Here is a 56946-nt window from a genome sequence, read left to right as displayed (position 1 = left end):
AGATGCTGTCGTACACCACCGGTCCGCTGCTCGGTCAGGTCCGGTCCGGGGCGATGGCCCGGACCGGTCTGGGCGTGGCCGGCTCGATCTGGGTGGGTGGGGTGCTCTGCATCGTGGGTACGGCCGTCCTGGCCGCCCTGTTGCCCAAGTTCGTCCGGTACGACGGCAAGGACGGCATCGCGCGCAAGAAGGCGGAGGACGAGGCATGGCTGGCACGGTCCACGACGACACCCGGGTGAGGGCCGCGACGCGGGCCGTCTACGTCGCGTTCATCGGCTCGGGCTGGGCCATGTCCAGCTGGGCCACCCGGATCCCGCAGGTCCGCGACGGCCTCGACCTCACACCGAGCCGGCTGGGCCTGGTGCTGCTGGCCATCGCGTGCGGCTCGATCGTCGCGCTGCCGCTGGCCGGCACGATCGTCACCCGGTTCGGCTCGCGGCTCACGATCACCGCGATGGCCGTCGTCCTCTGCGTCTCGATGACCGGCATCGCGCTGGGCTACCACCTCGGCGTCGTACCCGTGGTCATCTCGCTCTTCGGGTTCGGCTTCGCCCAGGGCGCCTGGGACGTGGCGATGAACGTCCAGGGCGCGGTGGTCGAGCAGAAGCTCCGCCGGTCGATCATGTCCCGGTTCCACGCGGGCTTCAGCGTGGGTACGGTGGCCGGCGCCCTGACCGGCACCGCCACGCTCGCCCTGGACATCTCGGTCACGGCCCACCTGATCTTCTTCGGCCTGGTCATCGCCGCCTGTGTGATCGCGGCCGTCCGCGGCTTCGTGCCCGACACCGATCCCGTCTCCGCCGCCGACCCGGCCGCCGGCCCGAAGCCGTCCGTCCTGGCCGCCTGGATCGAGCCCCGCACCCTGCTGGTCGGCCTGTTCGTGCTGGCCTTCGCCTTCGCCGAGGGCACCGGCGTGGACTGGATCGCGGTGGCCGTCATCGACGACTACGGCGGGGCCGTCACCAGCGGCACCCTGACCTACGCCATCTTCCTGGCCGCGATGACGGTGGGCCGCTGGTTCGGCCCCGGCCTGCTCGACCGCTACGGCCGGGTCCCGGTGGTCCGCGTCCTGGCCCTGATCGCCCTGGCCGGCCTGGCCCTGTTCGTCTTCGGCACCGCCCTGCCGATCGCCGTCGCCGGCGCCCTGCTCTGGGGCCTGGGCACCTCCCTGGGCTTCCCGGTCGGCATGAGCGCCGCCGCCGACGATCCGGCCCGAGCCGCGGCCCGGGTGAGCGTGGTCGCCTCGGTCGGCTACTGCGCCTTCCTGGGCGGCCCCCCACTGATCGGCTTCCTGGGCGACCACATCACCGTCCAGAAAGGCCTGATCGCCGTGGCCGCCCTGCTGGCCGTCTCGCTGATGGTCGCCTCGGTGATCCGCCCCCTCGACCCCACCCGCAAGAACTGACGGCGTCACCGACCGATGCCCGGATGCCCGGGCGTCGCAACCCGGGCATCCGTGTTCGCGTCAGTCGTTCCACTCCTCGATCGCTCGGCGTAGCGCCCGGGCGACCTGGTTGAACACCTGGGCGTTGGTGCTCGCGAAGAGGATCACGCCGTCGCCGCGGTAGGTCGCGTGCAGTTCCCAGAGGCGCGGACGACAACGCCACCAGGCGTGGACGGCGATGCCCGGGATGCTGATGGCCAGCAGGCCCAGCGCGATCATCGCGGGGGTCTCGACCACGGGCCAGATGGCCACGGCGAGGGCCACCGAACCGGTGGCGGTCTGGACGGTGGGCGGCCGGCTGCGGTCGACGGCGGTGTTCGTGATGCCGACGTCGTGCAGCTCGCGGATCGCGAAAATCTTCCCCGGCATGGTGCGCCAGACGAAGAAATCGCTGGTCACCACGACATCAGGCCCACGGTAGTAGGTGCGCATGGCGAACTCCTTCCCCGGACTCCTTGCGAGGAGAGGGAACAGCGAGCCACCATTGGCGCAGAGAGAATTCCCCGCCTCGCTCGTTGCAACTGCCGCACGGAGCTCAGAGGCGACAAAGGCACCCGGTTGCCGCCGGGTGCCTTTGCTGTCTTCCCTTCGAGTTCCGCCCTGTTGCCTGCCTGTAGTACAGCACGGCTACCCGGCTGTCCGCTACACATCAACCTGCCACCTTGCAGATTGCGTACAGGCCAAGTCGGCGTACTCTCCAAAGAGACCCAGAGTGAGCTGGGCAAACGTGATCGGGTGAATTCTCTGGGCCGGTGGCGGTCGCGGGGGAGAATGACAGCGTGAGTCACCTGACGTCGGGTTTCACCAGAGATGGGCACGGGTACGGCCACTGACGACCTTGGATCGCGAACAGCTGGGGAGGCTGGTCAACCCATGGAAAGTCGACTCCGGATCGCCGGCGAGGCTATCCACCCGGTCCTGATCATGTTCCCGTTGGGACTGTTCACGATGGCCGTCCTCTTCGACCTGGCCAACAACCTGGGCGCCCCCGCCATCATCGGGCAGCTCGCCTACTGGAACATCCTGGCCGGCCTGATCGGCGGCATCCTGGTCGTGCTGGCCGCCGCGATCGACGTGGTGTTCGTCCGCAACGGGCGGGCCAAGCGGGCGGGTGTCCTGCGCAACCTGATGCACATGGGTGTGCTGATCGTCTTCACGGTCGTCCTGATGCTGCGCATGCAGTCCCCCGACCGGGTCGCCGGCTGGGGCATTCTCGCGGTCGAGGTTCTCGCGCTGACCGGCTCGTTCTACGCCGCGTGGTTCGCCGGCGAGCTGGCCAACCGCCGCTCGGTTCCCGCGCTCGCTCCCCGCCGCAGCTGAGCTCCCGGATCCATACCGGATCTGGTTTGCCACCTTTCCTCCCGGGCACGCAAGGAAGGTAGGACAAGCGCAATCGAGGAGGAGAGATGACCGCTTCGATCAAGGGCAAGCGGGTGGCGTTCCTGGCGACCGACGGCGTCGAGGAGGTCGAGTACACCGAGCCGCGGAAGGCGGTCGAATCCGCGGGCGGCTCGGCCGAACTGCTGTCGATCAAGTCGGGCGAGATCCAGGCCGTCAATCACATGGACAAGGCCGGCACCTACCCGGTCGACAAAGAGGTCAAGAACGCCAGCCCCGATGAGTACGACGCGCTGGTGCTGCCCGGCGGTGTGGCGAACCCGGACTTCCTGCGCGCCGACGCCGACGCGGTCCGGTTCGTCCGCGAGTTCGTGACCTCGGGCAAGCCGGTGGCGGCGATCTGCCACGGCCCCTGGACGCTGGTCGAGGCCGGCGTGGTCGACGGCCGGACGCTGACCAGCTGGCCGAGCCTGCGCACCGATCTGACCAATGCCGGCGCGACCTGGGTCGACGAGCAGGTCCACGTCGACGACACCCTGGTCACCAGCCGCAAACCGGACGATCTGCCCGCGTTCTGCGACGCGATGCTCGATCAGATCAGCCAGCCCGCGCACGCGTGATGCGGCCCGTGGGGCCGGTCTCCCGGCCCCACATCCATCGGTCCTAGACTCTTCAGGGTGATCGCTGAGCCGGACTTCGACGTGGCCGTCGTCGGGGCCGGCCCGGCCGGGCTGGCGGCGGCGCGGGCCGCCGCCGCGGCCGGTGCCCGCACCATCCTCATCGACCGGGCCGAACACCCTCGTTACAAGACCTGTGGTGGCGGCCTGATCGGCGCGTCGCTCGCGTTGGCCGCGCCCCGCATCCAGGTGCCCAGCCGCGACTCGATCTCGTCGATCACCTTCACCGACGACGGTCATCGGGCCTTCACCCGGCAGTCGGCCAGGCCGCTGCTGACCATGGTCCGGCGCGACGAGTTCGACCACGCGTTGCTCGAGGCCGCCGCGTCGGCCGGCGCCAAGGTGCTGCAGAACGCCCAGGTGCGCGCGCTCGACCAGGACGCCGAGTCGGCCACCGTGACGTTCGGCGACGGCGTCTCGCTGACGGCACGGGTGGTCATCGGGGCCGACGGTTCGGCCGGTGTCACCTCCCGCTACGTCGGCGTCGCCTTCGAACAGCAAGACCTCGGCCTCGAGGTGGAACTGGCGGCGACCCGGGAAGACCGGGAGGCGTGGCGCGGCCGGGTCCAGCTCGACTGGGGCGCCGAGCCCGGCTCGTACGGCTGGGTCTTCCCCAAGGACGACGAGCTCACCGTCGGCGTGATCATGGTCAAGGGCAAGGGCGCCGAGACCAAGGACTACCTGACCAAGTTCCTGTCCACGCTGGGCCTGAACGGTCGCGACGTGCGCCGTGACTCGGGCCACCTGACCCGCTGCCGTACGCCGGACGCCCCGCTGACCCGCGGCCGCGTGCTGGTCGCCGGCGACGCCGCGGGCCTGCTCGAGCCGTGGACCCGCGAGGGCATCAGTTACGCCCTGCGTTCCGGCGCCTGGGCCGGCGAAGTGGCCGCCCGGGCCGCCGAGCAGGGCGTCGGGGCGCTGGACGGCTATCCCGCCCTGGTCCGCAAGCACCTGGTCCCCGAGATGACGGCCGGCCACCGCCTGCTCGGCGTCTTCTCGCGGCACCGTCATCTGGTGCACGCCGCGATGGCCACGCCGATGGGCTGGCGGGCCTTCGAGAGCTTCTGCCAGGGCGACCTGTCGATGGCCGCCGTCCTTCAGCGCTCCCCCATCCGGGTCGCGGTCGGCCTGCTCGGCGGCGACGGCGATCAGGTAGCGGCGAAGCCCGCCCGATAGAGGTCGCGGAGCAGGCCGATCTCGCCGCCGTGGTGGAACGTCTCGCGGTTCAGGTGGAGCGCCAGTTGGGCCATGCTCTGCTCGGCGAAGAACGCGGCCCGGGGGCCCAGCGGCGCCTCGAACGCCGCCGCGTCCATGGACAGCAGGCCGTCACGCCACCATTCGTACGACCGCTGCAGGAACTCGATCGCGCCGACCGCCGTGGCCGGCAGCGACACCGGCCGGTGGCGCGGGTCGAACATGTCGGCGTCGGCGGGCACGCTGCCGTCACCGAAGAACGTGCTGGCCCGGGTGTGGAAGCAGCCCACCGCGATGTGATTGATCCGCCAGGCCAGCGTGGTCACCGGGGGCGGGTCGGGTTCCTGGCCAGGTTGCGCCCCGTCGGCGACCTGGTTGCCCGCCGCGTCGGGACGCACCGACCAGGCGCCGGGCGCCGGCTCCCACAGGTATTCCTCGTCGCTCAGGCCCCGCAACCGTGGCATGAGCGTGTAGTCCCAGTAGAAACCGAGTTGGTCGACCGCGATGGCGCGTACCCAATCCATGGGGTCCGGTCTATCACCAGGGTCTGACAATTCAGGAGATCGACCGGCGGGTCCAGGGCGCCCACTGCACGGCCGCGGCGAAGCCCTCGCGCCGGGCCGAGCGGGCCGCGGCCGTGTCGAGCAGGGTCTCGCGGCGGACGTTCAGGTCGGGGCCGATCAGGCGCACCTCGGACCACGAACCACCGACGCCCCGGCGCACCCGCTCCCAGAGACCGCCCTCGACCAGCGCCGACGTCTGGGCCCGCAGCGCGTCGGCGAGCGCGTCGGGCTCTTCCCCGCACGCGTCGCAGCCACAGTTCGGCAGGCTTTCCTCGTACCACCGCCCGAACCGGAGCACCACGCTCGGGAAGTCGGTGAAGGCGATCGCCAGCGGCGCTGCTGCCGGGGTACGAGGAACCAGACGGACCGTCCGGTAGAGCTCGGCGCCGAGCGGCTCCTTCGCTTCCCGGCGTTCGACGGTGAACTGCTCGGTCAGCTCGGCGAGCACGTGCTCGGCCGCGTCGTGCAGCATGGCGAAGCGTCCCGGGTTGGTGACCCGGGAGTACTCCTCAGGCTTGCCGTCGCCGTCTCTCATCAGAGCAAGTATGCCGTCGCGCGCGTGTCGTCCGGCCAGGTTCGGCACACGTCCGCCGGCCCGGGGATCAGCGGAACTCGCGCGCGCCGTCGAGGAATGCGGCCCATTCGGCGTGGGTGAACGTCACCACGACCTCGGGATCGGCGGAGTTTCGCACCAGAACGTGATGGTCGAGCTTCGCCACTTCAACGCAGTCACCACCCTGGCACCTGCTGCTGCGGCGCCAGATCGGCTGTTGTTGCGACTGGATCATCGTGCCTCCTCCGTGACTCCGCGTTCCACGGTAAGCGACACCCTGACGATCAAGCAGCGATGAACATGAATGAATAGACGGTTCTATGATGTTTCACGACAAAGAACCGCTATGCGCTTTTCTGCGGGCGTCCGATCCGCGTCTCCGACCGTGAAGCCGAGGTCCGGACGCCCGTTTTTTAAGACTAGAAGCGGAACTCTCCGGCGTTGACGCCCTGCACGAAGGCCTTCCACTCGTCAGCGGTGAAGTGAAGCGGCGCAGTCTCCGGGTTCTTCGAGTCACGGACCAGGTATTGGTCCGCGACCTTCGCAACCTCGACGCAGCTGCCCCCGCTGCAGCTGGAGCTCTTCAGCCACTTCGGCTCGACAACAGTCACTCTGTGGTCTCCGGTTCAAGGAGGGCACCGTTCGGTGCCAGGGTGTATATAAAAGAAGATTACGCGTCGTCACCGGCGCTGATCATGTTTTCGAGATACGAGATTCGGTCTCCCACGAACGAGGCAGTCTCGTCCTCGTCGAGGGACACCTTCCACAGCTGTTCGAAACGCTGCAGGTGCCTCGAGGTCGCGTTCTTGTCCTCGATGATCTCGTCGGTGATTCCGTTCTCTCGATACATGACCTCATTGCCGGGCCCGACACCGCCCAACGACAGCAGATCGAAGCTGGCATTGTTGGCGATGGGCACATCGAGGTCGAAGGGCAACATCCGCATGCGGATGAGATCTTCGGTCGCCAGGCGCTGCATTTCGCGAAGCTGCCTGACGAACACCGCCGGACCGCCCGTCGAGCGCAGGAACACGCCCTGGTCCAGAACGGTGCGGTACTCCATCGACCCGAGCCGGCTCAGCATCGCCTCGCGACGCAACCGCCGAGCCTCGATCACCGCCTCTACCCGGTCCGCGGAAAGCGGGTCCCCCGAGAACGGCTGCGCCTCGTCCGCGAACGGGCCGGTGAGGGCACGCGCGTACTCGGGCAGCTGCAAGGCCCCGGGGAAATACCTGATATTGAAGGTGCGGACCGCGACGGCGACCGACTCGTACTCGAAGAATTGCCGCAACTGCGGACTTATGTCGCGGAAGGAGGCGTCTTGCCACCACGCGACATGCTGACGCAATCGAGCAATTTTCGCATCACCGATCAGCGCACTGATTTGCGCCCGATCCTTGATCTTCAGGTAACTCAGCAACGGCCGAAGGTCATTCGGTGAAATGCTGACATCGCCATTCTCGATGCGAATGACTTTGCTGAGAGACCATTCCATCTCTTCAGCGACCTCGAGTTGGGTCAGGTTCGCGGCCTCTCGCGCCTCACGCAGCGCCAGCCGCACGCGTCTACGCGCGACGGTGGGCGACACGGGTGGCGGGACGGCCTCGGCCATGACTCCTTCATCTTCGCCGTTGAAGAGATCCAGCAAATCTGCCACCTCGCTGCTTGCCTGTTGGCAGGCAGCGAGGTCGCGGTCACTCTACATGGAAACGATGCGGAAGCTTCTTGGGTTCACCGAAACGAGATGAGTCACACGGTGGAGCCCGACGGTGATCATGAGGCGGCGGCGAGGCGGTGGTCCGAGTGGTCCCGGCGGCCGTTCTCCAGGCTGCGCCGGAGAGCGCGAGTGACCTGGTTGAACACCCGAAGGTCGCGGCTCTCGTAGACGGTGGTGCGGGCGCCGCGGACGGTCGCCACGACGCGGTAGACGCGGGCGCTCGACATCTGTCGACTGCAGACGGCGACGACGGCCGCCGACACGGCGAGTGCGGCCAGGGGGATGCCGGCCACCGCCCCGGCGGTCAGTCCGGCCGCCCCGGCGAGCGCGGCCAGACCGGCCGACGCGACGAGGAGGGCGTCCGCGAAGCGGGCCCGCGCGGTCTGCTCGACGCGCTGGATCGCCCGCAGCTCGCGTACCGGAACGATCCTGGGGGTGGTGCCGAGCCAGACGAAGTTGTCGGCGGTCACGAAGGCGTCGGGTCCACGGTAATAGGTGCGCATGGCGTTCCCCTTTTCGCTCCTGGTCGAGGAAGGAAAGGGCCGCTGAGCGGCACGGAGAGAATTCCCACCTCGCTGAGTCGGAGAGCGGAAATGTGCGGAGGCAGTAACGGCACCCGGTTGCCGCCGGGTGCCGTCCTTTTCTTCCCCCTCGATGTTCCGCCCGTTTGTGCCTGAACTCAGTACAGCATGCGGGGGTGGCTGAACGCCACCGTTCAATGTGCCACCTGGCAGATGGCGCACTAGCAACCTGCCTGGTGATCGGTGATCAGGGCGTGACCAGCGAGAACGAGCCGCCAGGCTCGGCAGCGAAACGCTGCTCCCGGTGGGGCAGGATCGAGGTCGTGCCCAACCGCCACCCGAGTCGGCCAAGATCAGCCGGCGACAACGCCTGACCCAGCACCCCAGGCCCGCCGGCCGGCCCCGACCGTTGTCAGCGTGCGCTACCGCGCAGACCACTGAGGATCAGGCAACGCGTGAATGACGCCGGAATTGTGCGGGCGGTGCCGACATCTCGCGGCGGAACGCGCGACTGAAGGCGTAGACCGAGGTGTAGCCGGTCTCGTTCGCAATATTCTCGATGGAGTCATCGCTGTCGCGGAGGCGCCGCGCTGCAAGGTTCATCCGCCACCGGGTGAGGTACGTGGCTGGGCCTTCGCCGGTGGCCGTCTCGAATCGCCGGTTAAGCGTCGTCCGGGACACCGCCGCCTGTTTCGCGAGGGCGTCGGCGGTCCAGGCATGGGACGGATCGCGATGGATCGCGGCGACGGCCGAGACGACGACGGGGTCGCGGAGCGCCCGCCACAGGCTCGATTCGCAATCAGTCTCGCCGTTCGTCCAGGACCGGAGAGCGTTGGCGAGAAGCACATCGACGAGCCGATCGATGATGACGCGCGATCCGGCGCCGAGCTCCTGCAACTCGAGATCGAGCAGGTGCAGGGTCGCCGCCGTTCGCGCGCCGGTCGACTCAGCGCGGACATGGATCACATCGGGAAGGTGCTGGAACCACGGCAAGGGCGCGAGCGTGTCGCGAGAGTAGGACGCGGCAACCAATTGGGCGGTAGTCGGCCCGTGACCCAGCCTCATGAAATCTCCGCTGTGCTGCGCCCTGATGACCGTCTGCCCGTCGCACATCGCGGCCTCAGTGGTGGGAGAACTCGCGAGGATGTGCGCGATCCCGGAAGGCATCAGGAAGACGTCGCCCTCAGCGAATGTGCGAATGCCGTCCTCTCGCGTGACGACCACACCCTCGCCGGATATCACGCCGTAAAGGGCGGCGTCGGTCCACTCGGGCCTCATCATGCCCCATTCGCCACCCCCGACGATCCGCACGCCCGAACTCGCGGTGACGCCGGACGCGGTCAACACCTCAGACAGAACGTCCACCTCGCCACCCTACGGCTTCAATCCCGGCGGGTGGTCCAAACGGACAAAGAACTGGGTTGATTTGGCATTGTTCGGCCCGTCCGTCGTTTCTAGGCTTCTCGTGGGCAGCGAACCCCCGCCGGCCAAAACGAGAGGGATCACGGATGAGTGACACCGACGAAGGCCCCCTTCCGGCCAGGATCATGGCGGCGACCAGTCCGGTCGCGATGTTCGGTGAGGCCCGGATCCGGCCCGGAAAAGTAGCCGAATTCGAGGAGCTGATCCGCTCCGTTCTCCCGAAGATCCGACAGGAGGACGGCTGCATCCACTACACGGTCAACCGCTCACACGACGACGACTCCGCCTTCGTCCTCTATGAAGAATGGGAGAGCGGGGCGGCGATCCTCGCGCACCTGCAGCAGCCGTTCATGGCCGACTACTTCGGCAAGGTGCCCGGTTTCACGGTCCCCGGGGCTGAGCTCCCCGGATGGAGCTCGCCACTCTGACCGGGCAAACCCGGCCATCTCCGCGTCCAGCGAGTTTCGGGGGTGACTCACATCTTCATCGATAAATATGATGCCCTGACCAGCGTCTCCCGCTGGTCAGGGCATCCTGTGAGCCGCCTGACGGAATCGAACCGTCGACCTACGCATTACGAGTGCGTCGCTCTAGCCGACTGAGCTAAGGCGGCAACGGTACGCAAGTGTACGGCATGTCCACCGCCGGATCGGAACGGGTTACCGGGACTGTCGACCGGCGGGTCTAGAGTCCATCGGTGATGAACGATCACTCCGCCCCATCGGACGGGCCGCCGGCATCCCGGCCGATGCCCGTCGAGGCCGAGCACCCCGTCCGCCGCCGGCCCCGCAGTCTCGACCCTCAGGAACTCGGCTTCACGCCGCAGCGGCCGGTCGGCTGGCTGGCGCCGTTACTGCTGCTCAGCACGGGCGTGCGGACGCTGCTGGCCGTCCTCTTCGGCGCCTATCTGGACAAGCGTGAGCTGCAGAACGCGCTGTCCGGCGACGTCTTCGAGCAGCCGGGCACCGACGGCGAGATCTGGATCGACTACGTGGCCGACCTGGGCGACGGGTTCCCGGCGACGTACTCGGTGGCCTATCTGCTGGCGCAGCCGTCGCTCGAGGCGGGCGGTCAGCTGCTCCCCCGCGGTGATGTGTTGCTGATGGGCGGCGACCAGGTCTATCCGCTGGCCAGTGGGGACGGCTACGAGAACCGGATGAAGGGGCCGTACCGCGCGGCGCTGCCGGAGGCGCCGGCCGAGCGGCCGCCCACGCTGTTCGCGCTGCCCGGCAACCACGACTGGTACGACGGGTTGACCGCGTTCATCCGGCTCTTCGCGCGGCGTAAGGACGGTCACATCGGCGGGTGGCGGACGGCGCAGCGCCGGTCGTACTTCGCCGTGAAGCTGCCGTCGAACTGGTGGCTGTTCGCGATCGACGAGCAGTTCGGCGCGTACATCGACGATCCGCAGCTGCTCTACTTCGAGAAGGCGGCGGCCGGGATCGGGCCGGACGACCGGGTGATCCTGATGACGCCGTCGCCGACCTGGGTCAAGGCGGCGACCAAACCCGAGGCGTACGACGCGGTCGACTACTTCATCCGGACCATCCTCGGGCCGACCAAGGCCCACGTGCGGCTGCTCGTCTCCGGCGACCTGCACCACTACGCCCGGTTCACCGGCGAAGACCGCGAGCTGATCACCTGTGGTGGCGGCGGCGCCTACCTCCTGGGCACGCACACGCTGCCCGAGGAGCTCACCGTCCCGCCGGAAGACACCCTTACCCGCAGCGCCAGCCGCAGCCGGAAGTACTCGCTGACCTCGACGTTCCCGTCGTTCGAGACGTCCCGCCGGATGGGCTGGGGCGTCTTCCGCCGGATCACCGTGCGCAACCCCGGCTTCGCCACCATGCTCGGCATCGTGCAGACGCTCACCATGCTGGCCATGTCCGGCGCGGCGAGCATCAGCGGCGGCCCGATCCAGCGGTTGTTCAGCATTCCGCTCGTACTCATGTGTGTGGTGATCCTGGCCGGCGCCATCGCCTTCGCCCAGCCACCGAAGGCCGGCGTGCCCAACCACGCGGCACATTGGATCCTCGGCATCATCCACGGTGGACTGCAGATCGCGCTGGCCGCCGGCGGCACCTGGGTCTGGCAGCAGCTGCCGTTCCGCGACTGGATGTGGCCCGGGCCGCTGGTCGTCGCCATCGTGCTCTACCTGCCGGTCATCGGCTTCGTGGCGACCCAGCTCTGCGCGCTCTATCTGCTGGTGGCGAGCCGGTTCAAGGTCAACGTCAATGAGTTGTACGCCGGGCAGGGCATCGAGGACGCGAAGAGTTTCCTGCGCATGCACATCGAATCCGACGGCACGCTCACCATCTATCCGCTGGGCGTCGACAAGATCTGCCGAACGTGGGTGGCCGACCCCGAGGGCTCGCCGGAGCAGTCATGGGTGCGCCCCGACGAGCCGCTGAGCGTACGCCTCATCGAGGAACCGATCCGCGTCGCCGGACCACAAGCGGCGCGCCACTAACGGATCAGCCGTAGGCCTCGTCGTGGGCCTGGCGAGGGGCGCACACCGAGGCGCGGCTGCACGAACAGCGCGAACCATCCGATTCCAGACGGACCACGACCTCGTCCTTCGGCACGCTGTGGCCCACGACCCGGCCGGCGCCCTCGGGCGTGGTCACCCGGCTGCCGACGGCCGGTGCGGTCTCGGCGAACTTGGCGTACAGCGGATGTTCGTACTTGAGGCAGCACATCAGCCGGCCGCACGCGCCGGAGATGCGCAGCGGGTTGAGCGGCAGGTCCTGATCTTTGGCCATGCGGATGGTGACCGGCTCGAAATCGGTGAGGAACGTCGCGCAGCACAGGTCACGGCCGCACGAGCCGATGCCGCCCTGGACGCGGGCCGAGTCGCGCGCCGACAGCTGGCGCAGCTCGACCCGGCAGCGCAGGGTGGCGCCGAGATCGCGCACCAGCGACCGGAAGTCGACCCGGTGGGGCGCGGTGAAGTAGATCGTCGTCCGCGCGCCGCCGTTGTCGGCCTGTTCCAGCACGTGGTCGACGGCGACCACCTTCATCGGCAGGTCGTGTGCCTTGATCAGCTTCTTGGCGGCGACCTTGGCCTCGGCCTTGCGCTTCCGGAGCATCTCGTCGCGGCGCAGGTCACGGTCTTCGGCGAGGCCGGCCAGCTTGGGGAACCCGCTGGTGTCCTCGCTCACCCACTGCGCGGCCCAGACGCACTCCGCCACCTCGGGGCCGTCGTCGGTCGGCACGAGCACCCGGTCGCCGACGACGGGCGTGAACTCACCCGGATCGAGGTAGTAGAGCCGGCCGTAACGGTTGAAGCTGACCGCGCACAGCATGCCCATGGCGCTGACTCTACGTCGGATCTTCACCTGGGGCGAAATGTCCGCATTTGGGGTACCCGCGTGGGTTGCGGCATTGATCCGACGCAACCGTGGTGATCGACCGTCGTTGTGAAGTCCCGTAGATGCCGCTCGCTGCGGCTGATCTTCGGGGAGGACTCGCCATGACGCCCGCCAGGCCGATGGTCGCCAGGACGTTCGCCGCCAGTGTCGCCGCGCTCGGGGTTGCCGGGATCATCGCCGCGCCGGCCTCTGCGACGGTCGTCCTGGCGGCGCCGGCGCCGGCTGGGGGCTGCGCTCAGCCAGAGCGCTATGCCGCCCAGTCCGGCGCCGAGCTGCTCAAGATTTCCAAGCTGACCGTACGGTCGAACGGGAAGCCCGGCGACGGACGCGGCAGACACATGGACGCCCACGGTGATCGTGCCGGGCGCACGCCGTCGCCCGGCACGCTCCGGACACCGGTCGGGGATGCGCCGACGCCTGGTCCGGGCACGACGGCGGGTTCATCGGCCGATGCCGGGCCGGCCGGCGGTGATCGGGGCAAGCCTCGCCCGAGCGGCGGGTCGCTGCTCGGGAACCTCGGCGGGGCCGTCGGGCTGGGCAGCGGCGGCCCGGGCGGTGGCCAGGGCGGTGGCCAGGGCGGTGGCTTGGGCGGCGGCCAGGGCGGCGGGGCGCCTGCCGATCCCGGGCCGCGGGAGGTCACGGTTCGTGGGCTGCATGTGGGCGAGGCCAAGTCGGCGATGATCGGGCTGGCCGGGCCGAACGCCGCGGCGCTCACCCGGATGGTCAACAGCGCGGAGCAGTCGCGGGCCACGTCGCCGCTGGTTCAGCAGGCGCCGCCGAACCGCAAGGCGCGCAAGCAGGAGACGCCGGCCGCCGAGGCGGGACCGATCCTGATGGACGTCGGGTCACTGGCCACCGACGCGACGTGGCGGAGCGGAATGGCGTGCGGGAAGGCGTACGGCGACATCACCCGGGCGGCCGCCACGCTCGGTGCCGCCCAGGTGAGTGGCAGCGGGAGTTCGGCGCTGGTGGCCGTACCCGAGACGGCGCAGAGCGTGAGCACGACGGCGCTGGAGCGGACCGCCCAGGGCGCCCGGACCGTGTCCCACGCCCGCCTGAGCGCGACGGCGTTCGAGCTGCTCGACGGCGCCGTGCAGATCGAAGTGCTGCGGTCGCCGAGCCTGCGAACCACGATGTCCACCGTGGAGGGTGGCGACGTGCGTTACGTTCCGGCGGCCATCCGGATCACCGGCGACGGCATCAAGACCACAAAGCTGGACGCGGCCGGTGACAGCATCGAGCTGACGTTCAGTGAGCGGCAGACCGAGTCGTTGCGCCTGCCGGACCTTGGCACCAGAACCGTCGGTGATCTGCCGCTGCCGACCATCCCCGGCCTGCCGCAACTGCCCGCCGGCGAGCCCGAATCGGCCCCGTCGCCCGGCCCCGGCACCAGCGTGAAGATCAGCCTCGGCCGGGTTCGCCAGGCCACCGAGGGGCGCGCGATCGCGGCGAAGGCGTCCGCGATCACCGTCGGCATCACCCAGGGCGGCCCGGCCGACGACGGCTACGGCCGCAACGCCGACGTGGCCCTCGACCTGGCGATCGGCGCGCTCGAATCGGCGGCCGTCGCGCCCGAGCCCGCACACGGCGACGTCGAGAGCGCGTACGCCGGCACCGGCGGCGGCCTGCCGGTCACCGGCCCCGGGGCGAGCGTGATGGTGGTCATCGGCGGCGCCCTGCTGGCCTCCGGCGTGGTCGCCGTCCTGCTCGGCCGACGCCGGCGGCGCTTCGAGGCCTGACCTCTCGAATGCTGGGATCTTGTCGTCGACTATCGTCGGGACCGGCATTCGTCCGGTTGAATCGGGGGCGCGCCGAAGATTCTTCACGAGCACCGTTATGGTCTTCGATGGATTGGACCTGCGGGGGGTGCAGGTGGCGGCGGCGCCGCATACGGAGGCTTCCGTGTGCGGCGCCGCCGCACTCCCGCGGCTGCCTGGCACCCCACCTCGCTGGGGGGTGGGTTGCGTGCATCGACGCGCCGCCGCCTCCCCCACCCCGGCACTGGGTGGGTCGGAATGTAGCTCGCGGGAGCGACGATCCGGGTTGGTTTTCCACAGGGCGAGGCTTTGTCCACAGGGGATCTCGCGTGTGGCGGCCGAATTCGATACCGTTCCGGAACGCAAGCACGGCGGTACGCCCGGTGAGGAGTCTGCATGCCCCGCGAGATTGACGAGGCGTGGATCGACGAGGCCATCGAGCGCTACCGCCGCATCGACACGCTGCGGGCGGAGTATGAGAAGGCGGTCGCCGCGCATGTTGTCTCGGTGCACAGTCCGGACGATTCGGTGGAGATTCTGGTGACGGCGGCCGGGGAGATCACCGACGTGCGGATACGGGGCAGTCTGCAGCATCGCCAAGCGGCAGACCTGGCAAGGGAGGTGCAGGCGGTGGTGACCAACGCGACCGAGGCTGCCCGCTGGGCGCGCGAGAAGCTGCACGACGAGGTGTTCGGCGCGTTCCGGTCGCTGGGGGAACCGTGATCGCCGACTCCGTTGCCACGAATCTGTCGGCGGCCGCGTCGACGCTGTCCACGGTGGATCGCCGGCTGCCGTTGCTGGAGGGTTCGGCGTCGGCCTTCGGTGGGGACGGGGGCGGGCTGCCGGGACGGCTTGGTCGGCGGCTGCACGCCCATTGGTCCGCGGTGCTGGAGGCGCGGGCCCGGGAGGCTGCCGACACGGCCGCGCGGCTGGCCGAGCTGGCCGAGTCGGTGCGGGTGACGCAGCGGGACTATGTGGAGTCGGATGAGAGCGCCGCCCGTCGGATCAAGCGGGCCGGGTGATGATGTGCCGATCCGAGGGGTCGTCGTGAGCGACCGGCTCGATGCGGTGCTGGAGACCGCGGCGCCGCTGCTCAAGCGGGTCGGTGAGGTGCTGGCCGCGGTCGGTGCGCCGGCGGGGCATGAGGTGTGGCCGGCGTTGCGGCGGGTGCGGTTGCTGCCGTGGGACGCGGTGCAGGCGGTGGCGGCGCTGCGGCCGGATGATCTGGCCGATGCTGGGCCCGAGTTGCGGCTCCATGCGCGTGACTACGCCGGGATCGCCGAGTCGCTTCCGCCGCCGGGCATCTGGGCGGGCGAGGCCGCGGATGCTTACGAGGCCTCGCGCCGACGGCTGGCCGGGCATCTGAGCGGCGATGACGCCGGCCTCGACGAACGGCTGGCCACGACGGCGGCGCTGGCCGACGATCTTGCCGCCTGGATGTCCCGGGCGCGGTCCGACCTGGCGTCGACCCTGGCCGGCATTCTGACCTCGGCCGAGGCGCTGAGCCTGGCCGCGCGGGCGCACAGCACGACCATCGACCCGGCGGCCGCCGGCGAGGCCGAGGCGGCGGCCCGGGTCGCGGTCATGGTCCTCGACGCGGTCGCGGAGACCTACGACGCCGCGGCCGATCTGATGGCCGCCACCGAGCCGCTGGCTGAGGTCCGCCGACCGTAGGCCGTGTCTCGAAACCCCGGCAGCCAGGTGAGAACCGCGGCCTGGATCGGTCAGCCGCGCCAGAGGTTGACCATCATCGCCTCGACGGCGATCTTGGGCTTGACGTTGAGGTCGATGGCCTCGCGGCAGGCCAGGACGGCCTCCAGGCGGCGCAGGGTGCTCTCGGAGGTCCACTTCTCGGCGGCGGCCGCGGACTGTTCGGCCGTGTCCGAGTGGACCACCGCCACGGGCGCCTTCAGCTTGGTGATCAGCACGTCGCGGTAGAAGCCGGCCAGGTCGACCAGGGCCCGGTCGAGGGCGTCACGCTGGGAGCGGGTCGCCCGGGAGCGTTGCCGTTTCTCCAGGTCCTTGAGCTGGCCCGCGGCGCCTCGCATCGCGCCGGCCGCGCCACGGCCGGTGCCGCCGGCGCCCAGGGCCTGCTCGAGCGCGGAACGCTCGGAGGTGTCGGTCTCGGCGACGGCGGACGCCGACTCGGCCTCGGCCGCCTCGATCAGGGCGGACGCCGCGTCGAAGCAGGCGCCGATGCCGGTCAGGCGGCGCGGGACGGCCAGCACGGCCTCGCGGCGTTTGCGGGCGTCGGCGTCGCCGGCCAGGCGCTTGGCCCGGCCGACGTGACCCTGGGCGGCGGCCGCGGCCCACGCCGCCACGTCGGGCTTGACGCCGTCGCGGCGGGTCAGGACCTCGGCCACCGCGTCGGCGGGGGGCTGGCGCAGCGGGATCACCCGGCAGCGGGACCGGATGGTGACCGAGATGTCGTCGGGGTGGGTGGACGGCGTGCAGAGCAGGAACACCGTACGCGGAGGTGGCTCCTCAATGGCCTTGAGCAGCGCGTTGCCGGCCTGTTCGGTGAGCCGGTCGGCGTCTTCCACCACCACCGCCTGCCAGCGGCCGTTCGACGGGGCGCTGCTCGCCCGCAGGACCAGCTTGCGCATCTCGTTGACCCCGATGGACAGGCCGTCGGGTACGACGAAACGCACGTCGGCGTGCGTACCCCCCAACGCGGTGTGGCATCCGTGGCACTCGCCGCAGCCGGACCCGTCGCGTTCGCACTGCAGGGCCGCGGCGAAGGCGCGGGCCGCGACCGAGCGGCCGGAGCCGGGCGGGCCGGTGAAGATCCACGCGTGCGTCATCGCGCTCGGGCCGGTGACCGTGCCCGTGACGATCCGGGCGGCCGACCCGGCGGCGCGGCGCAGCACCTCGACCGCCTCGCCCTGGCCGACCAGGTCGGCCCACACGTCACTCACGGCGGCCATTGTTGCTCGTGCCGGGCGACTCGGCCAGATCTTCCATGACCTCGACCGGCGTCTCGGCCGTACGGACGTCGTCGGGGTGGGTGACGCGCTCGTCGGTGGTGATGGGTGAGGTCTCGGCCGGGGCGGGATCGACGTGGTCGGGAGTGGTGGCGACCAGGCCGTCGACCCGCTGGGAGACGAGTTTGGCGATGTCGTCGGGCGCGGAGGAGGCGTCAAGGACCAGGTAGCGCTTGGGGTCGGCGGCGGCCAGGTCGAGGAACGCGTACCGCACCCGGTCGTGGAAGGCGCGCGACTCGCTCTCCAGCCGGTCCGTGCCCTGCCCCCGCGAGTCGACCCGGGCCAGCCCGACGTGCGGGTCGACGTCGAGGAGGACCACCAGGTCGGGTTTGAGCCCGCCGGTCGCCCAGGACGACAGCCAGGAGATCTCCTGCACCGGCAGCGTCCGGCCGGCGCCCTGGTAGGCGAGCGACGAGTCGACGTACCGATCGCTGATCACCACCGCGCCGCGGGCCAGGGCCGGGCGGACGACGGTGGCGACGTGGTGGGCGCGATCCGCCGCGTACAGGAGAGCCTCGGCTCGTGGCGCGGGCGCGTCGGTCTTGTCCAGCAGCAGGCCGCGGATTCGGACGCCGACGTCGGTGGCGCCGGGCTCGCGGGTCACCACGACGTCGCGGCCCTGCGCGTGCAGCTCCGAGGCCAGGCGGGTGACCTGCGTGGACTTGCCGGCGCCCTCGCCACCCTCGAAGACCACGAAGATGCCCTGCCGGGTGAACTCCTCGTTCGGCGACAGCGGGCGCCCGCGGATCGACCCCCAGAGGTCGGCGAGGACGGGTACGCCCTTCTTGTCGTCCATCTGCCTGAACGCGCTGATCCCGCTCCACACGCCGAAGACGCCCGCGACCAGGAGCAGGATCCGGGTCGCGGAGATCGAGATGTCGACCGGGCCGACCTCGATGATCCGGGAGCCGCCCAGGCCGACCAGCACACCGGACAGCGCGATGGCCAGCAGCAGCACCATCCGGGTGCCGATCTGGACCACCGCGACGACCCGGCCGCGCACGTCGTCGCCGACCTGGCCGCCGAGCAGGGTGAGGCCGGACAGGAAGGCCATGCCCGCGCCGGCGCCGACGAAGATCGCGCCGACCAGCGCCATGGACAGGTGGATGGCGATGGCCAGGAACATCACCGAGCCGCTGGCCAGCACGATGCTCAGGCCGAACCAGCGGCGCCGGGAGAGCTCCTTGACCACCATCGGGCCGAGGCCGATGCCGATCGCCAGGCCGATGAACAGGGTGGCGAAGAGCAGCGAGAACGCCGCGTCACCGGCGCCGAGCGAGGCGGTGAAGAAGCGGGCGGTGCCGATCACGATGCCGGCGCCGGCGAACGCGCCGAAGATGCCCAGGACCAGGCCACGGACCAGGGGCGTGGTGCCGATGTACTTCCAGCCGTCCAGGAACTGCCGGAGCATGCTCTGCTCGGCCGCCTTCTGCTTGCGTTCCCGGACGCCGAGGCTGATCTCGCGGATGCCGAAGTAGACGACGATCGCGGTGGCCAGCCGGGACCCGGCGTTGACCCACAGGCCGAGCTGGGACGGTTCGGCCCAGTCGGGCATGTTCGGGAACGGGCCGCGGACCAGACGGTCCAGAGCGGCGAGGCTCAGGGCCGCGAAGATCGGGGTGATGCCGTACGTGGTGATCAAGGTCAGCTGGTTCGACACCTCGAGCCGGCTGCGCGGGATCAGGTTCGGTACCGCGGCCTCCTTGGCCGGGATCCACATCAGGGTGACGGTCTCGCCGATGAAGGTGGCGGCCACCGCCCAGGTCACGATCAGGCCGCCGTTGTCACTGATCAGCGCGACCGCGGGGATCGACCCGTACACGAAGAATCGGATGATGTCGCAGATGACCATCGTGTAGCGGCGGTCGAAGCGGTCGGCCATCACGCCGGCGATCGGGCCGAGGATGAGCGCCGGCACCAGCCGGATGGCGATCGTGCCGCTGAACGCGCCACCCTGGGCGACACTGCCGGTGACCTGCTGCGACGCGAAGAGCGCGGTGGCCAGCAGGCCGAGCCAGTCGCCGAACGAGGCGACGCTGAGCACCAGCCAGAGCCGGCGGAAGGGGCGGATCCGCAACACCGAGCGCAGAGCGGCCACCCCGGAGAGGTCGACCGGGGGTGCGTCGTCCTGGCGCGAGTCGGTGTCGATGGCCGTACCTCCCGTGGTCAACTGCCGCTGAGCACTGTATCCGGCCGCCGATGGGGCACGCCGAGAGGACGTTGGCATGCCCGAACGAGTGGCGCATAGATGAACCTGTTTCGCATTGCTCGCGAAGGCGTTATGTTCCCCAAGTGACCGCCCCACGCCTCAAGCTGCGCGAACGCCTGGATCGCGCCACCGCGCATCTGGAGACCCCGATCGCGGTGGTCGATCTGGCCGCCTTCGACGCCAACGCGACCGCGCTCGCCGCCCGGTCGCGTGGCAAGCCGATCCGGGTGGCCAGCAAGTCGGTCCGGGTCCGGGCCCTGCTGGAACGGGTGCTGGCCCAGCCGGGCTGGCGCGGCGTGATGGCGTACACCTTGCCGGAGGCGATCTGGCTGGTCCGCGAGGGCGTCACCGATGACGTGCTGGTCGCGTACCCGACGGCGGATCGCTCGGCCCTCGCCGAGCTGGGGAAGGACGACCAGCTCGCGTCGGCGATCTCGCTGATGGTCGACCACCCGGCGCATCTCGATCTGATCGACCAGGTCGCGCCCTCCAGCCGGCGGGCCGAGATCCGCGTGTGCCTCGAGCTCGATGCGTCCTGGCGACCGATCGGTCAACTTCATGTCGGGGTACGCCGCTCGCCGGTGCACTCCGCCGGGCAGGCGGCCGCGCTGGCCCGGCGCATCACCTCGCGTCCCGGGTTCCGGCTGATCGGGATGATGTCGTACGAGGCCCACATCGCCGGCCTGGGTGACGCGCCCACCGGCCGGGCGGCCCGCGGCCGGGCGATCCGCGTGATGCAACGCATCGCCCTGCCCGAGCTGCTCCGGCGCCGGCAGGCCGCGGTGGCCGCCGTCCGCGAGCACGCCGACCTGGAGTTCGTCAACGGCGGTGGCACCGGCAGCCTGGCCGAGACCGCCGCCGACCCGTCGGTCACCGAGATCGCGGCCGGTTCCGGGCTGTACGGCCCGACCCTGTTCGACCAGTACACGAACTGGCGGCCGACGCCGGCCGCGCTCTTCGCGCTGTCCGTGGTCCGCCGCCCGGGGCCGCGCATCGCGACGGTGCTGGGCGGCGGCTGGATCGCGTCCGGACCGCCCGAGCCGTCCCGCCAGCCCACGCCGTACCTCCCGGAGGGCCTGAGCTTCCGGGGGGACGAGTGGGCCGGCGAGGTGCAGACCCCGCTGGTCGGGGCCGCGGCCTCCGGCCTGCGCCTGGGCGACCGGGTGTGGTTCCGGCACGCCAAGGCCGGCGAGCTGTGCGAGCACGTGAACGAGGTGCAGCTGATCGACGGCGACACGGCCGCGCCGACGCCGACGTACCGAGGCGAGGGCCATGCCTTCCTGGGGTAGGGCCTCAGTCGGAGACGTGCCGGTGCAGGTATTCCCGGATCAGCGCCTTGGCCTCGCGGATGACCGCCTCGTCGCCGGTCATCTCGCGGCGGAACGCCATCTTGATCAGCGCGTCCGCGGCCTCGACGGCGATCTGCAGCGCGAACCGCAGCTGGCCGCGGTCGCCGATCTGGAACTGCTCGACCAGCAGCTCGGCCAGGCGCTCGGCGATGACCGCGTTGTTGTCCCGTTCCGCGTCCAGCAGGTGCAGGTCGACGACGTCGCCGAAGTGCAGCGTACGAAAACCGGGCACCGTGCGGTGCATGGTGATGAACGAGTCGATGGCCGCGTCCACGCCGTCCCACCAGTGCGCGAACGTCTCGTTGGCGAAACGCGCGGAGAGGGCCTGCAGGTAGGCATCCATGTTGCGCATGGCGAGCGCCTGCACGATGGCCCGCTTGTCCGGGAAGAACTGGTAGACGGAGCCGATGGCGACCTCGGCCCGCTCGGCGAGCAGCGTCGTGGTCAGGCCTTCATAGCCGACCTCATCGACGAGCTCGGCGCAGGCGTCCAGCATGCGCTGGACCCGGGCAACGCTTCTGCCCTGCACCGGGACCCGCCGCAGCGGCCCGGTGGTGACGGTTGGTGTCGACACGCGTCGCCACTCCCTCTCAGCAGTGATAATGGGAACGTTACTCGGATCAACGAGCGAGCAGCATCGACGGGACGCCGAGGCGACACGGCATCACCGGATCTGTGCGACTGTCCGCTCGGTGGAGGGACATTGCCGTGACGACCAGTGACATTTCCGCTCCCACAGGCTCCACCCGCTGGCGCAACTGGGCCGGCAACGAGCAAGCGGTGGCCCGCGAGGTCTGCCTGCCCGGCAGTGTCGAGGAGGTCGCGGCCCTCGTCAAGGAGGCGGCGGCGGCCGGTCGGCGGGTCAAGGCGGTCGGCAGCAGCCACTCCTTCAGCGCCATCGCGGTGGCCGATGACCTGCGGGTTCTCCTGCCCCGCATGGCGTCTCCGATCGACGTCGACGGTCATCTGGTGACCGTGCAGGCGGGCATGCCATTGTCCGTGCTGAACGTCTGGCTCGCCGGGCGCGGCCTCGCGGTGCCGACCCTCGGCGACATCGACGCGCAGACCGTGGCCGGCGCGATCTCGACCGGTACGCACGGCACGGGCCTGGCCCAGTCGACCATTGCCTCATGTGTCGAAGCGGTGACGATTGTCACCGGATCGGGTGACGTGCGCAAGGTCGACAAATCGGACGAGGACTTCCCCGCGGTCCGGCTCGGTGTCGGAGCGCTGGGCATCCTGGTCGATGTCACGCTGCGCTGCGTGGACGCGTTCACCCTGCGGGCCGACGAGCGCCCGATGCCGCTGGCCGACGTGCTGGCCGGGCTCGACGACTGGCTCGCCGCCGAGGACCACGTCGAGTTCTTCTGGCACCCGCACACCAACGGGACCCAGCTCAAGCGCAACTCGGTGGCGCCGGCCGACGACCGGCCGCTGTCCCGTTTCCGCCGCTGGCTGGACGACGACTTCCTGTCCAACTCGGTCTACCAGGCGACCTGCCGGCTCGGCGCCCGGGTTCCGGCGGTCGTCCCCACGATCAACCAGATCGCGGTGCGGGCCCTGACCGCCCGCACCTACACCGCGCGGTCGGACAAGGTCTTCTGCACGCCGCGCCGGGTCCGGTTCCACGAGATGGAGTACGAGGTGCCGCGCGCCGCCCTGCCCGAGGCGATGGCCGCGCTGCCCAAGATCATCGACGACCTGCCGTTCCGGGTGCAGTTCCCGGTCGAGGTGCGGTTCACCGGCCCGGACGACATCTGGCTCTCACACGGGTACGGGCGGGAGTCCGCCTACATCGCCGTGCAGCAGTACGCCGGCCGCCCGTACGAGGAGTACTTCCGGGCCTTCGAGGCAGTCTGCGAGCCGCTGGGCGGGCGCCCACACTGGGGCAAACAGCACTACCGGGACGCGGACTCGTTGCGGACGGCCTACCCGAAGTTCGACGACTTCCTGGCCGTGCGGAACCGCCTCGACCCGGCCCGGGTCTTCGCGAACGAATACCTGGACCGGGTGTTGGGCGCCTAGTCGGTCTTGGCGGCGGTCGCCTTCTTGGGTGCCGCCTTCTTGGCCGGCGTGGCCTTCTTCGCGGGCGTGGCCTTCTTGGCCGCGGTGGTCTTCTTGGCCGCGGTCTTCTTGGCCGGAGCCTTCTTGGCGGCCGCCTTCTTGCGCGGCGCCGGACCCTTGGCCCGCTTCTCGGCCAACATCTCGGAGGCCTGCTCGACGGTCAGCTCCTCGGGGGTCTGACCCCGGCGCAGCGACGCGTTGAACTCGCCGTCGGTGACGTACGGACCGAACCGGCCCTCCTTGATCACCATCGGCTTCTCGGTGACCGGGTCGGCGCCCATCTCGCGCAGCGGCGGGGCGGCGGCCCGGCGCTGCCGCGCTTTCGGCTGCGCCAGCAGGGCCAGCGCCTCCTCCAGGGTCACCGTGAACAGCTGGCCCTCGTTCTCGAGCGAACGGAAGTCGTTGTCCCGCTTCACGTACGGGCCGAACCGCCCGTTCGCGGCCAGGATCTCCTTGCCCTCGGCGTCCTTGCCCAGGACGCGGGGCAGCTCGAGCAGCTTGAGCGCCTGCTCCAGGGTCAGCGTGTCGGGCGTCTGCGTGTTGAACAGCGACGACGTACGGTCACCGCTCTGCACGTACGGTCCGTAGCGGCCCGACTTGAGCGTGACCGCCTCGCCGGTGGCCGGGTCGTCGCCCAGGCTGCGCTCGCCGCTCCCGCCCAGGAACAGCTCCTCGACCTTCTCGGGAGTCAGCTCGTCGGGAGCGACGCCCTCGGGGATCGAGGCGCGGTTCTCGGCCGACTCTTCCTCTTCGCCGGGATTGTGGCGCTGGAGGTAGGGGCCGTACCGGCCGACCCGGACCACGATCAGGCGGCCCTCGTCGTCGGTGTGCAGCGGGATCGAGTTGATCGAGCGGGCGTCGATGTCGCTCAGGTTCTCGGTCACCATCTTCTTCAGCCCGCCGGCCTTGGCGATCGAGTCGTCGGTGCCCAGGTCGGAGCCGAAGTAGAAGGAGGTGAGGAAGTCGACCGAGGCGTGGTCGCCGCCGGCGATGTCGTCGAGCTGGGTCTCCATCGCCGCGGTGAAGTTGTAGTCGACCAGGCGCGGGTAGTGGTTCTCGAGCAGCTTGATCACGGCGAAGGCCAGGAACGACGGGATCAGCGCCTGGCCCTTCTTCACCACGTACCCGCGGTCCTGGATGGTCCGCATGATCGACTCGTAGGTCGACGGGCGGCCGATGCCCAGCTCCTCCAGCGCCTTGACCAGCGACGCCTCGGTGTAGCGGGCGGGCGGCGAGGTGTGGTGCCCGAGCGCGTTGAGCTCTTCGGCCGTCAGCGGCTGGTCCTTGGCCAGGGGCGGCAGCGGGCGCTCGGCATCGTCGGAGTCGGCGGTCTCGTCATCCGACGACTCCACGTAGGCCCGGAGGAAGCCCGGGTCGGTGATCGTCTTGCCGGTCGTGCCGAAGTCGACCTCTTCGTTCGCGGTCGAGATGGCCCGGATCCGCACCGAGATCGAGTTGCCGACCGCGTCGGTCATCTGCGACGCGACGGTACGGCGCCAGATCAGCTCGTACAGCCGGAACTGGTCGGAGGTCAGCTCGTTGGCCACCTCGCCCGGGGTGCGGAAGTTGTCGCCGGCCGGGCGGATCGCCTCGTGTGCTTCCTGCGCGTTCTTCGCCTTGCTGGTGTAGCGGCGCGGCTGCGGCGGCACGTTGTTCGCGCCGTACAGGTCGGCGATCTGCCGGCGGGCGGCGCTGATCGCGGTCTCGGAGAGGTTCACCGAGTCCGTACGCATGTAGGTGATGTAGCCGTTCTCGTACAGCGTCTGGGCCGTACGCATCGTCTGCGAGGAGGAAAGCCGCAGCTTGCGCGACGCCTCCTGCTGGAGCGTCGAGGTGATGAACGGCGGGGACGGGCGGCGCCGGTACGGCTTCTCCTCGACCCGGGTGACGGCGAACGGCCGGTCTTCCAGCCGGGCGGCCAGCCCGCGGGCGCCGTCGCCGTCCAGATGCACCACGGCCGCGCCCGGCTTGACCTTGCCGGTGGTCGGCTCGAAGTCGCGGCCGGTGGCGATGCGGTCGCCATCGAGCGCGATCAACGTCGCGCTGAACGTCCGCGGGCCGTCCTTGACCTCGCCCTGCACCGCGAGCCGGGCGTTGATGTCCCAGTACTCGGCCGACCGGAACGCCATCCGCTGACGCTCGCGCTCGACCACGATGCGGGTCGCCACCGACTGGACACGCCCGGCCGACAGCTTGGGCATGACCTTCTTCCACAGGACCGGGCTGACCTCGTACCCGTACAGCCGGTCGAGGATCCGCCGCGCCTCCTGCGCGTCGACCAGGTCCTGGTCGATGTCGCGCGGGTTGGCCACCGCGGCCTGGATGGCCGGGCGGGTGATCTCGTGGAAGACCATCCGCTTGACCGGGACCTTGGGCTTGATCGTCTCGACCAGGTGCCAGGCGATGGCCTCGCCCTCGCGGTCCTCATCGGTCGCGAGGAAGATCTCGTCGACCTCCTTGGCCAGCTTCTGCAGCTTGGCGATCTGCTGCTTGCGGTCGGCGGAGATCACATAGAGCGGGTGGAAGCCGTTGTCGACGTCGACGCCGAGCCGCGCCCAGGCCATGCCCTTGTACTTGGCCGGCACCTCATCGGCGTTCTTCGGCAGGTCGCGGACATGACCGACGGAGGCCTCGACAAAATAGTCGGGCCCCAGATAACCGGCGATCGTTTTGGCCTTCGACGGGGACTCGACGATGACCAGACGGGTCGTCCTGGCTTCACTCGGCACGGCACTCCTACACTTCTTGCTTTCCTGCGTTTCAAACTAACGCGCCGGACGGCCCCGCATTCCCCGGGGGCTCCGGGCGTCGGATGGTAACGGTCCGACCACGGCATGCGTCCGACGGCGACACCGTACACCGGGAATATGGAGTCGTGTCGCACACAAGCCAGGAAGATCACGCACCAGCGCCGCCCGGCCAGACCTCGACCGGCGCCGACGCCGGACGCTCGCCGACCAGCTCAGCCAGCCTGCCGAGAGGTCCGCGACGGGTGATCCGGTAGCGCCGTCCATGATCCGACAAACGGCCGTCGAGACCGGTCCGGCGCAGCGCGGCGATGATCATCTCAGACTCGACGTCGGGGTTCAGCTCGAGCGTGAAATCGCCCGGCCCGGCCGTGCCCGCGGCCGCGACCCAGAGGCGCAGCCGGGGTCCGCTGAGAAAGAGGCCGTCGGCGGCCGCCGGCCACGTGCGGGCCAGGGCGTCCAACCGGCTCGAGTACGCCGTACGCACCTCGAACCTCGGCCCGGCCGGCTCCTCGCCCTCCGCCTCCTCGACAATTTCTTCAGCGCCCGGCGCGTCACTCACCGCAACCGGGGGCCCCGGGCCCTCTTCACCCTCCGCGATCGGCGGGTCGGGATCTTCGGGCGTGGCGGCGACCTGGAGCTCGGGCACCTGTCGCTCCGGCTCGTCGAACGGCCGCCAGTGCACGACCAGGCCGCGGGTGAGCAGTTCGGCCGCGAGCACGTGCACCCGCCAGGCGTCGTGCACGCCGATCGCCACCCGGGCGGTACCGCCCATCTTGTCCAGGCGCCCCGGGCCGACCAGCAGCCCGGCCAGGTCGAGCGGGGACGAATCGGTGGTCTCGGCGCCGAAGATCGGCAGCTGACGACCGCCGGGCGTGGCGCGGGACAGGGCCCGCCGCGCGCGGGAGGCAACCGGAACCGGCGCGGGCAGCAGCTCGCGCGGTATCAGCGGCCAGCCCGTCTCGGCCATGGTCAGCGGCACTCCGGTGCTTCGTCGAACGCCTGCTTCAGCTCCACCGAACTCAGATTGCCGGTGTCGAGCTCACTCTGCTCGTACTCCTGCTTGAGTTTGTCGACGACCACGGTGACCTGCTCGTAGAAGGCCTTCTGAGGGCTGGTGGCGAGCCCGGCGACGCCACCACGGGCCCGGGCGTAGGCGTCGCGCATGCCGCTCAGCGACGCCGTGAAGCTCTCAGCCACCTGCTCGCCGTTGTCGACGTCGGGGACGCCGGCCCGCTCCACCCCGGCGCGGGCCCGCTCGCTGGCCGTCTCGGCGCCGCCGAACAGCCGGACCAGATTCTCCTTGGCCTGCGCGGGCGTGGTCTCGGCGGTCATCTGCTCCTGGGTGCGGTCGGTCAGGGTGCCGATCTCGGCGCGCCAGGGCGCCAGCGCGTTGCACACCGCCGCCGCCCAGTTGCGCGGGCCGGTGGTGTGCGAGCAAGCCGCGAGGGACACACCGACGAGGAGGGAGACGACGATCAGCAACGGTCGGGCCGGGCGCATGGCGAAAAGGGTACGGGTTGGGTCCGACACCGCTTCATCGTCATCAGCCCATGAAAAGAGCGCCCGGCGTGTCGCCGGGCGCCCTTTCTTGATCATCTACGTCGAGCGGGTCAGGCGCTGATCTTCTCCGAGGTCGGCGAGGCCGGAGCCTCGTCGCCCATCGAGATCGGCTTGCGCTTGCTGTTGATCACCGCGGCGACGATGACCAGAGCCGCCACCACCGCGATCGCGATCCGCAGCGCGTCGTTCTGGTCGCTGCCGATGCTCCAGGCCACGACCGCCGGGGCGATCAGCAGCGAGACCAGGTTCATCACCTTGAGCAGCGGGTTGATGGCCGGGCCGGCGGTGTCCTTGAACGGGTCACCGACGGTGTCACCGATGATCGTCGCCTCGTGCGCGTCGGAGCCCTTGCCGCCGTAGTTGCCGTCCTCGACCAGCTTCTTCGCGTTGTCCCAGGCGCCACCCGAGTTGGCCAGGAAGACGGCCATCAGGGTGCCGGTGCCGATCGCGCCGGCCAGGTAGGCCGCCAGCGCGCCGGCGCCCAGGCCGAAGCCCACCGCGATCGGCGCCATGATGGCCAGCAGGCCCGGCGTGATCAGCTCGCGCTGCGCGTCCCGGGTGCAGATGTCGACCACCCGGCCGTACTCGGGCCGCTGGGTGCGGTCCATGATGCCGGGGAACTCGCGGAACTGACGGCGGACCTCCATCACGACCGCGCCCGCCGAGCGGGACACGGCGTTGATGGCGAGGCCGGAGAAGAGGAACACCACCGCGGAGCCGATCAGCAGACCGACCAGGTTCCGCGGGTTCGCGATGTTCAGCAGGTTGAGGACCTCGGTGCCGATCTGCTCGGCGGTGATGCCGGCCTCGGCGAGCGAACCACGCAGGGTGTTCACGTACGAGCCGAACAGCGCGGTCGCGGCCAGCACGGCCGTCGCGATCGCGATGCCCTTGGTGATCGCCTTAGTGGTGTTACCCACGGCGTCCAGCTCGGTGAGGATCTGCGCGCCGTCCTCGGTGACGTCGCCGGACATCTCGGCGATGCCCTGCGCGTTGTCCGAGATCGGGCCGAAGGTGTCCATCGCCACGATGACGCCGACCGTGGTCAGCAGGCCGGTGCCGGCCAGCGCCACCGCGAACAGCGACAGGGTCAGCGAGGTGCCGCCGAGCAGGAAGGCGCCGTACACGCCGGCGCCGATCAGCAGGGCCGAGTAGACCGCCGACTCGAGGCCGACGCTGATGCCGGCCAGCACGACGGTGGCCGCACCGGTCTGCGACGACTTGCCGATGTCCTGCACGGGACGCCGCTGGGTCTCGGTGAAGTAGCCGGTCAGCGCCTGGATGGCGGCGGCCAGCACGATGCCGATCACGACCGCGCCGATCGCGACCCAGCGCGGGTTGGCGCCGCTCGCGACCACATCCGCGTCGATCGTGGCGGCGTTGTCGAAGCCCGCGAACGAGGCGGGCAGGTAGATGAAGCTGACCACCGCGACGATGACTGCAGACAACACCGCCGAGATGTAGAAGGCCCGGTTGATCGCGGTCAGGCCGGTCTTGTCGGACGCCCGCAGCCGGGTGATGAACACACCGACGATCGCGATGACCACACCGATCGTCGAGACGATCAGCGGGAAGATCAGGCCGTCCTGGCCGAACGCCGCCTGGCCCAGGATCAGGGCCGCGACCAGCGTCACCGCGTACGACTCGAAGAGGTCGGCGGCCATGCCGGCACAGTCGCCGACGTTGTCGCCGACGTTGTCCGCGATCGTGGCGGCGTTGCGCGGGTCGTCCTCGGGGATGCCCTGCTCGACCTTGCCGACCAGGTCGGCGCCGACGTCCGCGGCCTTGGTGAAGATACCGCCGCCGACCCGCATGAACATGGCGAGCAGGGCGGCGCCGAAGCCGAAGCCCTCGAGCACGGTGGGAGCGTCACCGCGGAAGATCAGCACGACCAGCGCGCCACCGAACAGGCCCAGGCCGACGGTGAGGAAGCCGACCACGCCACCGGTGCGGAACGCGATCGCCATCGCCTTCTCGCGGCCGCCGGCCTCGCCGGCCGCCGCGGCCACCCGCAGGTTGGCCCGGGTCGCCAGGGCCATGCCCCAGCCACCGATCAGCGAGCTGAACACCGCGCCGACGATGAAGAACAACGAGCGGCCGATCTTGACCCAGGTCTCGTTGTCGGTGTCATGCACCGGGAGCAGGAACAGCAGCACCACCGCGATGACGACGAAGATGCTCAGCGTCTTGAACTGGCGGAAGAGATACGCCGAGGCGCCCTCCTGCACGGCGCCCGCGATCTCCTGCATGTTCGCCGTACCACGGCCGGCGGCGAGCACCAGCTTCACGAAGTACGCGGCGAAAGCGAGCGCCACCAGCGCGAAAGCGATGGCGATGATGACGAAACTGACGTTCGAACCACTCAGGGACACCGCGCCGCCCTCCGCGGCGAGATATTCCACTTTGCCGGACATCCAATGTCCTCCTGTAACCCGACAACCCCCGGGCGGCGGACGTCACCGCCAGGGTGCCTCCCCGCCCACTAGCGGGTGACGACGACTAGGTCCCGCGGCTGCGGGACCAGGAGCAGTAGCTGATAACCCGCGTACTGTATAGGCCCGCCGTGTTTGTGGTCACACCCAGGCCCGGCCGTGTCGTGGTGATCTTCGCCGCTGTGCTAGTCGGCGTGGCGAGGTTTAAGAGTCACTACCGTCGATTGACCGGCCACGCCATCCGGACCTCGGTGCCGGTGCCGTCATCGACGGGACGCACCTGGAGGTCATCGACAAATCCGGCCAGCAGCGCGAATCCGACACCGGTGGTGAGCGCCTCGTCGGTCAGCGACTCGTCGGCCAGCTCATCCGGCGGGAGCTTGGCCAGGCCGATGCTGGCGTCGATGGGCGCGTGGTCGATCACCCGGACCGCGTACGAGTCGGCATCGGACATCTCGACGGTGACCAGGTCGGCCAGGCCGTACTGACGGTGCAGCGCCACCGCGCGGGTACACGCCTCGCCGATCGCCAGGCGGACCTCGTCCAGGAGCTCCTCGGCCACGCCCGCCCGGCGGGCGACGGCCACGCCGACCAGGCGCGCCGTGCGGACATGCACGGGCGCGGGCGAGAACGAGAGCCGGACCGTCGCCATCACGCGGTCGTCGCGGCGCCGTCACCGCCGGCCGCGGTCGCCGCCTCGACCGACGGATAGATCGGGAACACCTGGTCCAGCGCGGTGATCCGGAAGATCTTCAGAAGCGGTTCCTTCGAGCAGACCAGGCCGAACGTGCCGTCCGCGGCCCGGAGCCGCTTCAGCGCGCCCACCAGCACCCCCAGGCCGGTCGAGTCGAGGAAGTCGACCCGGCCGAGATCCACCACCACCCTGCGTTCGCCGCCGTCGACCAACTCGACCAGCCGCTCCCGCAACCGTGGTGCGGTATAGACATCGACCTCGCCACCGACTTCCAGCACCGTGTGCCCGGCGACGGTGCGGGTCGCCAGCGACAGCTCCATCGTTCCTCCTCCGCCGATCTCCCCCAGCGAATCTAACCACCGAGGGGAACCCCTAGACGCGTAGCAACGTTCGTGGTACCCGTTTGGGGTTCGTCGCATACCGATGCGAGAGTGCTTTGGTGCCGGTCACCCACACCCTTCTGGATCGACCGGCGGTGACGCATGTGGAACACGTCGCGGCGCGGGCCGGACGCACCGTGGCCTGGCCGGCGTGGGTGCACGACGACGTGCTCACGGCGTACACCAAGAACGGGATCTTGAAGCCGTGGGAACATCAGGCCAACGCCGCCACGATGGCCCACGACGGTCTCCATGTGGTGCTCGCCACGGGCACCGGCTCCGGCAAGTCGCTCGGCTACCAGCTGCCCGCGCTGTCCCGCCTGATGTCCGACGACCGGGCGACCGCCCTCTACCTGTCGCCGACCAAGGCGCTCGCGGCCGATCAGTTACGCGCCGTCGCGGGTCTCGACCTCGATGGGGTACGCCCGGCGACCTACGACGGTGACACTCCGCGAGCGGAGCGCGAGTGGATCCGGCAGCACAGCCGCTTTGTGCTGACCAATCCGGACATGCTGCACCACGCAATTCTGCCCGGCCACACCCGGTGGACGCCGTTCCTGCGCAGGCTGGCGTACGTGGTGGTGGACGAGTGCCACGCCTACCGCGGGGTGTTCGGCTCCCACGTGGCGCACGTGCTGCGGCGGCTGCGCCGGGCCGCCGCCCGCTACGGCGCGTCACCCACGTTCGTGCTGGCGTCGGCCACGTCCGGTGACCCGGCCGACGCGGCGTCACGCCTCACCGGCCTCCAGGTCAACGCGGTCGTCGACGACGCCTCGCCCCGCGGCGCCGTGACCTTCGCCCTGTGGGAGCCGCCCCTCGATGCTTCGCTTTCTCCCCCGGTTCGCACGTCGGCCCTTTCCGAGACCGCCGACCTGCTGGCTTCCGCGATCCTCGACGACACACGCACCCTCGCCTTCGTGCGGTCACGCAAGGCGGCCGAGCTGATCGCCACCATGGCCCGCGGCCGGCTGAACGCGGCGGTGCCCGGCCTCGGCCGGCGAGTCGCGGCGTACCGGGGTGGCTACCTGCGCGAGGACCGGCGGGCGCTGGAGCAGGCGCTGCTGTCCGGCGACCTGCTCGGGCTGGCCTCGACCAACGCCCTCGAGCTCGGTGTCGACCTGGTCGGCCTGGACGCGGTGCTGATGTGCGGCTACCCCGGCACCCGGGCGTCGATGTGGCAACAGGCCGGGCGCGCCGGCCGGGCCGGTGGTGACGCCCTGGTGGTGCTGATCGCCCGCGACGACCCCCTGGACATGTACGTGGTGCATCACCCGTCGGCGCTGTTCGGCCGGCCGGTGGAGGCGACCGTGCTCGACCCGTCGAACCCGTACGTGCTGGGACCGCAACTCTGCAGCGCCGCCGCCGAGGCCGCGCTCACCTTCGACGACCTCGCCATGTTCGGTCCCGCGGCGGCCGGCGCGGCCGAGGCGCTGGCCGCGTCCGGCGCCCTGCGCAAACGGCCGACCGGCTACTACTGGACCCAGCGCGGCACCCCCGACGTCGACCTGCGCGGCACCGGCGGCGCACCGGTCGAGGTGGTCGAGGCGGCCACCGGAAAACTGCTCGGCACTGTCGACCGCGCCTCCGCACACGCCATGCTCCACCCCGGCGCCGTCCACCTTCACCAGGGCTTCTCCTTCATCGTCGATGAACTGGACCTGGACGACGGCGTCGCCCTGGTGCACGCGGCCGACCCGCCCTACTCGACCCACCCGCGCGACATCACCGACATCTCGGTCGTCGCGGTGCGGTCATACGTGGACGCGGGCCCGATCGGCCTCTTCCTCGGCGACGTGGACGTCACCAACCAGGTGGTGTCGTTCCAGCGCCGCAGCATCCGGACCGGCGAGGTCATCGACACCACGCCGCTCGACCTGCCGGCCCGTGACCTGCGTACGGTGGCGGTGTGGTTCACGATCTCGCCGCGCGAGCTGTCCCGGGCCGGGGTGGCGCCCGGGGATGTGCCCGGCGCCCTGCACGCGGCCGAGCACGCGGCGATCGGGTTGCTCCCGTTGATCGCCACCTGCGACCGGTGGGACATCGGCGGGCTGTCGACGGCCGGGCATCCCGACACCGAGGCGCCCACGGTGTTCGTGTACGACGGGCAGGCGGGCGGGGCGGGGTTCGCCGAGCGCGCCTATGGCACGGCTGCGGCTTGGCTGGCGGCCACCCGGGACGCGATCTCCGCGTGCGGGTGTGAGGCGGGGTGCCCGTCCTGCATCCAGTCGCCCAAGTGCGGGAACAACAACAGTCCGCTGGACAAGCCTGGCGCGGTGTCGGTTCTGTCGGCGGTGTTGCGCCGGCTGCCTTGAGCGGGCGGTTCTCGCTTTCTTCGGCCTTCTGCTTCGGGCTTCTGCTTCGACCTTTTGCCTCAGGCTTCGGCTTCGGCCCTCGGCTTCGGCTCATGGGCCGGCTGGGGCGAAGATCGGGCCGGCTCTTGCGGCGGCGCGGGCCGGTCTCGGCAGGTGGCCCGTTGTCACCGTCACGTGGACGACGATCTCCAAGCCCTCGACCTGGCAGGACTGCTGCACCGCGCCGTTGGCCTCGACCAGGCGGGCGGCCGCGGCGCAGGCGGGTTCCTGGCCCTCGACCACCCGGGCCGCGCCGGCCAGCGCGCCGAAGTCAGCGGCCGTCCGGGCCTGGTGGCGGGCGACGCGGGCGTTGGCGATCGCGGCGCCGGCCAGGCCGGCCGCGACCAGGACCAGGCCGATGGCCAGGACGAGGATCGACGCCGCCCCGCGCTCGCCCTGCCTTGGTTGCTCGATTGGTGTCATGGCTCGCGGGCCGCTGTTGCCTCGGCGGTGACGGTCAGGGGCAGGGCCACGTCGCCCAGGGGGCGGGGGTTGGCGGTCACGGTCACGGTGATGAGGTCGGTGCCTTCGGCTACGTCGTAGGTGGCTCCCGGCGGGGCGATGCGCTCGATCGCAGGCGCCGGTGGTTCGCCCCGGGCGGCGGCCAGGGCGGCCTCGCGGGCCGCGTCCACGCACTGGATCTTGGTGTTGACCGCGTTGACCGTGCTCACGCCGACGTACAACAGCAGGAGGAGCGCCGGCAGCCCGGCGGCGTACTCCGCGGTGAACGACCCACGGTCGCCACCGGGCCACCGGCGCCGCATCAGCTCAGCGCCTTGTCGACGATGCCGGCCAGCGCCGCCTGCGTCTTGGCGCTGGTCAGGACCTTGAGCAGCAGCCCGGCGAACGCGACTGCCGCGATCGTGCCCATGGCGTACTCGGCCGTGTTCATCCCGGCCTCGGCCGCATCCCTGGTCAGCCGCACGATCCGGGCCTTGAGTCTGCGCACGGTGGATCTCCTTACTGTGGATGGGTGGTTCACAACACGTCGCCGATCAGGGCGACCAGCACCGGCACGAGGCCGGCGAGCACAAAAGCGGGCAGGAAGCACAGCCCGAGCGGCAGCACGATCAGCACCCCCGCCCGCTGAGCGGCGGTCTCGGCGGCAAGCCCCCGATCGGCACGCAGGTCGTCGGTGAGCCGGGTCAGCGCCCCGGCCAGCGCACCCCCGCTGGCACTCGACCGGACGGCCGCCACCACCAGCCGATCCGCACCTTTCACATCGGACAGGTGCGCCCACGCCTCATCCGGCCCCGCCCCCAGCCGCAGCGACCGGGCCGCCCGCTCCAGCCGCTCCCCCAACGGCCCGCCGAGCGCCTCCGCCACCGCGTACACCGCCCGGTCGACCGGCGCCCCCGCCCGCAACGCGGCAGCCAGCAGATCCGCGCAGAGCGGCAGGTCAGCGGCCGCCCGCAGCCGGGCCTCGCGCACCTCCCCCGGCTCCCGCGTCCCGAGGAACCGCCACACCCCGGCCCCAACGGCCATCCCCGGTGCGACCGCCCACCAGGTCCCGACCAGCGCCACCACACCCGCACCGACCCCGGCCGCCATCAACAGATGCAGCCGGCGCTCCCGCCTGCTCCGAGTCACGCCCGATCCCCCACGACAATCGGCGCGCTCCGGCCGTCGTCGGCCACATCGTCGTGCTCGGCGCTGACGGCGACCGCTCGATCCACCCCGTCGCCGGCCCGGCCGATCAGCAGGTCGGACAGGGCGCCGGTCCGGCCGGCAAGTCGATCGGACCCGACCTCCGGCCGGTGAGCTGCAACAACGGTCCGGCTGGTCAAGCGGTCGGACGCGACCTCTGGCTGGTGAGCTGCGGCAACGGTCCGGCTGGTCAAGCGGTCGGACGCGGCGCAGATGAAGGGCGCGCTGGGGTGACCGTCCTCCACCGCGTGCAAGATCGCTGCCGCACAACAGGCTTTGAGGGGTACGAGGGAAGGGCCGCTGCTGTGCATGAAGCGCTCGGCGCCACACACCTCGCGATCGGCGGTCATCGGGTGGCTCCGGCCATCATCCGGTCGCACCACAGGAGTCCGGCGACCTGGAGCACGACAGCGCTCAGAGCGCACGCCGCGCCGAGTTTCGTCTCGAGGAGGACCTGCAGCGGATCCGCGCCGATGCTGTAGCCCAGCCCGATTCCCGCCAGCGGCAACGCCGCCAGGAGCAGGGCGGTCATCTGGGCGCCGGCGGCCTGAGCCTGCGCCGAGGCGGTCGCCCGGTCAGCCGCGCGGGCGTCGTCCTCGATGCGTTCGACCAGGTCGGCCGCGGGGGCGCCGGTGCGCTCGGCCAGCCGCCAAACCGCAGCCGTCAGATCGGCGAGCCGCCGGTCGGCCAGTCCTGTGGTGCGGCAGGCGGTCGGAGGCAATCCGGCCCGCAGGTCACCGGCGAGAGAACAGAGTTCGTCCAAGCTGGACGTCCGGATGCTCGCCGCGGCCCGCCGCCTCATGGCGCGCGATACCGCCCGCACCAGCATGACCGCGTAGACCGCCCCCACCACCGCGGCGACCAGCCCTCCGGTGACCAACCCGATCCCGGACGCGCCGGTCGCACCAACGACCATCAGCCGCCGCGGATCCGACGCAGCAAGCCGAGCAAGCCCCGCTCCCACCGCAGCCAGGTCGACCGCCCACCGCGTCGGGCCCTCCGTCCTCCGCAGCACAGTCAGGCCGACTGCTTGCCGCGCCAAGCCCTTCGTCTCCCGCTCCACAGCCAGGCCAACCCCGCGCCGCGCCAAGCCCTCCCCGTCACGCGCCGCAACCAGGCCAACCGCCCGCCGCGCCAAGCCCTCCCCGTCACGCGCCGCAACCAGGCCAACCGCCCGCCGCGCCAAGCCCTCCCCGTCTCGCGCCGCAACCAGGCCCACCGCCCGCCGCGCCAAGCCCTCCCCGTCTCGCGCCGCAACCAGGCCCACCGCGCGCCGCGTCGGACCATTCGTCTGTCGCAGCCGACGCAACGGCGCACGAAGCCGCCTGATCCGCAGAACAACCGCCGGCACAACAACCAACGCCGCCAGGCCGAGCAGCATGGCCAGCTCTTGGAACTCCGCGTTCATGGCCGCGTCACCGCCAGAACGCCGAGCCGACAAGGCGCGTCGGCCTGCGGCTTCACTTCACCCGCCAGCACCTCAGGACCGGGCCGAGGCCGATCCTTCGTCGGCCGGTCGACCCACTTGGCCGAGAGACTTCCGACGCCCGGCGCGACGTGCCGCCGCGCAAAGGAGCCGGAAGCCCTCTCGGGCAAAGGCTCAAAAGGAGGGGAAGGGACCTCGGGAGACGGCTCGACAAGATCGGCCCATGGACGCCCTCGCCGGACCTGGCCGATAGTCGAAGCAGAGGGCGCCGACACGAGCGGCGCAACTGAGGCGGACGTAGGCGGAGCGGACGGCGCGGATGCGAGTGGCGCGCCTGACGCGGGCGGCGTAGGCGGAGGCAGCGCGGGTGGCGCGGACGCTGAGGCGGGCGGAGGTGGGGCAGGGACCGGGATGGCGGTGGGTTGGGGGGACAGGAGTGAAGGGGGCGGGACGCCTCGGGAGGTCAGGAGTTGGGACAGGGCCTCGGCGGCGGGGCCTCGGCCGGTGGCTCGGTGCCAGGCGGGGACGACGGTGGCCAGGCGGTCGTGGCCGTTGGGGAGCAGGACGCTGATGGAATCGAGGGAGCGGCCGGATGGCGTACGCCTGACCTGGAGGATCACCTGCAACGCGGCCAGCACCTGGGCGTGCAGGGCGGCCCGCGGCAGGCCGCCCAGCAGGCCCAGCGCCTCCAAGCGGGCGGGCACGTCGGCGGGAGCGTTGGCGTGCAGGGTGCCCGCGCCGCCCTCGTGGCCGGTGTTCAGGGCGCCGAGCAGGTCGACGATCTCGGCGCCTCGGCACTCGCCGATCACCAGGCGGTCGGGGCGCATGCGGAGCGCCTGGCGGACCAGGTCGGTGAGGCCGACGACACCGGCGCCCTCCACATTGGCCGTGCGGGCCTGGAGGGCGACGACATGCGGGTGGGTGGGCCGGAGTTCGGCCGCGTCCTCGACCAGCACGATCCGCTCGGTCGGCGGCACCAGGCCCAGGAGCGTTCCGAGCAGGGTCGTCTTGCCGCTGCCGGTGCCGCCGGTGACCAGGTAGGCCAGGCGGGCGGCGACGATCGCGGACAGCACCTCGGCCGGCCCGGTCGCCACGGTGCCGTCGGCCACCAGGTCGTCGAGGGTGAACGGGCGCTGGCGGAAGGTGCGCAGTGACAGGTACGGGCCCGACGTCGCGATCGGCGGCAGCACCGCGTGCAGGCGGGTGCCGTCGGGCAGCCGGGCGTCGGCGAACGGCTGGCCGTCGTCCAGGCGCCGGCCACACGCGGCGGCCAGGCGCTGCGCCAAATGGCGTACCTCGTCGGCTGTTCCTGTCTGGACCTCGGCCCGCACCAGGCCGGCGCCCCGATCGACCCACACCTCGGTGCCGTTGACCAGCACGTCGGTGACCGACGGCTCGGCCAGCAGCGGGGCGAGCGGCCCGGCGCCGACCAGCTCGTCGTGCACCTGGCCGGCCAGCCGCAGCACCGTGGTGTCGCCCAGCACCGCGTGTTCGGACCGCACCGCCGTGACCACCGCGGCCGGCGTGGCCTCGGTGCCCTCGATCGCGAACTGTTGCCGCACCCGCGCGGCCAGCGGGGCGCTCACGCCGCCGCCGCGAGCAGGTCACGGCACAGTTCGGCCAGCGGACCCCGGCCGGCGGCCGCCGGTGGCTCGCCGCGTTCCAGGGCCTGGCACATCCCGGGTTCCGGCTCGAGCACGCCCGCCAGGGGCAGCGACAGCGCCGCCGCCACGTCCTTGGGCTTCAGCCGGCCGGGCGCGGGACCGCGCACCACCACGGCCTGGTGGTCGCAGTGGTGGGCGACCATCGCCGCGATCCGGCCGGCCGCCGCGGTGGCGCGCAGCTCGGCCGGCACCACGAGCAGGGTGCGGTCGGCGGCCTGAAGGGCCAGCGTGGCGGCGTCGTCGAGGCGCCGGGGCAGGTCGACGACGACCAGGTCGCGGCCGCGGCGGGCAGCGTCGAGCGTGGCCGCCATGGCTTCGCCGGGCACCGGGGCCAGGGCGTCCTGCCGGGTGAACGACAGCAGCACCAGGTCGCCGTCGCGGGGCAGGGCCCCCATCAGGGCGGGCGGGTCGACCCGGCCGTCGGCGGCGGCCAGTTCGGGCCAGCGCAGGCCCACCATCTTCTCCCAGCCGAGCACCAGGTCGAGGCCGCCGCCGAGCGGGTCGGCGTCGATCAGGAGGGTGCGCCGGCCGCCCCGGACGGCGGTGACGGCCAGCGCGGTGGCGAGGATGCTGGCGCCGGCGCCGCCGCGCCCGCCGATCACGGCGAGGACGCGCGCCCCCGACCGATCGGTGGGCGGGGCCGCGAACTGGTCGACCACCCACGGCTCGGCGACCGGCAGGGCCGCGACATGGTCGGCGCCGAGCAGCTGGGCGCCCGCCCAGACCTCGTCGGGCGGGCTGCCGGGCCCCACGATGATCACCCGGCAGCGGCGGGGCAGGCGGGCGCGGACGCACGGCTGGACCTGGTCGGCGCCGATCACGACGAGCGGCGCGGCGGAGTATCGGGGGCGGGCGGCGGCCGGGTCGTGGGCCACGTCGACCTCGGCGCCGCCGGCGGCGGCGAGACGCAGCAGGTCGTCGAGCAGGCCCGGGTCGGCGGTGACCACGAGCGGACGGCGCGGTACGGGCATCGGGCCTCCAGGTGAGCGGTGGGCTCACACCGTGGCTCGCCGGCGGCGCTCCGGGCGTACGGAGATCGTCTTCTTGTGGATAACTCACCAGGCTGTGGATAACTCTCACCCCATCGGCGGATCCGAACTGGGCCGGAGTGGAACTGTCGCTTCACGGGTATCGTGATGCGACACAAAGCGATGGAGGGGCATGGAGGACGCGACCCTGAGCGCCGCCGCCGGTGACGGCACGGCGACCGTCACCGTGCTGGGTGAGGTCGACTTCTCTAATGCCGGCGAGGTCTCCGACGAGATCCGCGAGGCCGTCGACCAGTTCCGCCCCTCGGTGCTCTACATCGACCTCAAGGACGCGTCGTTCGTCGACTCGACCGGGCTGGGCGCGCTGATCGAGGGCTACCACGCCGCCGGCGAGCGCGACTGCCGCTTCGTCGTCGTCAACCCGAACGCGAATTTCCGCCGGGTCCTGGCCGTCACCGGCCTGAGCGAACTGTTCGGCCTGACCGAGATCGAGGGCGCCGGCCTGGGTGATTTCGAGACGACCGAGGCGACCGGCGCCTGACCGGCCCGGAACAGAAGACGACCCCCGTCGGGGGAGACGGGGGTCGTCCTTGGATTCGGCTCCGGGGGGGTCGAGCCGAATCAACCCGGTGATCGCGGGGGGCGCAACCACCGAGGGTCTCAACAATCGAGATGCTCAGCATGGGATGCAACATGAATCTCTGTCGCAACACAAGTCTGCCTCAGCAGAAGCCGACCGTCGAGTACCCCGCGTAACCAACTGCCCGTTCTCCCCGGTTTCTTTCCGTTACCCGTGGTGATGGCGGGTGTGGAGGACAGCGGCCCGGCGCGTCGAGCCGTTACACTTTCGGCCCGTGGGGCGCAGCGCCGCGTTTTTCGACCTCGACAAGACCGTCATCGCCAAGTCCAGCGCATTGGCCTTCGGACGGCCTTTCTATCGTGACGGCCTGATCAGCCGGCAAGACGTCGTGAAGACCGCCTATGCGCAGCTGATGTTCCGCATGGGTGGCACCGACGAGCAGACCATGGCCCGCACCCGCGACTACCTCGCGGCGCTGTGCAAGGGCTGGCGGGTCGAGCAGGTGAGCCAGATCGTGGCCGAGACCCTCGACGACCTGATCAATCCGTACGTGTACGCGGAAGCCGCCACCCTGATCGGCGAACATCAGGCCGCCGGCCGCGACGTCGTCCTGGTGTCCGCCTCGGGTGAAGAGATGGTGCGCCCGATCGGCGAGCTGCTCGGCATCACCGACATCATCGCCACCCGCATGGGCGTGGTCGACGGGCGCTACAGCGGCGAGATCGAGTTCTACGCCGCCGGGGAACACAAGGCCGATGGGGTACGCGAGATGGCCGGCGTTCGCGGCTACGACCTGTCGGAGTGTTACGCCTACTCCGATTCGAGCAGTGACCTCCCGTTGCTGGCGGCGGTCGGGCACCCCAGCGCGGTGAACCCGAGCCGCAACCTGCGCCGGGTGGCGATCGAGCGGTCGTGGCCGGTCCTCGAGTTCCGTCACCCGATCCCGCTGGGCCGCCGCCTCCGCGAGCGGCCCGCCGTCCCGGTGGCCGCGGCCGCCCTGGGCGTCGGCGTCGGTGTTGCGATCGGCCTGGCGATCTACGGCCGCCACCGCAAGGCCCGCGCCGCGAACGCCTGAGTCGCGCGGCTCACATCGCAATCCGGGTCCGGCCCTGTGGACAACGCCGAAGAACGTCACCCGCGACGGCTACCTTGACGCCCACCCCAGTGCCGGGGTGGGGGTGGCGGCGGAAGAGGCCGTTGATCTTGATTGATGTGTCTGACTAATTCGGTTTGGTCCAACTTTGCGAGCGGAACCCATGGCGATCAAGGACCGTCGGGCGTAGAAAGAACGAGCGGGAGATGAGAGATCGGATCCCGTGCACGGCCACCGGGAACCCACGCGCGATCAGCCACGGCAGGCACGTTGCGGCGGGACCTCGGCCACCTCAGCCGTGAGGCTCGGGCGGTTGCAGGACTGTCGACAACGACCCAGGTGCACGCTTGATATCCCGGTCCGGACGCGCGAAAGAACGGCGCCCTCAGTGGCGCCGTTCTTCACGTCGAGGGTCAGGCGTTGACGGCCTTCGAGTGCCGGTTGCGCAGCTCGTGGTAGACGGCCCGGAAGACCTTGGGACGCGAGTGGAAGTCGACGCCCTGCGCCCACAGCTCGGTGTTGACCGTGGTGCCGTCGGGGCGCTCGATGAGCACGGTCATGCCGCTCTCGATCTCCCAGGGGCCGAGCCGGTGCGTGGCCTTGTGCAGCCGCACGTGGGCGATCTCCTGCCAGGACATCGTCCGCGACCGCAGCAGCCCCCGGATCCGCAGGCCGCGGGTGCTGACGTAGGCGCCCATCTGGAGGATCCGCCAGGAGCCGAGCACCCAGGCCACGGCCAGGATCGACGCCATCAGCCGGACGCCGTGCCAGTCGAGCGCGAACGTGTCGACGCTGGTCCAGCCGAGCAGGCCGAGCGCGATCGCCTCCCAGCCGATGACCAGCCAGCGGCCGGCGCCGGGGGTGTAGGGGCGCGTCCAGGTCTCGTTGGCCATCTCGGCGAGCGTCACGCGCGCAAGTATGCCAACGCGACACGCCCGGGCCGCGAAATCGACGCAGATCGCCACCATCCGGGTGAGTGGCCCCTAAGCTGTTAGGCCGCCGCGAGCACCCCATCGCCGACGGTGACCAGTTCGTCGGCGCCGGCCGCCGCGGCCGCGGCGTAGTGCCTCAGCCAGGAACGGATGCCGTCGGGCGTACCCGTGGCATAGGCGTTGGCCGCACCCACGTACTCGGGCTCGCGCGAACGGTGACCGACGTCGGCCGCGACCAGACCGCGGGGGTCGAAGGCGCGCCCGACCAGCGTGAGGCGCGCCGCGGCCCGGGCCACCACCCCGGCCGGGCCGGCGAACGGACGCAGCGTGAGCAGCTCGGCGTGCACCACGGCGGCCAGCAGCATCGGCGGGGTCGTCTCGTTCCCGGCGACCAGGGCCGACAGCGCGTCGATACGGTCGGCGGCGCTGGACGGACGCCCGAGTTCCGCCGCCGGCACCACCCCGCGGGCGGCGAGCACATGCAACCGGGCCAGCGCCTGCCGGGGCGCGTTGAGCCACAGGTCGGCGAGGTCGGTGGAGAAGACGCGGAGCGCGCCCTGCACGACCGGGTCGGTCACCGTTCCGGCGCGTACGTCCTCCACCTCGTACTCATGGCCTTCGAGACCGGCCGAAGCCACCGCCGAGCGCAGGCTGATCTCGGCCGCGACCCGGCCGCCCTGCCGGCGCAGGGCCCGGTGGCGCATCGCGGCGTCGACGCGGGCCTGGGCGTCGGCGAAGGCGGACGCGACATCGGCGAGATCGAGCAGCGGCGCAAGCGGGTCCATGGGCACGGAACCACGGTATAGGCCACCGGAAAGATGCGCCGAAGGGCTCGGTTACGGCAAGATCCGAGCAGTAACACGCATCGACACACCAGCCAGCGCGCATTGCGGACCGCAGAGCGCGCTGGTCGCCGCAACCCTCGCCGGGCCCGCCCGGCGCAACTAATGTCGTCAGAAAGCCCCGGTCACGGCATAGGAGCCGCACTCATGAGCAAGAGCCTGGAGAATCTGTACTCGGAGACGCGGCAGTTCCCGCCGCCGGAGGCGCTGGCCGCGAACGCCAACGTCAAGGCCGACGCGTACGACCGGGCCGCCTCGGACCGCATCGGCTTCTGGGAGGAGCAGGCTCGCCGGCTCACCTGGGCCAAGGAGTGGGACCAGGCGGTGGACTGGTCGAACCCGCCGTTCGCGAAGTGGTTCCTCGGTGGCGAGCTGAACGTCGCCTACAACTGCGTCGACCGGCACGTCGAGGCCGGCCACGGCGACAAGGTCGCGATCCACTGGGAGGGCGAGCCGGCCGGCGACACCCGCACGATCACCTACAACGACCTGCTGACGAGCGTCAGCCAGGCGGCGAACACGCTGACCGAGCTGGGTGTCGGCGCGGGCGACCGGGTGGCCATCTACCTGCCGATGATCCCCGAGGCCGCGGTCGCGATGCTGGCCTGCGCCCGGGTCGGCGCCACGCACAGCGTCGTCTTCGGCGGCTTCTCGGTGGACGCGCTCTCCACCCGCATCCAGGACGCGGACGCCAAGCTGGTGATCACCGCGGACGGCGGCTACCGGCGCGGCAAGCCGTCGGCGCTCAAGCCGACCGTGGACGAGGCCGTGGCCCAGTGCCCGAGCATCGAGCACGTCCTGGTCGTCCGGCGCACCGGACAGGACGTGACCTGGGGCGACAAGGATGTCTGGTGGCACGAGACGGTCGAGCGGGCCAGCCCGGAGCACAAGGCCCAGGCGTTCGACAGTGAGCACCCGCTCTTCATCCTCTACACCTCGGGTACGACCGGGAAGCCGAAGGGCATCCTGCACACCACGGGCGGCTACCTGACTCAGACCTCGTACACCCATCACGCGGTCTTCGATCTGAAGCCGGAGAGCGACGTGTACTGGTGCACCGCCGACATCGGCTGGGTCACCGGGCACTCCTACATCGTCTACGGCCCGCTCTCCAACGGCGCCACCCAGGTGATGTACGAGGGCACGCCGGACACCCCGCACAAGGGCCGCTTCTGGGACATCGTGGACAAGTACCGGGTGTCCATCATGTACACCGCGCCGACGCTGATCCGCACCATGATGAAGTGGGGCGACGACATCCCGGCCCAGCACGACCTGTCCTCGCTGCGGGTGCTGGGCAGCGTGGGCGAGCCGATCAACCCCGAGGCCTGGATGTGGTACCGGGAGAACGTCGGGCGGGAGAAGAGCCCGATCGTGGACACCTGGTGGCAGACCGAGACCGGCGCGATCATGATCTCGCCGCTGCCCGGTGTCACCGCGGCCAAGCCCGGCTCGGCGATGAAGGCGCTGCCCGGCGTCTCGGCCGACGTGGTCGACGACACGGCCGAGCCGGTGCCCAACGGCGGCGGCGGCTTCCTGGTGCTGACCGAGCCGTGGCCGTCGATGCTGCGCGGCATCTGGGGCGACGACCAGCGGTTCAAGGACACCTACTGGTCGCGCTTCGGAGCGGGTGCGGGCAGCGGGGACAAATGGATCTACTTCGCCGGTGACGGGGCCAAGAAGGACGACGACGGCGACCTCTGGCTGCTCGGCCGGGTCGACGACGTCATGCTGATCTCCGGGCACAACATCTCCACCACCGAGGTCGAGTCGGCCCTGGTGTCGCACCCGTCGGTGGCCGAGGCGGCGGTGGTCGGCGCGACCGACCCGACGACCGGCCAGGCCATCGTGGCGTTCACCATCCCGCGCGGCAATGTGGACACCGAGGGCGACGCCGGCGAGGACCTGATCAAGGAGCTGCGCAACCACGTGGCCAAGAAGCTCGGCCCGATCGCCAAGCCGCGCCAGATCATGCTGGTGCCGGAACTGCCCAAGACCCGCTCCGGAAAGATCATGCGCCGGTTGCTCAAGGACGTGGCCGAGCACCGCTCGCTCGGCGACGTCACCACGCTGCAGGACTCCGCGGTGATGGACCTCATTTCATCTGGCATGAAAGACCGCAAGTCAGAGGACTGATAGCTCTTCTTTTGATCGAGACATGCGCATACGTTGGCGGGAGCCCCTGATCCGGGGCTCCCTTCAACGGAGGTACAGACGTGCGCAAAGTGGTCGCAGGACTGCTTGGCGCCGCGATGGTCACCGCGTTCGGCGCAACCCTGCCGACGGTGGCCTCAGCGGCACCGCCCGACGGATCGGTCACCGCCGGCAAGCGGACCGGGGTCGACGATTACCCCAACCCCCTCGAGGAGAAGCGGCGCGACAAGCGCCAGAAGGCCGTCAACGACGTCCTCAAGGGAAAGCTCAAGGTTGAGAAGCGTGGCGCCAGCAAGGTCGCGAAGCTGGCCGACGGAACATATGTGGAACTGGCCCGGGAGAAGACCGACCGGCTGTTCGTGATCCTGGCCGAGTTCGGCAACGAGCGGCACCCCGACTTCCCCGATGTGGACACCGTTCCCGGCACGCCCGGCCCGGTCACCTTCGACGGCCCGCTGCGCAACAAGATCCCCCAGCCCGACCGCTCGGTCGACAACAAGACGATCTGGCAGGCCGACTACAACCGCGAGCACTACCAGCAGCTCTACTTCGGCCAGGGCGCCGGTGTCGAGTCGCTGAAGACGTACTACGAGGCGCAGTCGTCCGGGCGCTACAGCGTCGACGGCGAGGTCACCGACTGGGTCAAGGTGCGCTACAACGAGGCCCGGTACGGCCGGGACTGCGACATCAACGGCGACTGTGGCGCGTACACCTGGTTCCTGGTGCAGGACGCCGCCAACCAGTGGGTCGCCGACCAGAAGGCCGCCGGTCGCACCGACGAGCAGATCAAGGCCGACCTGGCCACGTTCGACACGTACGACCGTTACGACCACGACAACGACGGCGACTTCAACGAGCCGGACGGCTACCTCGACCACTTCCAGATCGTCCACGCCGGCGGTGACGAGGCCGACGGCGACCGCCAGCAGGGCGAGGACGCGATCTGGTCGCACCGCTCGTACGCGTTCCAGGACCTGCGGGGCGGCAGCACCGGCCCGGAGGGCAACCTGGACGGCGGCGCCCAGGTCGGCGACACCGGCTTCTGGATCGGCGACTACACCGTCCAGCCGGAGAACGGCGGCCTGAGCGTCTTCGCCCACGAGTACGGCCACGACCTCGGCCTGCCCGACGACTACGACACCTCGGGCGGCACCAACAACAACACCGAGTACTGGTCGCTGATGGCGCAGAGCCGGCTCAACGGCGCCGGCGAGCCGGTCGGCACCCGGCCCGGCGACCTGGGCGCCTGGAACAAGCTCCAGCTCGGCTGGCTCGACTACGAGGTCGTCCCCGCCGGGAAGAAGAAGACCCTGGTCCTCGGCCCGGAGGAGTACAACACCGACAACGCTCAGGGCGCGGTCGTGGTGCTGCCCGACATCGTGCAGACCGAAGAGCTCGGCGCGCCGTTCGCGGGCGCCAAGCAGTGGTTCTCCGGCAACGAGGACAACCTGCAGAACACGCTGACCAAGACGGTCGACCTGACCGGGGCGACCAGCGCCTCGTTCGACCTGAAGGGCCGCTGGAACATCGAGGAGGGCTTCGACTACCTGTACGCCGAGGTGTCGACCAACGGCACGAACTGGACGCCGGTCGACGGCACGGTCAACGGGCAGCCGTTCCCCAAGGACACCTCGAAGCGGCCGGCGCTGAGCGGCGAGCAGGCCGAATGGGCCGACCTCTCGGTGCCGCTGACCGCGTACCTCGGCCGGCAGATCCAGGTGCGCCTGCGGTACGCCACCGACCTGGGCGTCACCGCCGGCGGCTTCTTCGGTGACAACCTGACCATCACGGTGAACGGCGCGGCGCAGTCCGTCGACGGTGCCGAGGGCCCGCTGACCTGGACCAGCAAGGGCTGGACGACGGTCGGCTCGTCGATCACCGGCTCGTACGACAACTTCTACATCGCGGGCTACCGCACCCACACGTCCTTCGGCAAGTACCTGCTGACCGGCCCGTACAACTACGGCTGGCCGACCAAGCCGCTGTGGGCCGAGCACTTCGCCTATCAGAAGGGCCTGTTGATCTCGTACGCCAACTCGGGCTACCGGGACAACAACGTCAACGCCCACCCGGGCTACGGGCGCAACCTCTACGTGGACGCGCACCCGGACGCGATCTACAACATCGAGGGCAACCCGTGGCGGTCCCGCGTCATGCTGTACGACGCGCCGTTCAGCCTGACCCGGGCCGACTCGATGACGCTGCACGTCAACGGCAAGCCCTCGCTGATCCGGGGCAAGGCCGCCGTGCCGCTGTTCGACGACACGCGCTTGTACTTCGACCCGGCCATCCCGTACGCCGGGGTGAAGCTGCCCGCGGTCGGCGTCAAGATCCGCGTCGTGGAGCAGGGCGCGACCACCATGAAGATCCGCATCAGCTGATCTTTCGCCGGTGAGCGCCCGGGGGCTGCGGCCTCCGGGCGCTCATTGCTGCGCGTAGCCTCTTCGGCATGGTGGACGACTCGTTCGTGCTGATCGAAGGCCCTTGGACCCACCGGTTCGTCGGCGCCAACGGCAGCCGGTTCCACGTGGTCGAGGCCGGCACCGGGCCGCTCGTGCTGTTCCTGCACGGCTTCCCCGAGTTCTGGTGGGCCTGGGCCGACATCATGACCGAGGTGGCCGACGCCGGCTTCCGGGCCGTCGCGATCGACCTGCGGGGCTACGGCGCGAGCGACAAACCACCGCGGGGGTACGACGGCTACACGCTGGCCGCGGACATCACCGGCCTGATCCGGGCCCTCGGCGAGCGGTCGGCGATGATCGTCGGGGCGGGCGCGGGCGGCATGATCGGCTGGGCCGCCGCCGCCTTCCACCCCCAGATGGTCACCCGGATGGTCGTGCTCGGCGCGGCCCACCCGCTGCGGCTGCGCGCCGCCCTGTTCGTCGACCCGCGCGGCCAGTTCTCGGCGACCGCCCCGATCCTCAAATTCCAGGTGCCACGGTACGAACACGTGCTCACCAAGGACGACGCGGCCGAGGTCGGCGAGCTGATGGCCCGGTGGAGCGGCCCGGCGTGGACGTCCACGCCCGAGTACGCCGACTACGTCGCCAAGTGCCGGACAGCCATGCAGATCACCCAGACGGCGTTCTGCGCGCTGGAGGCGTACCGCTGGGTCTTCCGGTCGATGCTGCGGCTGCAGGGATACCGGTTCGTCAAGGCGATGCAGAAGCCGCTGACCACGCCGACGCTCCACCTGCACGGGGAGCTGGACACCGCGGTGCTGGCGCGCACGGCCCAGGGCTCGGGGCGCTACGTGGTGGCGCCGTACGAGTGGCGGCTGCTCCCCGACGTGGGCCACTTCGTGCACCGCGAGGCCGCGTCGGTGGTCACCGGCGAGATCCTGCGCTGGGTGAAGACGAGCTCTTAGGAAATGTGAGACAGATCCTAGACCCGGTGCTCGTAGAGGTCGGACACCTCGTGCTGCGGCGCCCAGCCCTGGTAGACGCCGTAGTCGAACTCCTCCAGCCCGAGCTGCAGGGCGATCGGGGCGCGTCCGCCGGTGTACTCGACGCGCAGCCACTGCTCCGACTCGGCGAGCACGATGAACGGCTGGCCGCGCCACGTACAGGTGGTGCGTACGTAGATCAGCTCGTCGTACTCGTGCTGGCGCAGCACCCGGACGAACCGCCCCGGCCGCACCTCCTCGAAGCCGTCGCCGGCCTCGGGCGCGTAGATCCGTGCGTCGTCACCGTCCGGGGCAGCCTCGTACTCCCGCCCCTGCCAGTTGACCACGTAGCCGTCCCGCATCACTGCTCACCGACCTTGCGCCACTGCGGGCCGTCGGCGTCGAAGATCGCGACCATCCGCTCGGTGCCGTCCGCATCCATCCGCCACAGCTGCGCGCCGTGCGGCAGCCGGACACTGTCCACCTTGAACTCGGCGATCACGTCGCGTCCCTCGCCCGGGGCGAAACCGTTGCCCCGGAACGGCGGCCGCTCGATCACCCAGCCGTCCATCGCCCGCAGCGCCTGCTCGCTCTGCCCGCCGTAGGGAATGCGGTACAGGCTCGGCCGGTACGCGGGCCAGCGCAGCACGAACGCCTCCTTGGCGTCCGGCGGGAACGGCGACCCCTCGTGGACCAGGCCCAACGCGGCGAACAACTCGGCCGGCGTACGCAGGTGCTCGACCTCGTTGGCCCGGTGCACGAAGCCGGCCACCCGGTCGTACGCCCGCTCCAGGAAGAAGTCGATCTGGCCCGGCAGGATCGTCTTCTGCATCACGGTGGCGTGCTGCGCGGCGTCGCTGGCCCGCTGCGGCAGCGGCGCGGGCTTCTCCACCCGCTCCTCCGGCTCGGCGCCCAGGCCGGCCTCGTCGGCCCAACTGGCCAGCGCGATGACCTGCGGGCCCGGGTACTTGGCGCCGACCGGCGAATCGGGGTTGACCGCGAACGACCAGTTCGGGTCGGGCCAGTTGCGGATCAGCTCGAGGAACTTCGCCGGGGCCGTGCGCACCGGGTGGTCGTGGTACTCGGACAGCCGGTCGCGGCTGGTGAACACCACCAGGAACGGTCCGCCGTCCATCTCCTCGGTGCGGAAGACGAAGCCCGACTCGCCCGGCGTGCTGCCCGGCCGTGAGTTGTCGGCGACCGGCACCAGCACCGTGGCCAGCAGCAGCGTCGACAGGAAGGAGTCGGTGCTGTGCTCGTCGGCGGCGGCCAGCAGGTCGCGTTCGGTCGCGTTGGCCGGGGTGAAGTCGGCGGCCCGGTCGGGCGTCGCCGATTCGGCCGGGACTTCCGGTCGCCGGCTTTCCGGTCGTGAGGCTTCCGGCCGCTGGGCTTCCGGCCGCGGGCTTTCCGGTCGTGAGGCTTCCGGCCGTGGGCTTTCCGGTCGCGCGCCCGCGGGCTGGGCGAACGGGGTGCGGGCCGGGTGACCGGCGTCGGCGCCCGGAGTACCCGGCACGACCGGCGGCATGTAGCTCGGCCGGGCGGGGGCCTCGGTGGGCGGCGCGGTGCGGCTGCCGGACAGGGACTGCGCGGCGGCGGCCATGCTCGGCGGGGTCTCGCCCGGCTGCCGGCGGGGCAGGCCAGGCGGTGCGGCGTCCGGTGTGGAAGGTGCCGCGCCGAGATGCCCGGGTACGGGCGGAGTCTGCGCCATCGGGGTACGGGTGGGCAGCGGGGCCTTCAGATCCTGCAGCGGGGGCAGGGCGCCGGGCGGGCCGCTCGTGGGCGTCGGAGCGCCGGGGCCGGCCGGAACACCGCTGACCGGCCGGCCGCCGGGCGCCGCGCCGCTGATCGGAGCGTTGTCGGCCGGGCCACCGCCGGTGGGGACCGTGCGCCGGGGCAACCCGCCGATGCTCGGACCGGAGCCGTCGCCGGCCGGGCCGGTGTTCAGCGAGGACGGCGGGCCGCTGGTGGGAGCGCCGCTGGCCGGCGCGCCCCTCGTCGGAAGCGCACCGGGCGCACCCGGCGAACTCGGCGGGGCGGACGACGGCGCGGTGCCGGCGGGCATGCTCGGCGGGCTGTAGGCGGCCGGAACCGCGTCGGCCGGCGCGTCACCCGGGGTCCGGCCGTAGCCGCCGGGCACGAAGCCGCTGCCGGCCGTGCCGGTCGGCGTCTGACTTGCCTGCGGGACGCGCGAGGGCAGGCCGCTGGGCAGGACGGCGCCTGGATTCCGGATCGGCAGGCCACCCGGGCCGACCTGTCCCGGCTCGCCGGAGGGGTTGCGCTCCCCCGGCCGCTGCGGAGCCCCACGAGCGGGAAGGCCACCCTGCGCCGGCTCGCCGGACGGGCTGCGCGTGGGAAGGCCACCCGGACCGCTCTGCGCCGGCTCACCGGACGGAGTGCGGGTGGGAAGGCCACCGGGGCCGCTCTGTCCCGGCTCGCCGGACGGGCTGCGCGTGGGAAGGCCGCCGGGGCCGCTCGTCGGTGCGGGCGGGGCGCCGGGGAAGCTTGACGGCGCGGCGCTCGAGAAACTCGGCGCGGCGCTGGCCGGCGCGGCGCTGGGGAAACTCGGCGGGGCGCTGGCCGGCGCGGCGCTGGGGAAACTCGGCGGCGCGCTGGCCGGCGCCGCGCTGGTCGGGGCGCTGGGGAAGCCCGGCGGGCCGCTCGCCGGGGCCGCGCTGGTCGGAGCGCCAGGGAAGCTTGGCGGCGCGCTGGCGGGCGACGAGGTCGGAACGCGCGACGGGAGGGCGGGCGCGGCCGGACCACCCATCCGGGTGCCGGTGATGCCACCGGAGGGGGTCGCGGGACCGCCGCTCAGCCCAGGGGCGCCACTGGCCGCGGGAGCCGCGCCGCCGCCGGTCGTGCGCGGTGGCCGGTTACCGAAGGCGGCCGCGGCACCCGGCGTGCGTTTCGGCTCGAGCCCAGACTTCTGCTCGGGCCCGTCGGGCGGGAAGGCACCGGCACCCGGCCGGAAGCCCCCGTCGCCATCGGGCCGGAAGCCGGAGTCAGCGCCGGCGCCGGGCAGGCCACCACTCGCCGCGCCGGCCATCGCACCAGCGGCGGCAGAGCCACCCGCGAGAGCAGAGCCACCCGCAGGAGCAGCGCCACCGGTCGGCGGCATCGGCCCGCCCTGCTGGCTGGACCCGGACTTGCCACCCAGGGCGGCACCGGCCAGGTCTTGCGTCTCACGTCCGGGCCCACGCTTGGGCAGGCGCACGTCGCCGCGCGACAGCTGCGCCACGAACCAGGCCGGAAGGTAACCCTCGATCGGCAACCCCGGGTTGACGGCGAGCCACCACTCGAGGTTGGGCCAGGTGTCGGCGAGTTCGGCGTAGGCGACCCGGCGCGCCGAGCCGGTGTAGTCAGCCAGACAGGCCTGTAGCGCGGACGGAGAGGTGAATGCGAGCACGTGTGTTCGCCCGCCGGTGCTCCACGTACCCCAGCCCAACGGCGCGAGGCCGGCGAGCGCGTCCGCGGAGACGGGCAGGAGCAGGTCCACACCGGCGAGGATGCGGAAGTAGGACTCCTGATCGTCGGTGCGCAAAGCGTCGCGCATCGCCCTCTCGGCGTCCGTCGCCGGTTCCCACTCGGACACGCTCACTCTCCCAACGCGCGCGAACGAGACCATCTCAACGCGTACAACCTACAAGGTCAGGCGACGATCACAATGGGCGGCAGCGGGCAGACAACCAAGTTGGGTGTATACCGACGCGCAAAGACTGTCACAGCGACAACCGAATCACCCTGTGACCGACGACCATCACAGAAGGTAGCGTTATCGGCCGAATCAGGCAATGGACAGACTGCGGCCGGGACCACCCCCGGGTCGGAGCGGGTCCCGGCCGCCGGTCGATCACTGGAAGCGGTTGGTTGCCCGCTTCTCCGTTTCCTGGTAGCCCGTGGCAGCCTGGTCGACCGCGTTCTTGATCGACTGCAGGATCTGCTTGAGGTCGTTCGCGGAGGTCTCCCAGGTGGTCTGGCGCTGGTGGTAGGCGGTCTGGGCCTCACCGCTCCAGGTTCCGAGCAGCTTCTTGCCCGCGGAGTCGAGGTCGGCCAGGTCGGCGTCCAGCTTGTTGACCGCGGACTGGATTTGCTGGCTCGCGTTCGCCAGCGAGGACCAGTTGACGAGAAGCACACCGTCGTTCATCAGATCTCCTTCTCGTCCCTCAGAGCGGCAGCGTGTAGCCGGTGCTACCGGTCTTGGAGACCGACGACGCGGCCTCGCTGTCGGTCGTGTCGTAGCTCGTCGCGGACTCACGGATCGACGTGGCGGTGTCGGTGAGCGCCTTGCTGAGCGTCTTCAGGTCGGCGTCGTACTGCTGCCGGACCTTCTGGAACTCGCCCGCCGCAATGCCCTTCCAGCCTGCCTGCAGCTCCGTCAGCTGTCCCATGAGAGTGTTCAACATGGACTGAATCGACGAGTTGGTGTTGTCGAACTTGTTGGCGGTATCCGCCATTTGCTGCGACTGTGCTTCCGTCTGGGCCACCCCGGACGTCACCCCGCTTTCTCGCTATCGGTCATCGGACGGCTCGGCCGGCGGATCCATGCTGGACCCAGTTTGCAACCGAGGACATCGATGCAGATTTCAGGTTAACCCCTGCGGCCGAACCTTGGGGGGCACCCCTGAGCTGGGCATCGATGAGTTACGAAGCCCGACGGTAGCGGGGTGCGCGGTACGGCGGAAGTCCGGTTACTCAAACTGTGGACAACCGCCGCCCTGTGGATAACCACGCCCGGTCACCCGCCCCCTGTGAAACTGGTCCGCGCCATACGATGTGGCGCACAAGGCGAAGACGCCGACAGATATGTCCCGGGGGAAGGGAGCGCGCGGGTGACTGCGGAATTGGCCGGCCGACGCGACTATCCCGGCCTCAGCGGGGGCATTCCCCCACAAACCCGGCCACGGGTCCGGCCATTGCGCCGCGGCCGCCTGTTCGGCATGCGGACCGGCCAGCTGGTCAGCACCCAGATCGCCGCGGTCCTGCTGGTGGTCGGGGCGGTCCTCGGACCGATCGCGCTGGCCGGCGCCGCGATGCTCGCGGTCATCCTGCTGGCGATCACCTGGCTGCGGCTGCGCGGCCGGTGGGCGTTCGAGTGGATCAGTGTCGGGATGCGTTATTCCGGCCGGCCGCACACCGTGACGCTGGACAGCTCGCCGACCGCGGTGCTCCAGCTCGCCTCGCCCGGCGCCCGGATCGAGCAGACCGAGCTCGGCGGCGACCAGGCCACCGTGATCGTCGACGGCCACGGCATCACCGCGATCCTCGAGCTGGGCGATCCGGCCGGCCTGCTGGCCGAAGACCTCCTGCGGCTGCCCACGCCGGCCTCGCTGCTGCCGCCGGCCGGCGGCCCCGACCACCCGCCGTGCCGGGTGCAGATGATCTTCACCGGGGTGCCCGCCCCCTCGGTCCGCGCCGGCAACGGCACCCCGGCCAACTCGTACCGCCAGCTCACCGACGGCCGGCTCCTCGGGCACACCCGGGCGCTGATCGCGGTCCGCGTGCTGTCCGGCGAGGGCTGGTCGGCCGAAGACCTGCGGCGCTCGCTCTCCGGGCTGGTCCGCAAGATCCCGCGCCGGCTGGGCGAGCTGCCGGCCCGGCCGCTGGGTGAGGCCGCCGCGCTCCGGGTGATCGGCGAACTGGCCCACGACGACGCCATCGGCCCGGCCCAGGAGATGTGGCCCGGCCTGCGGATCGGTGGCCTGACCCAGGCGACGTACCGGCTCGACCGCTGGCCCGACCTGGCCGCCGAGAGCGCCCAGCGCCTGATCGGCCGGATGCTGGCGCTGCCCGCCGCGGCCACCACGGTCAGCCTGACCGCCGGTCCCCGCCACGAGAACGGCGCGCCGACGGTCGCGGTCGACCTGACCGTCCGGCTGGCCGCCCCCGACCAGACCACGCTGGGCTTCGCCGCGCAGGCGCTGCGCAAGATGGTCGCCGCCGAGCGGGGGCATGTGCGCCGGCTCGACGGCGAACACCTGACGGGGTTCGCGGCCACCCTGCCGCTGGGTGGCGGCCCGCTGACCGATGTGCCCGGCCGCCCCGCCGACGGCGCGCTGCCGCCGGCCGTGATGGACGGCCTCGACCTGAGCCTCGGCGCGGCCGGCATGATGGTCGGCCGCAACCGCGCCGGTGAGCCGGTGGTGGCCCGGATGTTCCGGCCCGAACAGACCCGGGCGCTGCTGGTCGGCGGCGTCCGCTGCGCCCAGCTGATCTCGCTGCGGGCGATGGCGCTGGGCGCCCGCGTGGTCGTCCAGACGGCCCGGCCCCAGGCCTGGGAGCCGTTCGTGCGGGGCGCGGCGGTCCCGGGCGAGGCGATCGCCGTGGTGCCGCCGGGGCGGGCGGTGGAGATCCCGCCCGGTTCGCCCCTGCACCCGCTGCTCGTGGTCGTCGACGTCGGCCCGGTCGGCGCCGACCCACGGCCCGGCGCCGGCTGGCAGGCCACGCTCGTGGTGCGCGACGACTTCAGCGCCGCCGACATCGACGTGGCCTCCCGCGCCGACCTGTTGATCGTGCAGCCGCTGCGGGCCGACGAGGCCAATCTGATGGGTACCGCGATCGGCCTGGGCGAGACCGCCCAGTGGCTGACCCGCATCCGCCCCGACATGGTCGGCCTGATCAACCGCCGCGCCGTCCGCTGGGCCGCCCTCGCCCAGACCCCGATCGAGGCCCAGCTGATCGGCCCGCCCGGCCGTTAGCGGGCCCCATAGACGTCGGAGAGATCGCGGAGTGTCGGCTGGACCGGTAGCGCGATCGTGGCACCATCCGTTGCCATGGGCATCCTCATCCGGCTCGTCATCACGGCGGTGTCGCTCTGGCTCGCGACGGTGCTGATCAGCGGCATCGAGCTGACCACCGACTCGCTGCCCGGCAAGGTCGGCACGCTGATCGCCGTGGCGGTGATCTTCGGCCTGGTCAACGGCATCCTGCGGCCGATCATCAAGGCGATCGGCTGCGGCTTCTACGTCCTGACCCTGGGCCTCATCGCGATCGTGGTCAACGGCCTGCTGTTCCTGCTGACCAGCTGGATCGCGGGACAGTTCGACCTGCCGTTCCACGTCGACAGCTTCTGGCCGTCGGCCGTCCTCGGCGCCCTTCTCGTCGGCGTCGTCAGCTGGCTGCTCAACGCCCTGGTCCCGGACGGCGGGGACCGGGACGACTGACCGGACGTGAGTTGAGACATATGCAAGGAACAGACGGCAGGGCGGCCCTTACCGTGAGGGAATGACCGAGGAGCGGCGCGGATATCTGTACGGGCTGAGCGCGTACGTGCTCTGGGGCTTCTTCCCGATCTACTTCAAGCTGCTGCGGCCGTCGTCGCCGTTCGAGATCCTGGCCCACCGGGTGATCTGGTCGGTCGTCTTCGTGGCCCTGGTGCTCGCCGTGATGCGCAACTGGCGGTTCCTGGGGCGGCTGATGCGCGACCGGCGGCGGCTGCTCGGTGTGATGCTCGCGGGGCTGCTGATCGGCGTCAACTGGGGCACGTACATCGTCGGGGTCAACTCGTCGCGGGTGGTCGAGACCGCGCTGGGGTACTTCATCACGCCGCTGGTCGTGGTGCTTCTCGGTGTCACGGTCATGCGGGAACGGCTGCGGCGGTGGCAGTGGCTGGCCGTCGGGATCGGCGCGGTCGCCGTGGCCGTGCTGACCATCGACTACGGGCGCCTGCCGTACATCGCGCTGATCCTGGCCGCCAGCTTCGGCTCGTACAGCCTGATCAAGAAGCGGCTCAACCTGCCGCCGGCCGAGGGTCTGTTCGTCGAGTCGGCGGTGCTCGCCCTGCCCGCGCTCGGATTCCTGACCTGGCTCGGCCTGACCGGCGAGGCCACCGTGGGGCACGTGAGCGCCGGCCACACCGTACTCATCGTGCTCTCCGGGGTGGCCACCGCCGTCCCGCTGATCCTCTTCGCCGGCGCGGCCAACCGGGTGCCGCTGGTCGGGCTCGGGATCATGCAGTACGTCGCGCCGATCATCCAGCTCGCGGTCGGCGTCCTGATCTATCACGAGCCGATGCCGGCCGCCCGTCTCGCCGGGTTCACGCTGGTCTGGGCGGCGCTGATCATCTTCACCGTGGACGGGATCCGCAACGCCCGGCGGACCGCGAAGATCAAGAGGGCGGCGGCCGGGCCGACGGCCGCCACCGTCGAACCGGCCGCCGCCCTACCGCCACGCTGACGAGAGCCTGAAGGCCCGGAGCCGAAAGGCCTCGTCAGGGGACGTCATAGGCGAGCAGCACCTTGCCGTCACCACGCACCAGCTCGAGCCGGGAGAGACTCCCGTCGCCGATGTACGTGTTGCCGCTCATGGTGAACTCCTTGCCCGGCGACGCCGTCCAGGAGCCCAACTGGTCCTCCTGGTCGTCCGCGCCGTGCGCGACCAGCCGCACCGTGTACGGCTTCAGGTCGGGAGCGTTCTTGTTGTAGACGCACTTCAGGTCGATCTTCGTGCCGCCCGGCGCCTTGGTCAGGCCGATGTCCGCGGTCAGGGCCACCCCGTCGGCGACCGTGCTCATCTGCCGCATCGCCACCGACTGCTGCGGGTTCGTCGACGGCGACGTGGTGCCACCCATCACGAACATCGCGCCGATGCCGACGATCAGCGCCAGCACGGCCGCGGCCAGGGCGGTGCTCAGCACCCGTACCCGCGTCTTCTTCTGCTCTCTGCGTCTCGTGCGCTGCGCGGCGGTGACCAGATGGGAGGCGCGGCTCGGAGGCGGCGGCGCCGGCTGGGTCAGCGACGGGTCGAGGAGCTTCGCGAAGTCGGCCGGCTCGAGCCGGCCCAGCAGACCGGGCAGCACCGCGATGTCCGCGACCGCTTCCCGGCAGAACGAGCAGGTCGAGAGATGCCGCTCGTACGCGGCCCGCTCGGCGGGCGACAGGGCACCGAGGACGTACGCGCCGTCGTCGTGCT

General features: G+C 70.9%; 54 protein-coding genes, 1 tRNA gene and 1 pseudogene (2 of these 56 cut by a window edge). 22 read left to right on the top strand and 34 right to left on the bottom strand.

Going from position 1 to position 56946, the window contains the following annotated elements:
* Both AB0O15_RS24495 and AB0O15_RS24490 read left to right on the top strand, forming a co-directional pair.
* Positions 1-239 carry the 3' portion of an MFS transporter gene (locus AB0O15_RS24495; RefSeq protein ID WP_364322519.1) on the top strand. 1030 nt of this gene lie to the left of the window's left edge, so 239 of the gene's 1269 nt are visible here — the last part of the coding sequence; its start codon lies off the left edge, out of view; its stop codon occupies positions 237-239.
* Positions 206-1405 (top strand): MFS transporter, encoded by a 1200-nt coding sequence (locus AB0O15_RS24490; protein ID WP_364322517.1) that lies wholly within the window; start codon positions 206-208, stop codon positions 1403-1405. The genes AB0O15_RS24495 and AB0O15_RS24490 overlap by 34 nt, the downstream gene beginning before the upstream one ends.
* A 60-nt stretch (positions 1406-1465) precedes the next feature.
* Here the strand turns inward: AB0O15_RS24490 and AB0O15_RS24485 are convergent, their stop codons facing one another.
* Positions 1466-1876 carry a DUF6232 family protein gene (locus AB0O15_RS24485; RefSeq protein ID WP_364322515.1) on the bottom strand — a complete coding sequence of 137 codons (411 nt, stop codon included), beginning with the start codon at positions 1874-1876 and terminating at the stop codon, positions 1466-1468.
* Positions 1877-2317: 441 nt separating this feature from the next.
* Here AB0O15_RS24485 and AB0O15_RS24480 point away from each other — a divergent pair, with 441 nt between their 5' ends.
* The 3 genes from AB0O15_RS24480 to AB0O15_RS24470 all read left to right on the top strand — a co-directional run bounded on the left by AB0O15_RS24480 (position 2318) and on the right by AB0O15_RS24470 (position 4635).
* Positions 2318-2764: a DUF2231 domain-containing protein gene (locus AB0O15_RS24480; protein WP_364322513.1), complete on the top strand. Its 447-nt coding sequence runs from the start codon at positions 2318-2320 to the stop codon at positions 2762-2764.
* Positions 2765-2850: 86 nt separating this feature from the next.
* A complete protein-coding gene (locus AB0O15_RS24475; RefSeq protein WP_364322511.1) occupies positions 2851-3402 on the top strand; it encodes a type 1 glutamine amidotransferase domain-containing protein in 552 nt (183 codons plus the stop codon).
* 57 nt (positions 3403-3459) lie between these two features.
* On the top strand, positions 3460-4635 hold the full coding sequence (locus AB0O15_RS24470) for a geranylgeranyl reductase family protein (protein WP_364322510.1): 1176 nt from the start codon (positions 3460-3462) through the stop codon (positions 4633-4635).
* Here the strand turns inward: AB0O15_RS24470 and AB0O15_RS24465 are convergent.
* The 7 genes from AB0O15_RS24465 to AB0O15_RS24435 form a co-directional block, all read right to left on the bottom strand.
* Positions 4608-5177, bottom strand: coding sequence for a DinB family protein (locus AB0O15_RS24465; RefSeq protein ID WP_364322508.1), 570 nt, complete (start codon positions 5175-5177; stop codon positions 4608-4610). The two genes, AB0O15_RS24470 and AB0O15_RS24465, sit on opposite strands and share 28 nt — an antisense overlap.
* Before the next feature lie 31 nt (positions 5178-5208).
* Positions 5209-5751 (bottom strand): DUF6226 family protein, encoded by a 543-nt coding sequence (locus AB0O15_RS24460; protein WP_364322506.1) that lies wholly within the window; start codon positions 5749-5751, stop codon positions 5209-5211.
* A 67-nt stretch (positions 5752-5818) separates the two neighbouring features.
* The gene (locus tag AB0O15_RS24455; protein WP_364322504.1) at positions 5819-6004 is read right to left on the bottom strand and encodes a DUF397 domain-containing protein; all 186 of its coding nucleotides are present in this window, start codon (positions 6002-6004) and stop codon (positions 5819-5821) included.
* Between the two features lie 184 nt (positions 6005-6188).
* Positions 6189-6380 carry a DUF397 domain-containing protein gene (locus AB0O15_RS24450; RefSeq protein WP_364322502.1) on the bottom strand — a complete coding sequence of 64 codons (192 nt, stop codon included), beginning with the start codon at positions 6378-6380 and terminating at the stop codon, positions 6189-6191.
* Positions 6381-6439: 59 nt separating this feature from the next.
* Positions 6440-7426, bottom strand: a complete 987-nt coding sequence (locus AB0O15_RS24445; RefSeq protein WP_364322500.1) for a helix-turn-helix transcriptional regulator — start codon at positions 7424-7426, stop codon at positions 6440-6442.
* Positions 7427-7542: 116 nt separating this feature from the next.
* A complete protein-coding gene (locus tag AB0O15_RS24440; RefSeq protein ID WP_364322498.1) occupies positions 7543-7989 on the bottom strand; it encodes a DUF6232 family protein in 447 nt (148 codons plus the stop codon).
* Between the two features lie 462 nt (positions 7990-8451).
* A complete protein-coding gene (locus tag AB0O15_RS24435; RefSeq protein WP_364322496.1) occupies positions 8452-9372 on the bottom strand; it encodes an AraC family transcriptional regulator in 921 nt (306 codons plus the stop codon).
* Positions 9373-9515: 143 nt separating this feature from the next.
* Here AB0O15_RS24435 and AB0O15_RS24430 point away from each other — a divergent pair, with 143 nt between their 5' ends.
* Positions 9516-9857: a putative quinol monooxygenase gene (locus tag AB0O15_RS24430; protein WP_364322494.1), complete on the top strand. Its 342-nt coding sequence runs from the start codon at positions 9516-9518 to the stop codon at positions 9855-9857.
* A gap of 111 nt (positions 9858-9968) precedes the next feature.
* Here AB0O15_RS24430 and AB0O15_RS24425 read toward each other — a convergent pair.
* Positions 9969-10042: transfer RNA gene (locus tag AB0O15_RS24425), tRNA-Thr, on the bottom strand.
* 135 nt (positions 10043-10177) lie between these two features.
* Between AB0O15_RS24425 and AB0O15_RS24420 the strand changes: the two genes are divergently transcribed.
* Positions 10178-11899, top strand: a complete 1722-nt coding sequence (locus AB0O15_RS24420) for a metallophosphoesterase (RefSeq protein WP_364322664.1) — start codon at positions 10178-10180, stop codon at positions 11897-11899.
* A gap of 4 nt (positions 11900-11903) precedes the next feature.
* Here AB0O15_RS24420 and ricT read toward each other — a convergent pair whose 3' ends face one another.
* Positions 11904-12740: a regulatory iron-sulfur-containing complex subunit RicT gene (gene ricT / locus AB0O15_RS24415; RefSeq protein ID WP_364322492.1), complete on the bottom strand. Its 837-nt coding sequence runs from the start codon at positions 12738-12740 to the stop codon at positions 11904-11906.
* A gap of 161 nt (positions 12741-12901) precedes the next feature.
* Between ricT and AB0O15_RS24410 the strand changes: the two genes are divergently transcribed.
* The 4 genes from AB0O15_RS24410 (at position 12902) to AB0O15_RS24395 (ending at position 16231) form a co-directional block, all read left to right on the top strand.
* Positions 12902-14539 carry a hypothetical protein gene (locus tag AB0O15_RS24410; RefSeq protein WP_364322490.1) on the top strand — a complete coding sequence of 546 codons (1638 nt, stop codon included), beginning with the start codon at positions 12902-12904 and terminating at the stop codon, positions 14537-14539.
* A 414-nt stretch (positions 14540-14953) separates the two neighbouring features.
* A complete protein-coding gene (locus tag AB0O15_RS24405; RefSeq protein WP_364322488.1) occupies positions 14954-15280 on the top strand; it encodes a YbaB/EbfC family nucleoid-associated protein in 327 nt (108 codons plus the stop codon).
* The gene (locus AB0O15_RS24400; RefSeq protein ID WP_364322486.1) at positions 15277-15579 is read left to right on the top strand and encodes a hypothetical protein; all 303 of its coding nucleotides are present in this window, start codon (positions 15277-15279) and stop codon (positions 15577-15579) included. The genes AB0O15_RS24405 and AB0O15_RS24400 overlap by 4 nt, the downstream gene beginning before the upstream one ends.
* Positions 15580-15604: 25 nt before the next feature.
* Positions 15605-16231, top strand: a complete 627-nt coding sequence (locus AB0O15_RS24395) for a hypothetical protein (RefSeq protein ID WP_364322484.1) — start codon at positions 15605-15607, stop codon at positions 16229-16231.
* Between the two features lie 50 nt (positions 16232-16281).
* On the opposite strand, the gene AB0O15_RS24390 is transcribed toward AB0O15_RS24395, so the two are convergent.
* Positions 16282-17475: a DNA polymerase III subunit delta' gene (locus tag AB0O15_RS24390; protein WP_364322482.1), complete on the bottom strand. Its 1194-nt coding sequence runs from the start codon at positions 17473-17475 to the stop codon at positions 16282-16284.
* Entirely contained in the window at positions 17468-19585 is a 2118-nt protein-coding gene (gene tmk, locus AB0O15_RS24385; protein WP_364322662.1) for a dTMP kinase, read from the bottom strand. Before tmk ends, AB0O15_RS24390 begins: the two co-directional genes overlap by 8 nt.
* A 248-nt stretch (positions 19586-19833) precedes the next feature.
* Between tmk and AB0O15_RS24380 the strand changes: the two genes are divergently transcribed.
* The gene (locus AB0O15_RS24380; RefSeq protein ID WP_364322480.1) at positions 19834-21039 is read left to right on the top strand and encodes an amino acid deaminase/aldolase; all 1206 of its coding nucleotides are present in this window, start codon (positions 19834-19836) and stop codon (positions 21037-21039) included.
* A 4-nt stretch (positions 21040-21043) separates the two neighbouring features.
* On the opposite strand, the gene AB0O15_RS24375 is transcribed toward AB0O15_RS24380, so the two are convergent.
* Positions 21044-21673 (bottom strand): TetR family transcriptional regulator, encoded by a 630-nt coding sequence (locus AB0O15_RS24375; RefSeq protein ID WP_364322478.1) that lies wholly within the window; start codon positions 21671-21673, stop codon positions 21044-21046.
* 149 nt (positions 21674-21822) lie between these two features.
* Between AB0O15_RS24375 and AB0O15_RS24370 the strand changes: the two genes are divergently transcribed.
* Positions 21823-23124 (top strand): D-arabinono-1,4-lactone oxidase, encoded by a 1302-nt coding sequence (locus AB0O15_RS24370; RefSeq protein ID WP_364322660.1) that lies wholly within the window; start codon positions 21823-21825, stop codon positions 23122-23124.
* On the opposite strand, the gene topA is transcribed toward AB0O15_RS24370, so the two are convergent.
* From topA to AB0O15_RS24340, 6 genes are all read right to left on the bottom strand, one after another.
* Complete coding sequence (topA, locus tag AB0O15_RS24365) at positions 23121-25892, bottom strand: type I DNA topoisomerase (protein ID WP_364322476.1); 2772 nt, start codon at positions 25890-25892, stop codon at positions 23121-23123. The genes AB0O15_RS24370 and topA overlap by 4 nt on opposite strands.
* 169 nt (positions 25893-26061) lie before the next feature.
* Positions 26062-26892, bottom strand: a complete 831-nt coding sequence (locus AB0O15_RS24360) for a hypothetical protein (RefSeq protein WP_364322474.1) — start codon at positions 26890-26892, stop codon at positions 26062-26064.
* Complete coding sequence (locus AB0O15_RS24355; RefSeq protein ID WP_364322472.1) at positions 26883-27413, bottom strand: hypothetical protein; 531 nt, start codon at positions 27411-27413, stop codon at positions 26883-26885. Before AB0O15_RS24355 ends, AB0O15_RS24360 begins: the two co-directional genes overlap by 10 nt.
* 110 nt (positions 27414-27523) lie before the next feature.
* Positions 27524-29887 carry a sodium-translocating pyrophosphatase gene (locus AB0O15_RS24350; protein WP_364322470.1) on the bottom strand — a complete coding sequence of 788 codons (2364 nt, stop codon included), beginning with the start codon at positions 29885-29887 and terminating at the stop codon, positions 27524-27526.
* 232 nt (positions 29888-30119) lie between these two features.
* Positions 30120-30560 (bottom strand): ATP-binding protein, encoded by a 441-nt coding sequence (locus tag AB0O15_RS24345; protein WP_364322468.1) that lies wholly within the window; start codon positions 30558-30560, stop codon positions 30120-30122.
* Entirely contained in the window at positions 30557-30919 is a 363-nt protein-coding gene (locus tag AB0O15_RS24340; protein ID WP_364322466.1) for an STAS domain-containing protein, read from the bottom strand. Before AB0O15_RS24340 ends, AB0O15_RS24345 begins: the two co-directional genes overlap by 4 nt.
* A 119-nt stretch (positions 30920-31038) precedes the next feature.
* On the opposite strand from AB0O15_RS24340, the gene AB0O15_RS24335 reads away from it, so the two are divergent.
* Complete coding sequence (locus tag AB0O15_RS24335) at positions 31039-33291, top strand: DEAD/DEAH box helicase (RefSeq protein ID WP_364322464.1); 2253 nt, start codon at positions 31039-31041, stop codon at positions 33289-33291.
* A gap of 90 nt (positions 33292-33381) precedes the next feature.
* On the opposite strand, the gene AB0O15_RS24330 is transcribed toward AB0O15_RS24335, so the two are convergent.
* The 8 genes and pseudogenes from AB0O15_RS24330 to ssd all read right to left on the bottom strand — a co-directional run bounded on the left by AB0O15_RS24330 (position 33382) and on the right by ssd (position 39038).
* The gene (locus tag AB0O15_RS24330) at positions 33382-33753 is read right to left on the bottom strand and encodes an Rv3654c family TadE-like protein (protein ID WP_364322462.1); all 372 of its coding nucleotides are present in this window, start codon (positions 33751-33753) and stop codon (positions 33382-33384) included.
* Complete coding sequence (locus AB0O15_RS24325; RefSeq protein ID WP_364322460.1) at positions 33750-34094, bottom strand: TadE family type IV pilus minor pilin; 345 nt, start codon at positions 34092-34094, stop codon at positions 33750-33752. Before AB0O15_RS24325 ends, AB0O15_RS24330 begins: the two co-directional genes overlap by 4 nt.
* Positions 34094-34222 (bottom strand): DUF4244 domain-containing protein, encoded by a 129-nt coding sequence (locus tag AB0O15_RS24320; protein WP_364322658.1) that lies wholly within the window; start codon positions 34220-34222, stop codon positions 34094-34096. The genes AB0O15_RS24325 and AB0O15_RS24320 overlap by 1 nt, the downstream gene beginning before the upstream one ends.
* Before the next feature lie 86 nt (positions 34223-34308).
* Positions 34309-34881, bottom strand: coding sequence for a type II secretion system F family protein (locus AB0O15_RS24315; protein WP_364322656.1), 573 nt, complete (start codon positions 34879-34881; stop codon positions 34309-34311).
* A 35-nt stretch (positions 34882-34916) separates the two neighbouring features.
* The gene (locus AB0O15_RS24310) at positions 34917-35327 is read right to left on the bottom strand and encodes a hypothetical protein (protein WP_364322458.1); all 411 of its coding nucleotides are present in this window, start codon (positions 35325-35327) and stop codon (positions 34917-34919) included.
* Positions 35324-36385, bottom strand: coding sequence for a hypothetical protein (locus AB0O15_RS24305; RefSeq protein ID WP_364322456.1), 1062 nt, complete (start codon positions 36383-36385; stop codon positions 35324-35326). Before AB0O15_RS24305 ends, AB0O15_RS24310 begins: the two co-directional genes overlap by 4 nt.
* A gap of 449 nt (positions 36386-36834) precedes the next feature.
* Positions 36835-37989, bottom strand: a pseudogene (locus tag AB0O15_RS24300) (TadA family conjugal transfer-associated ATPase); the annotation flags it as partial.
* Positions 37986-39038: a septum site-determining protein Ssd gene (gene ssd, locus AB0O15_RS24295; RefSeq protein ID WP_364322454.1), complete on the bottom strand. Its 1053-nt coding sequence runs from the start codon at positions 39036-39038 to the stop codon at positions 37986-37988. The pseudogene AB0O15_RS24300 and the gene ssd, both read right to left, overlap by 4 nt.
* 190 nt (positions 39039-39228) lie before the next feature.
* On the opposite strand from ssd, the gene AB0O15_RS24290 reads away from it, so the two are divergent.
* The gene (locus tag AB0O15_RS24290) at positions 39229-39597 is read left to right on the top strand and encodes an STAS domain-containing protein (RefSeq protein ID WP_364322452.1); all 369 of its coding nucleotides are present in this window, start codon (positions 39229-39231) and stop codon (positions 39595-39597) included.
* A 313-nt stretch (positions 39598-39910) separates the two neighbouring features.
* A complete protein-coding gene (locus AB0O15_RS24285) occupies positions 39911-40711 on the top strand; it encodes an HAD family hydrolase (protein WP_364322450.1) in 801 nt (266 codons plus the stop codon).
* A 431-nt stretch (positions 40712-41142) separates the two neighbouring features.
* On the opposite strand, the gene AB0O15_RS24280 is transcribed toward AB0O15_RS24285, so the two are convergent.
* Both AB0O15_RS24280 and AB0O15_RS24275 read right to left on the bottom strand, forming a co-directional pair.
* Positions 41143-41637, bottom strand: coding sequence for a PH domain-containing protein (locus AB0O15_RS24280; RefSeq protein ID WP_364322448.1), 495 nt, complete (start codon positions 41635-41637; stop codon positions 41143-41145).
* An 83-nt stretch (positions 41638-41720) separates the two neighbouring features.
* Positions 41721-42452: an oxidoreductase gene (locus AB0O15_RS24275; RefSeq protein WP_364322446.1), complete on the bottom strand. Its 732-nt coding sequence runs from the start codon at positions 42450-42452 to the stop codon at positions 41721-41723.
* A gap of 198 nt (positions 42453-42650) precedes the next feature.
* Between AB0O15_RS24275 and acs the strand changes: the two genes are divergently transcribed.
* From acs to AB0O15_RS24260, 3 genes are all read left to right on the top strand, one after another.
* Positions 42651-44639, top strand: a complete 1989-nt coding sequence (acs, locus tag AB0O15_RS24270; protein WP_364322444.1) for an acetate--CoA ligase — start codon at positions 42651-42653, stop codon at positions 44637-44639.
* 80 nt (positions 44640-44719) lie between these two features.
* Positions 44720-47038 (top strand): immune inhibitor A domain-containing protein, encoded by a 2319-nt coding sequence (locus AB0O15_RS24265; protein ID WP_364322442.1) that lies wholly within the window; start codon positions 44720-44722, stop codon positions 47036-47038.
* 68 nt (positions 47039-47106) lie between these two features.
* Positions 47107-48024 (top strand): alpha/beta hydrolase, encoded by a 918-nt coding sequence (locus AB0O15_RS24260; protein ID WP_364322440.1) that lies wholly within the window; start codon positions 47107-47109, stop codon positions 48022-48024.
* A 17-nt stretch (positions 48025-48041) separates the two neighbouring features.
* On the opposite strand, the gene AB0O15_RS24255 is transcribed toward AB0O15_RS24260, so the two are convergent.
* The 4 genes from AB0O15_RS24255 to AB0O15_RS24240 all read right to left on the bottom strand — a co-directional run bounded on the left by AB0O15_RS24255 (position 48042) and on the right by AB0O15_RS24240 (position 52535).
* Complete coding sequence (locus AB0O15_RS24255) at positions 48042-48407, bottom strand: hypothetical protein (protein WP_364322438.1); 366 nt, start codon at positions 48405-48407, stop codon at positions 48042-48044.
* Positions 48404-51631: an SseB family protein gene (locus AB0O15_RS24250; RefSeq protein WP_364322436.1), complete on the bottom strand. Its 3228-nt coding sequence runs from the start codon at positions 51629-51631 to the stop codon at positions 48404-48406. Before AB0O15_RS24250 ends, AB0O15_RS24255 begins: the two co-directional genes overlap by 4 nt.
* Before the next feature lie 258 nt (positions 51632-51889).
* Positions 51890-52183, bottom strand: coding sequence for a WXG100 family type VII secretion target (locus tag AB0O15_RS24245; RefSeq protein WP_364322434.1), 294 nt, complete (start codon positions 52181-52183; stop codon positions 51890-51892).
* 19 nt (positions 52184-52202) lie between these two features.
* Positions 52203-52535, bottom strand: coding sequence for a WXG100 family type VII secretion target (locus AB0O15_RS24240; RefSeq protein WP_364322432.1), 333 nt, complete (start codon positions 52533-52535; stop codon positions 52203-52205).
* A 333-nt stretch (positions 52536-52868) separates the two neighbouring features.
* Here AB0O15_RS24240 and eccE point away from each other — a divergent pair, with 333 nt between their 5' ends.
* The 3 genes from eccE to rarD all read left to right on the top strand — a co-directional run bounded on the left by eccE (position 52869) and on the right by rarD (position 56211).
* Positions 52869-54734: a type VII secretion protein EccE gene (gene eccE, locus AB0O15_RS24235; RefSeq protein ID WP_364322430.1), complete on the top strand. Its 1866-nt coding sequence runs from the start codon at positions 52869-52871 to the stop codon at positions 54732-54734.
* 75 nt (positions 54735-54809) lie between these two features.
* On the top strand, positions 54810-55199 hold the full coding sequence (locus AB0O15_RS24230) for a phage holin family protein (RefSeq protein WP_364322428.1): 390 nt from the start codon (positions 54810-54812) through the stop codon (positions 55197-55199).
* A 61-nt stretch (positions 55200-55260) separates the two neighbouring features.
* Positions 55261-56211 (top strand): EamA family transporter RarD, encoded by a 951-nt coding sequence (rarD, locus tag AB0O15_RS24225; protein ID WP_364322426.1) that lies wholly within the window; start codon positions 55261-55263, stop codon positions 56209-56211.
* Between the two features lie 34 nt (positions 56212-56245).
* Here rarD and AB0O15_RS24220 read toward each other — a convergent pair whose 3' ends face one another.
* Positions 56246-56946, bottom strand: partial view of a zf-HC2 domain-containing protein gene (locus tag AB0O15_RS24220; RefSeq protein ID WP_364322424.1) — the 3' portion only. 16 nt of this gene lie beyond the right edge of the window; the window shows 701 of its 717 coding nt (coding positions 17-717); its start codon lies off the right edge, out of view — the gene reads right to left on this strand; its stop codon occupies positions 56246-56248.

The organism is Actinoplanes sp. NPDC089786 (assembly GCF_040684855.1).
In the GTDB taxonomy this organism is placed as follows: domain Bacteria; phylum Actinomycetota; class Actinomycetes; order Mycobacteriales; family Micromonosporaceae; genus Actinoplanes.
The sequence above is the reverse complement of the archived record's forward strand: the minus strand, read 5'-3'. Positions and strand labels throughout refer to the sequence as shown.

Excerpts from the sequence above, each read along its gene's own strand:
- AB0O15_RS24490 (WP_364322517.1), top strand. The coding sequence starts at position 206 with ATGGCTGGCACGGTCCACGACGACACCCGGGTGAGGGCCGCGACGCGG.
- AB0O15_RS24485 (WP_364322515.1), bottom strand. The coding sequence starts at position 1,876 with ATGCGCACCTACTACCGTGGGCCTGATGTCGTGGTGACCAGCGATTTC.
- AB0O15_RS24480 (WP_364322513.1), top strand. The coding sequence starts at position 2,318 with ATGGAAAGTCGACTCCGGATCGCCGGCGAGGCTATCCACCCGGTCCTG.
- AB0O15_RS24475 (WP_364322511.1), top strand. The coding sequence starts at position 2,851 with ATGACCGCTTCGATCAAGGGCAAGCGGGTGGCGTTCCTGGCGACCGAC.
- AB0O15_RS24465 (WP_364322508.1), bottom strand. The coding sequence starts at position 5,177 with ATGGATTGGGTACGCGCCATCGCGGTCGACCAACTCGGTTTCTACTGG.
- AB0O15_RS24460 (WP_364322506.1), bottom strand. The coding sequence starts at position 5,751 with ATGAGAGACGGCGACGGCAAGCCTGAGGAGTACTCCCGGGTCACCAAC.
- AB0O15_RS24455 (WP_364322504.1), bottom strand. The coding sequence starts at position 6,004 with ATGATCCAGTCGCAACAACAGCCGATCTGGCGCCGCAGCAGCAGGTGC.
- AB0O15_RS24440 (WP_364322498.1), bottom strand. The coding sequence starts at position 7,989 with ATGCGCACCTATTACCGTGGACCCGACGCCTTCGTGACCGCCGACAAC.
- AB0O15_RS24430 (WP_364322494.1), top strand. The coding sequence starts at position 9,516 with ATGAGTGACACCGACGAAGGCCCCCTTCCGGCCAGGATCATGGCGGCG.
- AB0O15_RS24420 (WP_364322664.1), top strand. The coding sequence starts at position 10,178 with ATGCCCGTCGAGGCCGAGCACCCCGTCCGCCGCCGGCCCCGCAGTCTC.
- ricT (WP_364322492.1), bottom strand. The coding sequence starts at position 12,740 with ATGGGCATGCTGTGCGCGGTCAGCTTCAACCGTTACGGCCGGCTCTAC.
- AB0O15_RS24410 (WP_364322490.1), top strand. The coding sequence starts at position 12,902 with ATGACGCCCGCCAGGCCGATGGTCGCCAGGACGTTCGCCGCCAGTGTC.
- AB0O15_RS24405 (WP_364322488.1), top strand. The coding sequence starts at position 14,954 with ATGCCCCGCGAGATTGACGAGGCGTGGATCGACGAGGCCATCGAGCGC.
- AB0O15_RS24355 (WP_364322472.1), bottom strand. The coding sequence starts at position 27,413 with ATGCGCCCGGCCCGACCGTTGCTGATCGTCGTCTCCCTCCTCGTCGGT.
- AB0O15_RS24350 (WP_364322470.1), bottom strand. The coding sequence starts at position 29,887 with ATGTCCGGCAAAGTGGAATATCTCGCCGCGGAGGGCGGCGCGGTGTCC.
- AB0O15_RS24340 (WP_364322466.1), bottom strand. The coding sequence starts at position 30,919 with ATGGAGCTGTCGCTGGCGACCCGCACCGTCGCCGGGCACACGGTGCTG.
- AB0O15_RS24330 (WP_364322462.1), bottom strand. The coding sequence starts at position 33,753 with ATGACACCAATCGAGCAACCAAGGCAGGGCGAGCGCGGGGCGGCGTCG.
- AB0O15_RS24325 (WP_364322460.1), bottom strand. The coding sequence starts at position 34,094 with ATGCGGCGCCGGTGGCCCGGTGGCGACCGTGGGTCGTTCACCGCGGAG.
- AB0O15_RS24320 (WP_364322658.1), bottom strand. The coding sequence starts at position 34,222 with ATGAACACGGCCGAGTACGCCATGGGCACGATCGCGGCAGTCGCGTTC.
- AB0O15_RS24315 (WP_364322656.1), bottom strand. The coding sequence starts at position 34,881 with ATGGCGGCCGGGGTCGGTGCGGGTGTGGTGGCGCTGGTCGGGACCTGG.
- AB0O15_RS24310 (WP_364322458.1), bottom strand. The coding sequence starts at position 35,327 with ATGACCGCCGATCGCGAGGTGTGTGGCGCCGAGCGCTTCATGCACAGC.
- AB0O15_RS24305 (WP_364322456.1), bottom strand. The coding sequence starts at position 36,385 with ATGAACGCGGAGTTCCAAGAGCTGGCCATGCTGCTCGGCCTGGCGGCG.
- ssd (WP_364322454.1), bottom strand. The coding sequence starts at position 39,038 with ATGCCCGTACCGCGCCGTCCGCTCGTGGTCACCGCCGACCCGGGCCTG.
- AB0O15_RS24290 (WP_364322452.1), top strand. The coding sequence starts at position 39,229 with ATGGAGGACGCGACCCTGAGCGCCGCCGCCGGTGACGGCACGGCGACC.
- acs (WP_364322444.1), top strand. The coding sequence starts at position 42,651 with ATGAGCAAGAGCCTGGAGAATCTGTACTCGGAGACGCGGCAGTTCCCG.
- AB0O15_RS24260 (WP_364322440.1), top strand. The coding sequence starts at position 47,107 with ATGGTGGACGACTCGTTCGTGCTGATCGAAGGCCCTTGGACCCACCGG.
- AB0O15_RS24245 (WP_364322434.1), bottom strand. The coding sequence starts at position 52,183 with ATGAACGACGGTGTGCTTCTCGTCAACTGGTCCTCGCTGGCGAACGCG.
- AB0O15_RS24230 (WP_364322428.1), top strand. The coding sequence starts at position 54,810 with ATGGGCATCCTCATCCGGCTCGTCATCACGGCGGTGTCGCTCTGGCTC.
- rarD (WP_364322426.1), top strand. The coding sequence starts at position 55,261 with ATGACCGAGGAGCGGCGCGGATATCTGTACGGGCTGAGCGCGTACGTG.